43 protein-coding genes, 2 tRNA genes and 3 pseudogenes are annotated in these 43,673 nt (G+C 68.6%); 24 read left to right on the top strand and 24 right to left on the bottom strand.

The window, feature by feature from the left end; translation table 11 throughout:
* Positions 1-192 (top strand): annotated as a pseudogene (locus tag ACFE71_RS06605) (hypothetical protein); the annotation flags it as partial.
* Between the two features lie 7 nt (positions 193-199).
* On the opposite strand, the gene ACFE71_RS06610 reads toward ACFE71_RS06605, so the two are convergent.
* On the bottom strand, positions 200-2,317 hold the full coding sequence (locus tag ACFE71_RS06610; protein ID WP_375428056.1) for a RelA/SpoT family protein: 2,118 nt from the start codon (positions 2,315-2,317) through the stop codon (positions 200-202).
* 49 nt (positions 2,318-2,366) lie between these two features.
* Complete coding sequence (locus tag ACFE71_RS06615; RefSeq protein ID WP_375428017.1) at positions 2,367-2,711, bottom strand: hypothetical protein; 345 nt, start codon at positions 2,709-2,711, stop codon at positions 2,367-2,369.
* Between the two features lie 135 nt (positions 2,712-2,846).
* On the opposite strand from ACFE71_RS06615, the gene ACFE71_RS06620 reads away from it, so the two are divergent.
* On the top strand, positions 2,847-3,320 hold the full coding sequence (locus tag ACFE71_RS06620; protein WP_375428018.1) for a winged helix-turn-helix transcriptional regulator: 474 nt from the start codon (positions 2,847-2,849) through the stop codon (positions 3,318-3,320).
* Positions 3,321-3,456: 136 nt separating this feature from the next.
* Entirely contained in the window at positions 3,457-3,729 is a 273-nt protein-coding gene (locus tag ACFE71_RS06625; RefSeq protein WP_375428019.1) for a hypothetical protein, read from the top strand.
* A gap of 63 nt (positions 3,730-3,792) precedes the next feature.
* Here ACFE71_RS06625 and ACFE71_RS06630 read toward each other — a convergent pair whose 3' ends face one another.
* A complete protein-coding gene (locus ACFE71_RS06630) occupies positions 3,793-4,038 on the bottom strand; it encodes a hypothetical protein (protein ID WP_375428020.1) in 246 nt (81 codons plus the stop codon).
* A gap of 154 nt (positions 4,039-4,192) precedes the next feature.
* Between ACFE71_RS06630 and ACFE71_RS06635 the strand changes: the two are divergent.
* Positions 4,193-5,389 (top strand): annotated as a pseudogene (locus ACFE71_RS06635) (esterase-like activity of phytase family protein); the annotation flags it as partial.
* 183 nt (positions 5,390-5,572) lie between these two features.
* A pseudogene (locus tag ACFE71_RS06640) lies at positions 5,573-5,677 on the top strand (PEPxxWA-CTERM sorting domain-containing protein); the annotation flags it as partial.
* Positions 5,678-5,696: 19 nt separating this feature from the next.
* Here ACFE71_RS06640 and ACFE71_RS06645 read toward each other — a convergent pair.
* The gene (locus ACFE71_RS06645) at positions 5,697-6,914 is read right to left on the bottom strand and encodes an LL-diaminopimelate aminotransferase (RefSeq protein ID WP_375428021.1); all 1,218 of its coding nucleotides are present in this window, start codon (positions 6,912-6,914) and stop codon (positions 5,697-5,699) included.
* A 201-nt stretch (positions 6,915-7,115) separates the two neighbouring features.
* On the opposite strand from ACFE71_RS06645, the gene ACFE71_RS06650 reads away from it, so the two are divergent.
* From ACFE71_RS06650 to ACFE71_RS06670, 5 genes are all read left to right on the top strand, one after another.
* Positions 7,116-8,846, top strand: a complete 1,731-nt coding sequence (locus ACFE71_RS06650) for a PHA/PHB synthase family protein (protein WP_375428022.1) — start codon at positions 7,116-7,118, stop codon at positions 8,844-8,846.
* Between the two features lie 84 nt (positions 8,847-8,930).
* Positions 8,931-9,635, top strand: coding sequence for a phasin family protein (locus ACFE71_RS06655; protein ID WP_375428023.1), 705 nt, complete (start codon positions 8,931-8,933; stop codon positions 9,633-9,635).
* A 138-nt stretch (positions 9,636-9,773) separates the two neighbouring features.
* On the top strand, positions 9,774-10,112 hold the full coding sequence (clpS, locus tag ACFE71_RS06660; protein ID WP_375428057.1) for an ATP-dependent Clp protease adapter ClpS: 339 nt from the start codon (positions 9,774-9,776) through the stop codon (positions 10,110-10,112).
* A 229-nt stretch (positions 10,113-10,341) separates the two neighbouring features.
* Complete coding sequence (murA, locus tag ACFE71_RS06665) at positions 10,342-11,625, top strand: UDP-N-acetylglucosamine 1-carboxyvinyltransferase (protein ID WP_375428024.1); 1,284 nt, start codon at positions 10,342-10,344, stop codon at positions 11,623-11,625.
* Positions 11,626-11,743: 118 nt separating this feature from the next.
* Complete coding sequence (locus ACFE71_RS06670; protein WP_375428025.1) at positions 11,744-12,397, top strand: DUF4893 domain-containing protein; 654 nt, start codon at positions 11,744-11,746, stop codon at positions 12,395-12,397.
* Between the two features lie 25 nt (positions 12,398-12,422).
* Here the strand turns inward: ACFE71_RS06670 and ACFE71_RS06675 are convergent, their stop codons facing one another.
* The 6 genes from ACFE71_RS06675 to lgt form a co-directional block, all read right to left on the bottom strand.
* Entirely contained in the window at positions 12,423-13,634 is a 1,212-nt protein-coding gene (locus ACFE71_RS06675) for an NAD(P)/FAD-dependent oxidoreductase (protein WP_375428026.1), read from the bottom strand.
* 54 nt (positions 13,635-13,688) lie between these two features.
* A complete protein-coding gene (locus tag ACFE71_RS06680) occupies positions 13,689-15,026 on the bottom strand; it encodes a cystathionine gamma-synthase family protein (RefSeq protein ID WP_375428027.1) in 1,338 nt (445 codons plus the stop codon).
* Between the two features lie 190 nt (positions 15,027-15,216).
* The gene (pgeF, locus tag ACFE71_RS06685) at positions 15,217-15,939 is read right to left on the bottom strand and encodes a peptidoglycan editing factor PgeF (protein ID WP_375428058.1); all 723 of its coding nucleotides are present in this window, start codon (positions 15,937-15,939) and stop codon (positions 15,217-15,219) included.
* A gap of 35 nt (positions 15,940-15,974) precedes the next feature.
* A complete protein-coding gene (locus ACFE71_RS06690) occupies positions 15,975-16,553 on the bottom strand; it encodes a GNAT family N-acetyltransferase (protein WP_375428028.1) in 579 nt (192 codons plus the stop codon).
* A 67-nt stretch (positions 16,554-16,620) separates the two neighbouring features.
* Positions 16,621-17,586, bottom strand: a complete 966-nt coding sequence (locus ACFE71_RS06695) for a class I SAM-dependent methyltransferase (protein WP_375428059.1) — start codon at positions 17,584-17,586, stop codon at positions 16,621-16,623.
* A gap of 204 nt (positions 17,587-17,790) precedes the next feature.
* Positions 17,791-18,723: a prolipoprotein diacylglyceryl transferase gene (gene lgt / locus ACFE71_RS06700; RefSeq protein ID WP_375428029.1), complete on the bottom strand. Its 933-nt coding sequence runs from the start codon at positions 18,721-18,723 to the stop codon at positions 17,791-17,793.
* A gap of 49 nt (positions 18,724-18,772) precedes the next feature.
* Here lgt and ACFE71_RS06705 point away from each other — a divergent pair, with 49 nt between their 5' ends.
* Entirely contained in the window at positions 18,773-20,503 is a 1,731-nt protein-coding gene (locus tag ACFE71_RS06705; protein ID WP_375428030.1) for a class I adenylate-forming enzyme family protein, read from the top strand.
* A gap of 101 nt (positions 20,504-20,604) precedes the next feature.
* Here the strand turns inward: ACFE71_RS06705 and ACFE71_RS06710 are convergent, their stop codons facing one another.
* The 4 genes from ACFE71_RS06710 to ACFE71_RS06725 all read right to left on the bottom strand — a co-directional run bounded on the left by ACFE71_RS06710 (position 20,605) and on the right by ACFE71_RS06725 (position 24,831).
* Positions 20,605-21,573: an NADPH:quinone oxidoreductase family protein gene (locus ACFE71_RS06710; RefSeq protein WP_375428031.1), complete on the bottom strand. Its 969-nt coding sequence runs from the start codon at positions 21,571-21,573 to the stop codon at positions 20,605-20,607.
* The gene (locus ACFE71_RS06715; protein ID WP_375428032.1) at positions 21,570-21,749 is read right to left on the bottom strand and encodes a hypothetical protein; all 180 of its coding nucleotides are present in this window, start codon (positions 21,747-21,749) and stop codon (positions 21,570-21,572) included. Before ACFE71_RS06715 ends, ACFE71_RS06710 begins: the two co-directional genes overlap by 4 nt.
* Before the next feature lie 176 nt (positions 21,750-21,925).
* Positions 21,926-23,209 (bottom strand): dicarboxylate/amino acid:cation symporter, encoded by a 1,284-nt coding sequence (locus tag ACFE71_RS06720; protein WP_375428033.1) that lies wholly within the window; start codon positions 23,207-23,209, stop codon positions 21,926-21,928.
* On the bottom strand, positions 23,206-24,831 hold the full coding sequence (locus ACFE71_RS06725; protein ID WP_375428034.1) for an alpha-D-glucose phosphate-specific phosphoglucomutase: 1,626 nt from the start codon (positions 24,829-24,831) through the stop codon (positions 23,206-23,208). The genes ACFE71_RS06720 and ACFE71_RS06725 overlap by 4 nt, the downstream gene beginning before the upstream one ends.
* Positions 24,832-24,908: 77 nt before the next feature.
* Between ACFE71_RS06725 and ACFE71_RS06730 the strand changes: the two genes are divergently transcribed.
* Positions 24,909-25,328, top strand: a complete 420-nt coding sequence (locus ACFE71_RS06730) for a DUF2147 domain-containing protein (protein WP_375428035.1) — start codon at positions 24,909-24,911, stop codon at positions 25,326-25,328.
* A 34-nt stretch (positions 25,329-25,362) separates the two neighbouring features.
* On the opposite strand, the gene ACFE71_RS06735 is transcribed toward ACFE71_RS06730, so the two are convergent.
* Positions 25,363-25,992: a DNA-3-methyladenine glycosylase family protein gene (locus ACFE71_RS06735; protein ID WP_375428036.1), complete on the bottom strand. Its 630-nt coding sequence runs from the start codon at positions 25,990-25,992 to the stop codon at positions 25,363-25,365.
* A gap of 72 nt (positions 25,993-26,064) precedes the next feature.
* Between ACFE71_RS06735 and ACFE71_RS06740 the strand changes: the two genes are divergently transcribed.
* Positions 26,065-26,382: a 2Fe-2S iron-sulfur cluster-binding protein gene (locus tag ACFE71_RS06740; protein ID WP_375428037.1), complete on the top strand. Its 318-nt coding sequence runs from the start codon at positions 26,065-26,067 to the stop codon at positions 26,380-26,382.
* Between the two features lie 3 nt (positions 26,383-26,385).
* Here the strand turns inward: ACFE71_RS06740 and rlmB are convergent, their stop codons facing one another.
* Positions 26,386-27,132: a 23S rRNA (guanosine(2251)-2'-O)-methyltransferase RlmB gene (rlmB, locus tag ACFE71_RS06745; RefSeq protein ID WP_375428038.1), complete on the bottom strand. Its 747-nt coding sequence runs from the start codon at positions 27,130-27,132 to the stop codon at positions 26,386-26,388.
* Positions 27,132-28,739: a M20/M25/M40 family metallo-hydrolase gene (locus ACFE71_RS06750; RefSeq protein ID WP_375428039.1), complete on the bottom strand. Its 1,608-nt coding sequence runs from the start codon at positions 28,737-28,739 to the stop codon at positions 27,132-27,134. Before ACFE71_RS06750 ends, rlmB begins: the two co-directional genes overlap by 1 nt.
* A gap of 126 nt (positions 28,740-28,865) precedes the next feature.
* Between ACFE71_RS06750 and ACFE71_RS06755 the strand changes: the two genes are divergently transcribed.
* From ACFE71_RS06755 to ACFE71_RS06775, 5 genes are all read left to right on the top strand, one after another.
* Positions 28,866-28,952, top strand: a tRNA-Tyr gene (locus tag ACFE71_RS06755).
* 16 nt (positions 28,953-28,968) lie between these two features.
* A complete protein-coding gene (locus ACFE71_RS06760; RefSeq protein WP_375428040.1) occupies positions 28,969-29,352 on the top strand; it encodes an HIRAN domain-containing protein in 384 nt (127 codons plus the stop codon).
* Positions 29,353-29,434: 82 nt separating this feature from the next.
* Positions 29,435-30,019 (top strand): SRPBCC family protein, encoded by a 585-nt coding sequence (locus ACFE71_RS06765; protein WP_375428041.1) that lies wholly within the window; start codon positions 29,435-29,437, stop codon positions 30,017-30,019.
* Complete coding sequence (locus tag ACFE71_RS06770) at positions 30,019-31,206, top strand: zinc-dependent alcohol dehydrogenase (protein WP_375428042.1); 1,188 nt, start codon at positions 30,019-30,021, stop codon at positions 31,204-31,206. The genes ACFE71_RS06765 and ACFE71_RS06770 overlap by 1 nt, the downstream gene beginning before the upstream one ends.
* 103 nt (positions 31,207-31,309) lie before the next feature.
* Positions 31,310-32,098, top strand: a complete 789-nt coding sequence (locus ACFE71_RS06775; protein WP_375428043.1) for an SDR family NAD(P)-dependent oxidoreductase — start codon at positions 31,310-31,312, stop codon at positions 32,096-32,098.
* 243 nt (positions 32,099-32,341) lie between these two features.
* Here the strand turns inward: ACFE71_RS06775 and ACFE71_RS06780 are convergent.
* From ACFE71_RS06780 to ACFE71_RS06800, 5 genes are all read right to left on the bottom strand, one after another.
* Positions 32,342-32,412: transfer RNA gene (locus ACFE71_RS06780), tRNA-Gly, on the bottom strand.
* Between the two features lie 56 nt (positions 32,413-32,468).
* Positions 32,469-33,857 (bottom strand): glutamate--cysteine ligase, encoded by a 1,389-nt coding sequence (locus tag ACFE71_RS06785; RefSeq protein ID WP_375428044.1) that lies wholly within the window; start codon positions 33,855-33,857, stop codon positions 32,469-32,471.
* Positions 33,858-34,556: 699 nt separating this feature from the next.
* Positions 34,557-35,297, bottom strand: a complete 741-nt coding sequence (locus ACFE71_RS06790) for a 16S rRNA (uracil(1498)-N(3))-methyltransferase (RefSeq protein ID WP_375428045.1) — start codon at positions 35,295-35,297, stop codon at positions 34,557-34,559.
* On the bottom strand, positions 35,297-35,476 hold the full coding sequence (locus ACFE71_RS06795) for a hypothetical protein (RefSeq protein ID WP_375428046.1): 180 nt from the start codon (positions 35,474-35,476) through the stop codon (positions 35,297-35,299). Before ACFE71_RS06795 ends, ACFE71_RS06790 begins: the two co-directional genes overlap by 1 nt.
* A gap of 16 nt (positions 35,477-35,492) precedes the next feature.
* On the bottom strand, positions 35,493-35,945 hold the full coding sequence (locus ACFE71_RS06800; RefSeq protein ID WP_375428047.1) for a DUF2147 domain-containing protein: 453 nt from the start codon (positions 35,943-35,945) through the stop codon (positions 35,493-35,495).
* Between the two features lie 143 nt (positions 35,946-36,088).
* Between ACFE71_RS06800 and ubiA the strand changes: the two genes are divergently transcribed.
* The 3 genes from ubiA to ACFE71_RS06815 are packed head-to-tail and all read left to right on the top strand — an operon-like array spanning position 36,089 to position 39,163.
* Positions 36,089-36,994: a 4-hydroxybenzoate octaprenyltransferase gene (gene ubiA / locus ACFE71_RS06805; protein ID WP_375428048.1), complete on the top strand. Its 906-nt coding sequence runs from the start codon at positions 36,089-36,091 to the stop codon at positions 36,992-36,994.
* A gap of 38 nt (positions 36,995-37,032) precedes the next feature.
* Positions 37,033-38,379: a TldD/PmbA family protein gene (locus ACFE71_RS06810; RefSeq protein ID WP_375428049.1), complete on the top strand. Its 1,347-nt coding sequence runs from the start codon at positions 37,033-37,035 to the stop codon at positions 38,377-38,379.
* Positions 38,372-39,163, top strand: a complete 792-nt coding sequence (locus ACFE71_RS06815; RefSeq protein ID WP_375428050.1) for a 3'(2'),5'-bisphosphate nucleotidase CysQ — start codon at positions 38,372-38,374, stop codon at positions 39,161-39,163. The genes ACFE71_RS06810 and ACFE71_RS06815 overlap by 8 nt, the downstream gene beginning before the upstream one ends.
* A 10-nt stretch (positions 39,164-39,173) precedes the next feature.
* Here the strand turns inward: ACFE71_RS06815 and ACFE71_RS06820 are convergent, their stop codons facing one another.
* Positions 39,174-39,893 (bottom strand): hypothetical protein, encoded by a 720-nt coding sequence (locus tag ACFE71_RS06820; RefSeq protein WP_375428051.1) that lies wholly within the window; start codon positions 39,891-39,893, stop codon positions 39,174-39,176.
* The gene (locus tag ACFE71_RS06825; protein WP_375428052.1) at positions 39,890-41,107 is read right to left on the bottom strand and encodes a toxic anion resistance protein; all 1,218 of its coding nucleotides are present in this window, start codon (positions 41,105-41,107) and stop codon (positions 39,890-39,892) included. Before ACFE71_RS06825 ends, ACFE71_RS06820 begins: the two co-directional genes overlap by 4 nt.
* Before the next feature lie 706 nt (positions 41,108-41,813).
* On the opposite strand from ACFE71_RS06825, the gene ACFE71_RS06830 reads away from it, so the two are divergent.
* The 3 genes from ACFE71_RS06830 to ACFE71_RS06840 form a co-directional block, all read left to right on the top strand.
* On the top strand, positions 41,814-42,611 hold the full coding sequence (locus ACFE71_RS06830) for a class I SAM-dependent methyltransferase (protein ID WP_375428053.1): 798 nt from the start codon (positions 41,814-41,816) through the stop codon (positions 42,609-42,611).
* Between the two features lie 109 nt (positions 42,612-42,720).
* Entirely contained in the window at positions 42,721-43,182 is a 462-nt protein-coding gene (locus tag ACFE71_RS06835; protein WP_375428054.1) for a hypothetical protein, read from the top strand.
* A gap of 281 nt (positions 43,183-43,463) precedes the next feature.
* Positions 43,464-43,673: hypothetical protein (locus ACFE71_RS06840; protein ID WP_375428055.1), on the top strand; the 210-nt coding region annotated here is incomplete at its 3' end.

Genomic DNA, 43,673 nt, shown 5'->3' on the forward strand with positions numbered 1-43,673 from the left:
TCAGCTCTCATCCTGATCGCCGCTCGCTTCTCATCCAGATCGTCGCGCTACACCTTGGCGGCCGGTGCCTTGGACTGGGAACACAAAGATCCGTTCGACCGTCTGCTCGTCGCTCAAGCGCTCGTCGATGATCTGACGCTCGTGTCGAACGAGAGGCCGTTCGATCAAGCCGGCGTCCGCCGCCTCTGGTGAGCCCGCGCTAAACCCGCTCCGCCGCGTGCACCGCCTCCGCCGCGCGAAGCGCGGCGAGGAGGCGCATCAGCTGGTGGAGGTCGTGGACCTCCACGTCGATCGTGTTGGTGTGGTACAGCGCGTCGCGCGCGTCGAGGCGCAGGTTGATGATGTTCGCCCCGTGCCGCCCCATGATGGTGGCGAGCATGCCGAGCGCGCCCGGCTCGTTCTTGACCTCCACCTGGATGCGCGCGACGCCCCCGTCGGCCTTGTCGCCCCAGGACACGTCGACCCAGTCGGTCTCGCCCTCGGCGCGCTCGGCCAGTTCGCCCAGCACCGCGCAGTCGATGCGGTGGACCTCGATCCCCGCATCCGGCCGCCGGAGGCCGACGATGCGATCGCCCGGCACCGCGCGGCAGCATTCGCCCAGATCGAACGCGACCCCCGGCGTCAGCCCCTTGATCGAGATCGCTCCCGCCTGGCGACCCGCCACCCCGGCGTCTGCGCCCGCCGATCCCGGCATCAGCGCCTCCATCACCGTCGCGTCGGTCAGCAGTCGACGCGCGACCGCGTGCATCAACGCCGCCTCGTCGGGGAGCTTCAGGCGCTTGAGCGCCTGAGGCAGCGCGTCCGCCCCGATCGGCAAAGGCAGGCGGCGGACGATGTCGTCGTAGATCTTGCGCCCGAGCTTCACGCCCTCGTCGCGCTCGGCATGGCGCAGGTGGCGGCGGATCGCGGCCAGCGCCTTGCCCGTGGTCGCGATGTTCAGCCACGCCGCCTGTGGCACCTGCGCCTTCGACCGCAGTATCTGCACCTGGTCGCCATTCTCGATCACCGTCTTTAGCGACATCACGCGTCCGTTGACCTTCGCGCCGACCGCCTGGTCGCCCAGGTCGGTGTGGACCGCGTAGGCGAAGTCGATCGGCGTCGCGCCCTTGGGCAACTGGATCAACTCGCCGCGTGGGGTGAAGGCGAAGATGCGGTCGGCGTACATCGCCATGCGCGTGTGTTCCAGCAGCTCCTCAGGAGACCCCGCCGTATCGAGGATCTCGACGAGATCGCGGATCCAGCTGTGGTTCGCGTCGGCCCGGACCTTGCCGTCGTTCCCGCCATCGGTCTTGTAGGCCCAATGCGCCGCCAAGCCATATTCGGCCTCGGCGTGCATCTCCGGCGTCCTGATCTGCACCTCGATCCGCGCGTTCTCGGCGTGGATCACCGTCGTGTGAAGCGATCGGTAGCCGTTGCGCTTCGGCGTCGAGACGTAATCCTTGAACCGCCCCGGCACCATCGGCCAGCGCCGGTGAATAAGACCCAGCGCGCGGTAGCAGTCCTCGACGGTTGGCACGATCGCGCGGAACGCCATCACGTCGGACAGTTGCTCGAAGCTGATGTGCCGTTCGGCCATCTTGCGCCAGATGGAGAAAGGATGCTTTTCCCGCCCGGACACCTCCGCCTCGATCCCGGCGCGCCCGAGCACCAGCTTCAGCCCCGACGCGATCTTCGCGATGCGGTCGCCGCCGCCCTCCTTCAGCTGCTCCAGCCGTCGCCCGACGGACTGCGATGCCTCCGGTTCCAGCTGCTCGAAGGCGAGGGTCTGCATCTCCTTCATGAACTCGTACATGCCGATCCGCTCGGCGAGCGGCGCATAGATGTCCATCGTCTCGCGCGCGATCCGCCGCCGCTTCTCCGGTTTGGCGATATGGTGGAGCGTGCGCATGTTGTGCAGCCGGTCGGCCAGCTTCACCAGCAGCACGCGGATGTCGTCCGACATGGCGAGCAGGAACTTGCGCAGGTTCTCCGCCGCGCGCTCGTTCTCGGTCTGCGCCTCGATCTTGGACAGCTTGGTCACGCCGTCGACCAGGCGGGCGACCGACGGGCCGAACAGCCGCGCGATCTCCTCGGGGGTGGCGAGCGTGTCCTCGATCGTGTCGTGGAGGATCGCGGTGGCGATCGTCTCGTCGTCGAGATGCAGGTCGGTCAGGATGCCCGCCACCTCGATCGGATGGCTGAAATACGGATCGCCCGATGCGCGCTTCTGCGACCCATGCGCCTTCATCGAGAAAACGTAGGCGCGGTTCAACAGCGCCTCGTCGGCTTGCGGGTCATAGTCCAGGACCCGGTCCACGAGTTCATATTGTCTCAACACGCGGACCACTTGGGGCCGCGTGTCGATGCATTGCAACGGTTTGTTACGATCAGCGAGCCGCCACCGCCGCGCCCGGCACCGCCTTGGCGCGGGCGTTGCACTTCTCCAGCGCCGCGTCGCCCAGCGACATGCCGCCGGCCGAGAAGCTCCGCAGTTTGCCGATGTTGCGCGCGAGCAGTTGGCATAGCACGATCTCGCGCTCGGGCGCGCGGTTGGCGACATAGGCATCGCCGCGCAGCGTCCACGGCGTCGAGCGGGTGATCAAGCTCGCCTTGCCGGTCCGCCCCTCGGGCACGGCGATGTAGTACGCACCCTGGGCACGGGCATCGGTGGCACCGACGACCAACGTCAACGTGGCGGCGATGGAGGCGGCGAGGATGGACAAGCGGTTCATGATGCGGCTCCTTTGCAATCGAGTTGCGAATCAATACCTACCTGTTCACATTTCGAGTTGCAACCGAAAACCTATATCTTGATGGCGTGACAAGGCAGGCTGGGGTACAACCCGCTGACAAAGAGAGGATGTTCGATGGCCAAGCTGCGCGAGAAGCTGTCGGAATGCAGCCTCCCCGCCGCTCTGGAAGCGGTGGGCGAGCGCTGGTCGTTCTTGATCCTGCGCGCCTCGTTCAACGGTTTCCATCATTTCGAGGAGTTCCTCACCGAACTCGGCATAGCCCGCAACATCCTCGCCGACCGGCTCGGCCGCCTGGTCCGGCACGGCATCCTCGGCCGCGAGCCATGCCCGGACGACCGCCGCAAGGTTGAGTACCGCCTGACGGAGAAGGGGTTCGCGCTCCTTCCCACCATGATCGCGCTCCGGCAGTGGGGCGAGCGGTGGGAGACGAACGAGCCCGCGTTCCCCGTGCTGGTCGACGAACGCGACCGGCTGCCGATCCAGGAGGTCGCGGTGCTGTCCCATGACGGCCGCGCGCTCGGCAAGCACGATCTCATCTGGGCGTTGCCGGACGAGGTCGGTCGGGCGGAACAGCGCGCGGCCGCCTAGCGTACGTCAACTCGACCCGAACGAATGCGACACCGTTGATACGTCGTGCCGTTCGTCATCCATGCCGAAAACACAGATTTTCTTCCTGGTTCAACGAGCTCCGCCTTGGTGAAAGTGTTAACCTATGTAAGATTTTTTGATATACATCCAATTTACGCATCACGACGAGATTGCCCGTCCAGGATGCGATCGCCGGGGTTGCGCCATGCAGTTACACGAACGTCTCGCGATCGCCGCTATCGTCAACGGCCTGCGAAAGTCCGGCGCGATCGACGATCACGCCGTGCACGCGGTGGCCGACGAGCTGCAATGGGCCGCGAAGCTGACTGATGAGCGAGGTCAGCGAAACGCGTCGTTCGAACTTCGTAAACTCGCGGGCGACGTCGCGGCGGGAAGGAACGGCGAGTAGCTCACCGCCCGCTACGCCCCGCATCGACCCGCTCGGGATGCGGCTCGCCCTAGGGGGCCGGGCTTAGCAGAGGACGGGAAAATCCTCTCGTCCGCCCAAGGCGCGCACCGCGTCCGTTCCGAGCGGATCGCCGATGGCATCGCCAATCAGCGCGGCGTCCTCGCGTTCGCGGGCGGGAAGGGCTAGAAATAACGCCACCGTCTCGTCAAGCCTGCCGATGGCAAGCATCGCGCCGTCGCGCAGGCGCATCACCGCAGCGCCGCTGTTCCAGAAGTCCCTATTCATTTTCGCCCTGAAAATCGTATTCAATGATTGGAGCCACTAACACAGCGGTCATGTCCGCGTCTCCTCGACCCGTCTCGCCGCCACCTCGCCTCGCCCCGTCTCCAACCCGTAATACCGGCGTCACCGGATCGTCACGGACGAGTGGTTAAGATGCGTTCATCATCGAAGGGGAAACCACATGCGCCGTCACGTCCTCACGTCGTTGCTGATCGCGGGAGCGGCCGTCCCCGCGGGCGCGGCGCAGGTGGTCTCCACGATCACGGTGCCCAACGGGACCGACCTGTCCGGGTTGTTCGGGGCCGGACAGAACCGGCTGGGCGGCTTCGGGTCGGACCTCGTCTACGACGCGGCGCGGAACCAGTTCTACGGGCTCAGCGATCGTGGCCCGGGCGGCGGCGTCCTTCCCTATGCGCCGCGCATCCAGACCTTCGGCGTCGATTTCGACCTCGTCACCGGGGCCGCCTCCAACTTCTCGCTTCGCGGGACCACGCTGTTCACGCAAGCCGACGGGTCGACCTATAACGGGCTGAACCCGCGCCTGCTCAGCGGGAGCGCCGCCACGCTGGGCGGCTCGCTCGATCCCGAGGGGTTGGCGCGGTTGCCCAATGGCAATTTCCTCGTGGCCGACGAGTATGGTCCGTCCGTGATCGAGTTCACGGCCGACGGCCGGTTCGTCCGCTCGTTCGCCACCCCCGCCAACCTCCAGCCGCGCGAGGCGACCGGGACGCTCAACTATACCGACGGGCGGCCGACGATCACTTCCGGCCGGCAGGACAATCGCGGCTTCGAGGGGCTGACCGTCACCCCCGACGGCAGGACCGCCTACGCCGTCCTCCAGGATCCGCTGGTGAACGAGGGCGTGAACCCCGCCAATGGGACCGCCGACGGCCGGTTCAGCCGCAACGTCCGCATCGTCGCCTACGACGTCGAGACCGGCCTATCGACCGGCCAGTTCATCTACCAGCTCGAGAACCTGTCCGACATCAACGACCGCACCACGCAGGATTTCGGGACCAACGCGCAAGGGCGCAATATCGGCGTGTCCGCGATCCAGGCGCTCGGCGACGGCCGCTTCCTTGTCCTCGAGCGCGACAATCGGGGACTCGGCGTCGACGACCCCGTCGCGGCGATCGAAGTCGCGTCCAAGCGCCTCTACCAGATCGACCTCTCGCGCGCGACCGACGTGTCGGGGATCAGCCTCGCGGGGACGAACGCCTTGCCCGCGGACGTCGTCGCGGCCGCCAAGAACGCGTCGCCCTTCCTCGACATCGCGGCGGCGCTCCGCGCGATGGGGATCACGGTGCCCGAAAAGATCGAGGGCTTCGCTTTCGGCCCACGCCTGGCCGACGGCGGCGTGGCGTTGCTGCTCGCGACCGACAACGATTATTCGGTGACGCAGAACGGCGCGGGCACCCAGTTCGACGTATGTACCTCGGGCGTGGGCGGGACGACGTCGCAGGTGGCGCTCGGCTCCGGTTGCCCGGTCGGCCAGTCGCTCATCCCCACCCAGATCTACAGCGTTCGCCTGAGCGCGGCCGAGTTCTCGTCGCTGTTCGGTGCCGCCGTGCCCGAACCTTCGACCTGGGCCATGATGATCCTCGGTGTCGGCCTGATCGGCTCGACGCTGCGCCGCCAGGTCCGCTTCTCGGTCGCCCGGGCGTGACCCGCCGGGCGGGGTATCCCTACCCCGCTCCCCGCGCGGGCGTGTTCACGCCCATGCTCGTGAGGTAGCGTTTCACGTTCCGCGCCGCCTGGCGTAGGCGCTGCTCGTTCTCGACCATGGCGATGCGCACGAACCCTTCGCCATTCTCGCCGTAACCGACACCCGGCGCGACCGCGACGTGGGCGTGGGTCAGGAGCTGCTTCGAGAATTCGAGCGACCCCAGATGCCGGAGCGCGGGCGGCAAAGGGGCCCAGGCGAACATGGAGGCGGCGGGGGAGGGGATGTCCCACCCCGCGCGCCCGAAACTCTCGACCAGCACGTCGCGCCGCGACCGGTACAGCTCGCGGTTGGTCGCGACGATGTCCTGCGGTCCGTTGATCGCCGCCACCGCCGCCGCCTGGATGGGCGTGAACGCGCCGTAATCGAGGTATGATTTCACCCGCGTCAGCGCCGCGATCAGCCGCCGGTTGCCCACCGCGAAGCCGATCCGCCACCCCGCCATCGAGTAGGTCTTGGACAATGACGTGAACTCGATCGCCACGTCCATCGCGCCCGGCACCTGCAGGATCGAGGGCGTCGGCCGCCCGTCATAATACAGCTCGGAATAGGCCAGGTCGCTCAGCACCCACAGCCCGTGCTCCTTCGCGAACGCCACCACGCGCTCGTAAAAGGCGAGGTCGACCGTCTCTGCCGTCGGATTCGATGGATATCCCATCACCAGCACCGACGGCTTGGGGACCGTGAATGCCATCGCGCGCTCCAGCGATGCGAAATACGCCTCGTCGGGGGTCGTCGGCACGCTGCGGATGGTGGCGCCCGCGATGATGAAGCCAAAGGTGTGAATCGGGTAGGACGGGTTGGGCGCCAGCACCACGTCGCCCGGCGTGATGATCGCCTGCGCCAGCGTGGCGAGCCCTTCCTTCGACCCGAGCGTGACGACCACCTCCTGGTCGGCGTCCAGCTCCACCCCGAACCGCCGGGCATAATATCCCGCCTGCGCCTTCCGCAGCCCCGGAATGCCCTTCGACGCCGAATAGCCGTGCGCGTCCGGCTTCCTCGCCACTTCCGCCAACTTGTCGATCACGTGCGGCGGCGGCGGCAGGTCGGGATTGCCCATGCCCAGGTCGATGATGTCCTCGCCCCCCGCACGCGCCCGCCCGCGCATCGCGTTCACCTCGGCGATGACATACGGCGGCAACCTGCGGATGCGGTAGAACTCGTCGGGAGCGTTGGACATGGGCTCGGGCCTTTCGGGCGTCAGCCTAACCCGCCCCGACGCGGACGTCACCCCGTCCGGGGAATCGGGACCCGGGTCGAATCCGGGCCGACGAAAAATGCTCGGGTGGACCCGATCCCTACAAGGCGGATGAGCGAACAGCCGATCTCGTGTAAAGGTCGTCGAAATCGCCGGTTCCGCGAGACCGGCAGGAGAGAGATCATGGCCTCCCACACTCCCGACGAACGCACCCCCGACCGTCCCGACACCGGATCGGCGGACCTCCATCGATGGACGGAGATGCTGGGCCAGGCGCAGCGCGCGATGCTGGATGCGGGCCTCGCCGCCGCCGCCGCGCCCGGCATACCCGTCGTCCCGGGCCTCAATGACGCCGCGACGCTGGAGCGCGCGGGCGCGTTCTGGCGCGACGGCCTGAAGCTTTGGCAGGGCCTGCTCGACCCTAAGACCGATCCCGCGCCCGAGCCGGTCACGGACAAGCGGTTCAAGGCGCCCGAATGGCGGCGGCCCGGCTTCGAGCAGCTTCGCCGCGGATATCAGCTGATGGCCGACCACCTGCTCGCGCAGGTCGACGCGGTCCAGGGCCTGGACCCCAAGCGCCGCGATCGGTTCCGCTTCGCCGTGCGCGGCTTCATCGACGCGGTGAGCCCGTCCAACTTCGCGCTGACCAACCCCCAGGTGATCGAGCGCACGATCGCGACCGGCGGCGACAATCTGATCAAGGGCATGGCCAACCTGCTGGCCGACCTGAAGGCCGGCCAGCTCACCCACACCGACCCCGCCGCCTTCGAGGTCGGCCGCAACCTCGCCGTCACGCCGGGCGAGGTCGTGCTGCGCACGCCGTTGTTCGAGCTGATCCAATATTCACCCACCACCGACCGGGTGCTTGCGACCCCGCTCGTCATCTTCCCGCCGTGGATCAACCGCTTCTACATCCTCGACCTGACGCCGGAGAAGAGCTTCATCCGCTGGGCGGTGGAACAGGGCCTGACCGTATTCATGGTGTCGTGGAAATCCGCCGACTCCTCGATGAAGGACATCGCCTGGGACGATTACGTCGCCGCGCAGATACAGGCGATCGACACGGTGCGTACGGCGCTCGACGCGCCGTCGGTGCATACGATCGGCTATTGCGTCGCGGGCACCACCCTGGCCGCGACGCTGGCGGTGCTCGCCGCCAAAGGCGAAGCCGACAAGGTGGCAAGCGCGACCTTCTTCACCGCGCAGGTCGACTTTTCGGATGCGGGCGAGCTGTCGCATTTCATCGACGACGACCAGTTGAAGTCGATCGCCTCCTTGTCGCCCGACGGTTACCTTGACGGCCGCTACATGGCGCTGACGTTCAACCTGCTGCGCGGGCGCGACCTGATCTGGAACTACGTGGCCGACAATTATCTGCTTGGGCGGGATTACACCGCCTTCGACCTTCTCCACTGGAACGGCGACACCACCAACCTGCCCGCCGTGTGGCACCTGAGCTACCTGACCGACCTTTACCGCGACAATCTGCTCGTCGAGCCGGGGCGGCTGTCGATCGCGGGTACGCCGCTGGACCTGACGCGCGTCGAAACGCCCGCCTACGTCCAGGCCGGCCGCGAGGATCACATCGCGCCCGCCGCCAGCGTCTGGCGATCGACCCGCCTGTTCCGAGGCCCGGTGCGCTTCGTGCTCGCCGGATCGGGCCACATAGCGGGCGTCGTCAACCCGCCCGCGGCGGGCAAGTACCAATATTGGCGGAACGACGCGGCCGTGGACACGCTCGACGATTTCGTGGCGGGCGCGACCGAGACCAAGGGCAGTTGGTGGCCAGACTGGATCGGCTGGCTGCGCGACCGTGACGCGACCGAGACCCTGGCGGACGGCGCGCGACTGCCGGGGCGGGGAGCGCTCCCGACGCTCGGCCCGGCTCCGGGGGAGTATGTGCGCCAGCGATGACGTCGCGGGAATGCTGCACTGCAACATTCATCCTTGACGTGTGGATCGATACGTCTATGTCGCATCGCAATATGGGAGCGCGACGTGGCTGATATCGACCCGACCGAAGCGAGGATCATCGATTCGATCCCGGCCGCGCTCGCCGCGCGTCCGGCCAAGCGCGGACGTCCGGCGCGCGTCGGGTCCGACCCGACCCCGGAGCCGATCGTCGTCCCGATCGAGGCCGACATCGCCGCCGTCGCCCTTGTCGCCCCCGCCGCTCCCGAACCGGTGCGCATCCCCCATCCGACCGCCGCGGCATCGGCGGAACCCATCCAGAAGGAAGCTACCATGGCCACCACCGCCGAGACGATCACCCGGACGACCGAGACCACGATGAACAAGGGCGCGCGGGTGTTCGCCGACATGAACGACCGAGCCAAGGGCATGATCGAACGCGCGCCCAAGCTGGTCGAGGACATGGCCGATCTGAACAAGGGCAACGTCGAGGCGCTGGTCGAATCCGGCCGCATCGCCGTTCGGGGCATGGAGGCGATGGGCCAGCACACCGCCGAGCTCGCCCGCAGCCGGTTCGAGGGAGCGACCGCCGCCTTCCGCCAGCTGGCCGCCGCCAAGTCACCCACCGAGCTGCTCCGCATCCAGGGCGAGCTCGCCCGCACCGCGCTCGACCAGCTGGTCGCCGACATGTCGCGTTCGACCGAGACGATGATGAAGTTCGCGGGCGAGGTCGCCCAGCCGATCTCCAACCGCTACGCCGTCGTCGCCGACCGGGTGAAGTCGGCCGCCTGACCGACCCCATGCGCCCTTGCGCGCAGGTGGAAGGGCGGCCGTCCCAACGGATGGCCGCCCTTTTTACGTGTCGACCACCCCTTGCCGGATAAGGGGGCGCTGCCTTATCTTCACCCGATGCAGACGCTCCTGGTGAGAATGGCCGAACGCCGCGACGGCGGCGGCGATGAGGACGACGCCGGTGCCGGCACGGGCGTCGCCACCCGCACCCGCTCCAAGACCAAACAGCCCACGCCTTACCGGGTGCTGATGCTGAACGACGACTACACGCCCATGGAGTTCGTCGTGCTCTGCCTCCAGCGTTTCTTCCGCATGGACATGGAGGCCGCGACCCGCGTCATGCTTCATGTCCACCAGAAGGGCGTCGGCGTGTGCGGCGTCTTCTCTTACGAGGTCGCCGAGACCAAGGTGAGCCAGGTCATGGACTTCGCCCGCCAGAACCAGCATCCGTTGCAGTGTACGCTGGAGAAGGCGTAGAGCGCACGCGACCAGCGTAGCTGGCCGCGAGACGCGCAAGCCCGGCCGGCGTCGGGCGTCACAACGCCCGAACCGTCCGACGACGCGGCTTTGCCGCGGCGACATTACCTACCCGCCGGATCTGTCACGCGAGTAAATCGCGTGACTCGTCGGTCGGGCTCGCTCCGTGATCCGCCGGCCGATCTCGCGCGTCTTGTGCGCAAACGAGTTTGCGCACATGCGCGCTGCGATGGATCGCATCATCATCCGCGGCGGCCGCCGTCTCGAAGGCCGTCTGCCCATCTCCGGCGCGAAGAACGCCGCGCTCACGCTCATGCCCTGCGCGCTCCTGACCGACGAGCCGCTGGTGCTTCGCAACCTGCCGCGCCTGGCCGACATCGATGGCTTCGGCCATTTGCTCAACCAGCTCGGCGCGTCGACCAAGATCGAGGGGACCCGCCCCGAGGATTTCGGCCGCGTGATGACGATCCGCGCGGGGCGGCTCACCTCGACCGAGGCGCCCTATGACATCGTCCGCAAGATGCGCGCGTCGATCCTGGTGCTCGGGCCGACCCTCGCGCGCGAAGGCCGGGCGCGCGTCTCGCTGCCGGGCGGCTGCGCGATCGGCAATCGCCCGATCGACCTGCATCTGCGGGCGCTGGAAGCGATCGGCGCCGAGCTGGAAACCGAAGGCGGCTACGTCGCCGCGCGCGCGCCCGGCGGGCGGCTGGCGGGCGGACGTTATCGCTTCCCCATCGTGTCGGTCGGCGCGACGGAGAACGTCGTCATGGCCGCCGCGACCGCCAGGGGTACCAGCGTGATCGAGAACGCCGCGCGCGAGCCCGAGATCGTCGATTTATGCCGCTGCCTCATCGCGATGGGCGCGCGGATCGAAGGCGTCGGCACCGAACGGCTGGAGATCGAAGGCGTCGACCGGCTCCACGGCGCGACCTACGCCGTCATGCCCGACCGGATCGAGGCGGGCTCATACGCCTGCGCCGTCGCCATGACGGGCGGCGACCTGACGCTGGTGGGAGCCGATGCCGACGCTATGCGCGCCACCTTGGGGGCGCTCGCGCAGGCGGGCGTGAGCGTCGACGAGGAGCGCGACGGCGTTCGCATCCGGAGCGACGGACGGCTCCGCCCGCTCGAGCTGTCGACCGCGCCGTATCCCGGCTTCGCCACCGACATGCAGGCGCAGTTCATGGCGATGCTCTGCATGGCGGCCGGCGCGAGCGTGCTCGAGGAGACGATCTTCGAGAACCGTTACATGCACGTCCCCGAACTCGCGCGCATGGGCGCCGACATCCAGGTGCGCGGGCGCACGGCGGTGGTGCGCGGCGTCGACCGGCTCCTCGGCGCGCCGGTGATGGCCACCGACCTGCGCGCGTCGATGAGCCTCATCCTCGCCGGACTGGTAGCCGAGGGCGAGACGCAGGTGTCGCGCGTCTACCATCTCGACCGCGGGTACGAGCGTTTGGAGGAAAAGTTGCAGGCGGTCGGCGCGGATATAGAACGAGTCGGCGATGGCTGAGCGGCCGCGAACGCTGCTCCAACATACTGTTTACCTCTTGTTAATCGCCGATCTTTGATGATTGTTAACGCGGCGGGTCGCTCATCGCCGCACCATCAAAGCCCGGGAGTCCTCCACCATGCGCCGCGCCGCGTTCGCGCTCGTCCTGTCGTCGCCCGTCATCGGCGCGTGCGCGACCCGGCCGCTGGCCGTGGTGGAGGTCGAGCCGATCGTCGAAGCGGTCGAGCTCAAGGAGTGGGAGAAGACCGTCACGCCCACTGACCGCGCCGGGCTGGCGGCGCTGCCGGACAGATGGCGGCGCGCCCGGGCCGCCGTCCCCAGGCGCGGGGCTCGGACGCTCGCGGCCGAAGGTCCACTGGTTGATCCCGCGGTAGCGCTCGACCTGCCGACGCCCCCGCCCGGTCCCTATCACTGCCGCCTCGTCCGGTTCGGCGGTCGCGCCGGGATCGCGACCTTCCCGCCCGACTTCTGCTATGTCGAGACGAGCGGTGGCGGGCTGTCCTTCACCAAGCAGACCGGCGGCAACCTGCCCCAGGGCTGGCTGCACCAGGACGGTCCCACGCGCGAGGTGTTCCTGGGGACGACGGGGCCGGGCCGTTATTCCGACGATCCGGCGCGCGACGTGGCGGGCGTGGTCGAGCGGGTCTCGCCCTTCCGTTGGCGGCTCGCGCTGACGCGGGCGGGACGCGGGGCACTGCTGGACGTGTACGAGCTGGTGCCCGTCACGCCGGAAGTGCCCGGGGCCAAGTCGGCGGTGCCCGCGACCGAGTAGCGGCCCTTTCGATCGATGACGAACCCTAAAGCGCCTGCGCCGCGGCCCAGCCGCTCGCCCATGCCCATTGGAAGTTGTAGCCGCCGAGCCAGCCAGTAACGTCCACCGCCTCGCCGATCGCGTGGAGGCCGGGGACGGTGCGCGCCTCCATCGTCTTGGACGAAAGCGCGTCGGTGGCGATGCCGCCCACGGTCACCTCGGCCTTCGCCAACCCTTCGGAACCGTTCGGCCGCAGCCGCCAATCGGCTAGACGGCGCTCCACGTCGGCGAGGGCGTGGTCCGTGCGCCGGCTGAGTTCGCCGTCCAGTCCGATACGCTCGGCAAGGGCGGCCGCGAGGCGGTCGGGAAGGGGCAGGACCGATTTGAGCGTCGCGCGAGGGCGCGCGCGCTTGGCGGCGAGCAGCCACCCGCTTGTCCGGTCGGGTAGGAAGTCGACCGCGATCTCCTCGCCGTGCCGCCAATAGGAGGAGACCTGAAGGATGGCGGGCCCCGAGAGCCCCTTATGCGTGAACAGCGCGGCTTCGGCGAAGGTGGCGGTGCCGCAGCGGGCGACCACGGGAGCGGCGACCCCCGCCAGATCCCGGAACAGCGCCTCGGCGCCGGAAAGGGTGAGCGGGACGAGCGCGGGGCGGGGCTCCACGACTTTCAGGCCGAAGCGGCGGGCGAGATCGTAGGCGAAGCCGGTCGCGCCGAGCTTGGGGATCGAGGGGCCGCCGGTGGCGATCACCAACCTAGGCGCGGTCGCGACGCGGTCGCCGTGCGCGACAGTGAAGAGGCCGTCGGCGTGGGTCACGTCGCGGATGGGCGAGTGCAAGCGGATCGTGACGTCGCCCGCGTCGCACTCGTCCAGCAGCATCGCCACGATCTGGCGGGCGGAGCCGTCGCAAAAGAGCTGGCCGAGCGTCTTTTCGTGCCAGGCGATGCGGTGACGCTCGACAAGCTCCAGGAAGTCGGCGGCGGTGTAGCGGCCGAGCGCGGACTTGGCGAAATGCGGGTTGTTCGACAGGTAGCGGTCGGGGGCGGTGCCGAGGTTGGTGAAGTTGCAGCGGCCGCCGCCGGAGATCAGGATCTTCTTGCCGGCCGCGTCGGCGTGATCGACGACGAGCACGCGCCGCCCCCGCTGCCCCGCGACGGCGGCGCACATCAGCCCCGCTCCGCCCGCGCCGAGGACGATCGCGTCGTATTTCTCCCCGCCCGATTGCGGGGAGGGTCGGGGAGGGGCTTGATCAGAGCGCATCGTTATCCTGTCAGGCCCTCCCCCAGCCCCTCCCGCAAGCGGGAGGGGAGCAGGTCAGACCGCCGCCAGCGCCTGCTCGCAATCGGCGATCAGGTCGTCGGCGTCCTCCACCCCGATCGAGATGCGAACGAGATTGTCGGTGATGCCGAGCGCCTGCTTGCGCGCGTCGGGGACCGAGAGATGCGTCATGCCGGCGGGGTGCGAGGCCAGCGTCTCCGTGCCGCCGAGCGACACGGCGAGCTTGGCGATCTTGAGCGCGTCGAGGAAGGCGAACGCTTCGCGCTCGCCGCCCTTGAGGTACAGCGAGAAGGTCGAGCCGCCGCCGGTGCAATGGCGGCGGTAGATGTCGGCCTGGCGCTCATCGCCCACGGTGTCCTCCAGGAAGCCGAGATAGCCGACGCGCTCGACCTTGGGATGGGTGCGGAGATACGCGCAGACCTTGGCGGCGTTCTCGCCCGCGCGGGTCATGCGGAGTTCGAGCGTCTCCAACGAGCGGAGCAGCATCCAGGCGGTGTTGGGGTCGGTGATGGTGCCAATCGTGTTGCGCATCGAGCGCACCACGTTGATCCGCTCCTTCGAGCCGAGCAGCCCGCCCGCGACGAGGTCCGAATGGCCGCCCGCATATTTGGTCAGCGAATAGATGACGAGGTCCGCGCCATGCTTGAGCGGCTGGTGCCAGAGCGGCCCCAGGAAGGTGTTGTCGATCGCGATCGGCGGCTTCTCGGCGGCGTCCTCGAAGATCGCGTCGCGGCTGGCCGCGACCGCCTCGACATCGACCAGCGCGTTGGTCGGGTTGGCGGGCGATTCAAGATAGATGAGCGCGACGTTGCCGGTCGCGGCCTCGGTCATGACCGCGTCGATCTCCTCGCGGGTCGCGCCCGCCGGAAAATCGAGCCACTTGACCCCGAACTTGCCGAGCACGCGGCCGATCAGCGTCTCGGTCGCGGCGTAGAGCGGGCCGGAATGGACGATCGTGTCGCCGGGCTTGACCATCGCCAGGAACAAGGTCGCGATCGCGGACATGCCCGAGGAGAAAGCAAGCGCGTCCTCCGCCTCCTCCCATACCGCCAGGCGGTCCTCGAGGATCTCCTGGTTCGGGCCGTTGAAGCGCGAATAGACGAGGCCTTCCGCGCCGCCGGGGCGCTTGCCGGTCACGCCCTCGAAATGCCGCTTGCCCGCCGCGGCGTTGGGGAAGACGAAGGTGGAGGTGAGGAAGATGGGGGGTTTCAGCGAACCCTCCGACAGCATCGGGTCGTAGCCGTGGCCCATCATCAGCGTCGACGCCTTGAGCTTGCGGCCGCCGATCTCGCTGACCTCCGCCTTGGGCTTGACCCGCGTGGGGGCGGGGACGGCGGACATGTCGGCCTCGGTCTCGTTGGGGATGTCGGTCATGAGGGCTCCTTGGCGTGGGCAGGTAGGATGGCGAGCCGACCATGTCCACCGGGCGCGCATGCGGTGGAAAGTCGCGAAAGTCGCATTGTCCGGGGGTCTTCACGAACCGTAAATCATTGCCCTCGCTAAAGAATGTCGAAAAGCGACTCGGAGCGCCACGATACTTCAAGCTTGTAGGACAGCCCCGGAATCACAGGCCGATCACCGCGATCTGGCGACCGTAATCGGGCTCGTTCCGATGGGTCGCGCGGCGGTAGCTGTAAAAGCGGGTCTCGTCGGCATAGGTGTCGAGACCGACCGCCTCGACCTGGGTCACGCCCGCCTGGGTGAGGCGGTGCGCGACATAGCCCTCGAGGTCGAAGTAGTAATGGCCGGGGCGGGCGTCCGCAAAGAAGCGAAAGCTCGTGGGGTTGGCGACGACGAAGCGGTCGCGGAACGCGTCGTCGACCTCGTAGCTCACCCGCGCGATGCACGGGCCGATCGCGGCGGCGATGCGGGAGCGGTCGGCGCCCATCGCCTCCATCGCGTCGATCGTGCGGTCGGTCACGCCCGCGAGCGCGCCTTTCCATCCGGCGTGGGCAGCGCCGACGACGCGCGCCTGGACATCCGCGAACAGGACCGGCGCGCAGTCGGCGGTCAGGACGCCGAGCAGCAGGCCGGGGCGGTCGGTGACCATGGCGTCGGCATGCGGGCGGGCGCGGTCGGCCAGCGGCTCGCGGATCGTGACAACTTCAGCGGAGTGGACTTGGTACAAGGTCTGGAGCGCCGCATTCGGCTGGACGGCGGCGATCACGCGGCGGCGGTTCTCGGCAAGGTCGGGGCCGATCTCGTCCTGTCCGCGTCGTCCCAGGTCGAGGCTCGCGACGACGCCCGTCGAAACACCGCCGCGCCGGCCGAGAAAGCCGTGAGGCATGCCATCGAGCGCGCGGGCGCGGATTACCTCCACGGTCACAGGGCGAGGCGCATCAGATGATCCTCGTCCTTGTGGCTCCCGACCACGAACTCGTAGCGGCCGACGCGCTCGAAGCCGTACCGGGCGTAGAAGGCCTGGGCGCGATGATTGTCGACGAAGACGGACAGGTACAGGTCGGCCGCCTTGCGCGCGCGGGCTGCGGCGAGGACCCAGGCCATGAGGTCGCGCGCGAGCCCGGTGCCGTGAAAGGGCGCCAGCACATAGAATTGCCGCAGCTCGATCGACGAGCCGCGCGGTTCGATCGGCAGCGAAGGCGGGCCGAGCTTGGTGTAGGCGACCAGGTCACCGTCCGCTTCGGCGACCCGGATCGCATAGGCGGGATCGACGAGCTCCGCCGCCCAGCGTTCCTTCGTATGGCCCGCCAGGAAGGCGGCGAGGTCGCGCGGATGGTACAGGTGGCCGAAGGTCTCGGTGAAGGTGCGGCGCGCGAGCGCGGCGAGGGCGGGGGCGTCGGCCGGACCGGCATTACGGAGAGTTGGGGAGCCAATCACATCGGCCCTATCCTTCTCCGTCATGCCGGACTTGTTCCGGCATCGATCATCGCGCGCGGCCATGGACTTGGGAGTGTGGACAACGATGGACCCCGGAACAAGTCCGGGGTGACGGGAGGAGGATGATCCTTCACGCGACCCCCGCCGGTCGGGGCCAGTCGCGGTGGGTGAGCGCGAGGACGCGGAACAGCCGGCCCATATCGCCGACCAGCCGGGCGCGGGCGGCGGCGATCCCGTCGATCCGGTCGGGCGCGGCGCGGGCGAGCGCGGCGGCGCGGGTGTCGATGCCGAGCGCGACGAGGAAGTCGGCCTGCGGCACGGGTTCCCAGGCCGCGACGCCCTCTCCTTGCGCGGCGGCGGCGAGCGTGGCGAAGTCGACATGGGCGGTCAGGTCCCGGTCGCCGGGATGCTCGAATGGGTTGGCGGGGGCATGGCCGCGCACCGCCTGGAGCGTGTCGCCGATCGCGGGGCCGTCATAACCGTAATCGATGACGAGGAGCGTCCCCCCTTGCGCGGCGATGCGGGCGGCGAGGGCGCGGACGATCCCGACGGCGGCGGGGCAGGTCTCGATGATCGAGCCGGGGGCGGCGTCGCGGAGGTGTTCGGGGATGATGGCGGCGGGGACGGGCTTACCCGCGATGGGGAGGAACAATGTATCCTGCGCCGCGACGAAGCGTTCGTGCCAGTCGTCGCCGCGCTTGACGAGCTGGCGGATGGGGAGCGCGTCGAAGAACTCGTTGGCGACGACGAGGAGCGGGCGGTCGGTCGGGAGCGTGTCGACCGAGTCGTGCCAGACGGCATCGAGGATGCGATCGGCCTGCATCGTCCGGAGGATGGGGCTGGTCTCGACGAGGTGGACGGACGGGGTCAGCCCCGCCTTCGACATCGACCGCAGCGCGTCGGCGGCGAGGGTGCCGCGGCCGGGGCCGAGTTCGACCCAGTGAATGTCGGGGCGGTCGGCGCGGTCCCACAGGTCGGCGCACCACAGCCCGATCAGCTCGCCGAACATCTGGCTGATCTCGGGCGCGGTGATGAAGTCGCCCCCCACGCCCAGGGGATCGCGGGTCGCGTAATAATGCGCGTTGGCGGCGGCCATGAACTGCGCGACCGGGATCGGCCCCGCGAGCGTGATCGCGCGGGCGAGGCGTTCGGGGAGACGGGCTTCTGCTCCCCTCCCGCTCGCGGGAGGGGTCGGGGGAGGGCCTGTCTCTTCCACGTCGGGGCCATGCCCTCCCCCAGCCCCTCCCGCAAGCGGGAGGGGAGCCCAAGGCTCAGCTCTCATTTGAAGGGCAGGAGGATGTCACGCCACGCTTTCCGTCCCGGCGATCGACTCGACGCGTTGGCGGCGACCCTTGGCGGTGGCGATCAGGTACGCGCCGCCCGCGATCATCGGGATGCAGAGCCACTGGCCCATATGCAGTCCGGTCGCCTCGGCGAAGGCGCGCAGGTGGTTGTCGGGTTCGCGGAAGAATTCGACGAGGAAGCGCGCTAGGCCGTAGCCGAGCAGGAACAGGCCGACGAGCTTGCCGGGTTCGTAGCGGGCGTTGGTCCGCCAGAAGGCGAACCATAGCAGCAGGCCGAGCGCCAGGCCTTCCAGCCCCGCCTCGTAGAGCTGGCTGGGGTGGCGCGCGGGCTCGATCACGCCGAAGGGGACGGTGCGGTCGAAGACGATGCCCCAGGGCGCGTCCGTCGGGCGGCCCCAGAGCTCGCCGTTGACGAAGTTGGCCAGCCGTCCGAAGAACAGGCCGAACGGCACGCAGCAGGCGACGTAATCGTGGACGCGCAGCCAGTTCAGCTTGTGCTGCCGCGCGAACAGGACGAGCCCCAGCGAGGTGCCGATCACCCCGCCATGGAAGGACATGCCGCCGTCCCACAGACGCAGGACGCGTATGGGGTTAAGGAGCATGTCGGGCGCGTAGAACAGGACGTACCCCAACCGCCCGCCCAGGATGATGCCGAGCGTCGCGTAGAAGACGAGGTCGTCGGCGTGACGCCGGGCCATCGGCGCGCCCGGTTGCTTCAGGAGGCGCAGCAGGTACCACCAGCCGAGCACGATCCCCGCGATATAGGCGAGGCTGTACCAGCGGAGCGAGAAGAAGCCGATCGTGAACACCTCGGGCCGGAGCCCGAGGTCGCCGAAGCGGATGGCGTCGGCGGCTCCCGTCCCGATCGCCGCCGTCGCACTGTCGATAAGCTCGATCAAATCACTTCCCCCGTGGCGAAGGGTCTGCATAAGGGTAGGGGAGGCCAAACCCAAGCCCAAGAGCCGTGTGGAGAGAAGGATGCCGACCGAACTGGACCGCACGATGGACGCGGGCATCGCCGGGCTGACCGGCGAGGGCGGTTCGGCCGCGCTCGGCCGGATCGACCGGCGCGGCGTGTCGCTGCCCTTCATCGCGACCGCGCCGCCGACGCTCGCGCATTATATGCGGCATTATTGCGAGGCGAATGCGGGCGTCACGTTCCTGGTCGCGGGGGAAGAGCGGCTGACCTTCGACGAGGTCTTCGTCCAGGCGGAGGCGGTCGCGCGCGCGCTGATCGCGGAGCACGGCATCGGCAGGGGCGACCGCGTCGGCGTCGCCCTGCGCAACTCGCCGAGCTGGATCGCGTCGTTTATGGGCGTGGTGCTGGCGGGCGGCGTGGCGACGCTCCTGAACGGCTGGTGGCAGAGCCATGAGCTGGCGGCGGCGGTCGGCGACGTCGAATGCGCGCTGATCCTTGCCGATCCGCCGCGCGCGGCTCGGCTCGGCGCGATCGCCGGGCTGCGGCCGCCGGTGGTCACGATCGACGACACCCTGCCGCTGGCGCGGGCGATGGCGGTGCTGGGGCGGGGCGAGCACGCGCGGGAAGGGAGCGCGCGGAATGAGAGCGCGATCCTGCCCGAGCTGACGCCGGACGACCATGCGACGATCCTGTTCACCTCGGGCTCCACGGGCAAGTCCAAGGGTGCGTTGTCGGACCACCGCGCGGTGACGCAGTCGACCTTCAACTACCTGACGCAGGTGATGGTGATGGTGGGCATCGCCGCCGCGCAGGGGACCTCGCCGCAGGGGCAACCCGCGACGCTCCTGAACCTGCCGCTGTTCCACGTCACCTCGTTGGTGCCGATGTTCCTTCAATCCTTCGCGATGGGGCGCAAGCTGGTGCTGATGCGCAAATGGGACGCGGAAGAGGCGATGCGGCTGATAACGGCCGAGAAGGTGACGTATTTCGTCGGCGTGCCGCTCATGAGCCTGGAGATATTGAACCACCCCGAGCGGTCGAGATACGACCTGTCGACCGTCGCCGACTTCGCCGCGGGGGGCGCGCCGCGCCCGGTCGAGCATGTGAAGCGGATCGCCGACGAGATGGGCGGCGGCGCGCCGCTGATCGGTTACGGCCTGACCGAGACCAACGGCGCGGGAACCGCCAACTGGCGGACCAACTACCTCGCCAAGCCCGCCTCGGCCGGGCGCGCGTCCAAACCGCTGATCGACCTGGCGATCAAGGACGACGGCGGGGCGACGCTGACGGCGGGCGAGCGCGGCGAGGTATGCGTGCGGTCGATCACCAACTTCCGCGAATACTGGAACAACCCGGACGCGACCGCCGCCGCCTTCACGGCCGACGGGTATTTCCGCTCGGGCGACCTCGGCTATCTGGACGAGGACGGATACCTGTTCATCGTCGACAGGAAAAAGGACATCATCATCCGGGGCGGCGAGAACATCTCGTGCCAGGAGGTCGAGGCGGCGTTGTACGAGCATGCGGCGGTGGCCGAGGCGGCGGTGTTCGCGCTGCCCGACGAGCGGTTCGGCGAGGTGCCCGGCGCGGTGGTCGAGCTGCGGCCGGACATCGTGCTGGACAACGATGCGTTGGCGGCGTTCCTCGGCACGCGCCTCGCCCAGTTCAAGGTGCCGTCGCGCATCTGGATCGTCGACGAGCCGCTTCCCCGGCTGGGCACCGAGAAGATCGACAAGATCGCGCTCAAGGCAATCTACCGGGCCAAGGTCGAGGGGGAGCGCGCGGTCTAGGCCGCGCGTGCTGGCGCCGCCCCGCCCAGGATCAGCACGCACCCGGCCGAGCCCGTGCCGATGACGATGTGGTCCGTATCCAGGCGTGGGCTGGAACTCCGTCAGGGCATGAGGACGAGCTTACCGACATGCCCCGCGCCCGCCATGGCTTCGAAAGCGTCGCGCCAGTCGGCCAGCGCGTAGGTCGCGTGGACGCGCGGGCGGATGCGGCCGGCGGCGGCGAGCGACCACACCGCGTCGAGGTTCTCCGCGCCGCGTGTCGGAAAGCGGCGGCCGTACTCGCCCGCGCGGACGCCGACGACGGCGAAGCCCTTGATGAGCGGGATATTGGTGGGGACGGTCGCGATGCGGCCCGAAGTGAAGCCCACGACCAGCAGGCACCCGCCGAACGCGATGCAGCGGGTCGACTCGTCGAAAACATCGCCGCCGACGGGATCGAACACCAGGTCCGCGCCGCCGCCGGTCAGCTCCTTGACCGCCTCGCGGAAGCCGGGGGCGGGGAGGATCGCGTCGGGGCGGTACTCCCGCTCGACCAGCGTGAGCTTGTCGGGCGAGCGCGAGGTGGCGATGACCCTGGCCCCGAGGGCGCGGGCGAGGTCGAGCGCGGCGAGTCCGACGCCGCCCGTCGCGCCGTGGACGAGCACCCATTCGCCGGCCCGCATGCGCCCGAGCCGGACGAGCGCGACATGCGCGGTCACGTACGCCGCGCCGAGCGAAGCGGCCGTGGCGTCGTCCATGCCGGGCGGAATCGGCCGCGCGGCGTTCGCGTCGACCGCGACGAGGTCGGCGAACGCACCCAATTGCGTGCCTGCGGCGACGCGGTCGCCGGGCGCGAAACCGCTCTCCGGCCCGCAGGCGACCACCTCGCCCGCCATCTCCATTCCCAGCATGAAGGGAAGAGGCGGCTTGAGCTGATAGGCTCCGCGCGTCATCAGCAGGTCGGGATGGTTGAGCGACGCCGCGCGGACGCGGACGAGCAGTTGGCCGGGTCGGCGCTTCGGCTCGGGCACGTCCTGGAGCGCCACCCCCGACAAGTCGTCGGACAATTTTGAGACGGTAAGCGCCCTCATCGCGAGCATAGCAGGCGGAGCAGCCCGCTCGCGAGCTGGCGGAGCCTCAGCGCCTTCGGCCCGCCGCGCTTGAGCGGCGGCCGGCCCGCATCGAGCCAATCGCGCGGGGTCAGGTCGGGCTGCCGCCCGGGTCGTGGCCAAGTTACGGCCGGGTCGCTCGACAAGCCTGTCGCCATGACGAAACCTATGCGGGACATCGGGGCGGGTAAAGATACCGGAGAGGATCGATGCGCGGCTCGCGGGAAGTCGTCACCCCGGACCGGTTCCGGAGTCCATGGCTGAACGAACTCGGTCGGCTGCGGGCCGCGCGCGACGATGGACCCCGAAACAAGTCCGGGGTGACGATGGAAGGTTAGCCCAAAGCCTCCGCCAGGCGCGCGCGGTCGAGCTTGCCTTCCCAACGGGCGACGACGATCGCGGCGACGGCGTTGCCGATGAAGTTCACCAGGCTGCGGCATTCGCTCATGAACCGGTCGACGCCCAGGATCAGCGCCATGCCCGCGACCGGCACGCCCGGCACGATCGACAGCGTCGCGGCCAGCGTGATGAACCCCGCGCCAGTGACGCCGGCCGCCCCTTTAGAGCTGATCATCGCGACGCCGAGCAGCGCGAACTGCTCGCCCCAGCCGAGTTCGACGTCGCAGGCCTGGGCGATGAACAGGGCGGCGAGCGTCATGTAGATGTTGGTGCCATCGAGGTTGAACGAATAGCCGGTCGGGACGACGAGCCCGACGATCGCCCGGTCGCATCCCGCCTCCTCCAGCCGGGTCATCAGCGCGGGGAGCGCGGACTCGGAGGAGGAGGTGCCGAGCACCAGCAGCAGCTCGGACTTGAGGTAGGCGAGGAGGCGCAGGATCGAGAAGCCGTGCAGGCGCGCGACGCCGCCGAGCACGACGAGCACGAACAGGAGCGAGGTGGCGTAGAAGATCGCGACGAGCCCGCCGAGCCGGACCAGCGACCCCGCGCCGTACTGGCCGACGGTGAAGGTGATCGCGCGGAACGCGCCGATGGGGGCGAGGCGCATCAGGATCGCGACGATGCGGAATACGACGGTGGTCAGCCGCTCGATCGTGAGGACGAGCGGGCGGGCGGGCTCGCCGACCAGGAGAAGGGCGACGCCGAACAGGATGCCGACGAACAAAGTCTGGAGGATCGAGCCGGAGGTGAGCGCGGAGACGAGGGTGTCGGGGATGACGCCGAGCAGGAAGCCGGTCAGCCCCGATCCTTCCGCCTTCGTCGCGTAGCCCGCGACCGCTCCGGCGTCGAGCGTAGCGGGATCGACGTCCATCCCCGCGCCGGGCCGGACAATGTTGGCGACCGCGAGTCCGACCAGGAGCGCCAGCGTCGAGACGACGAGGAAATAGCCGAGTGCCCGGCCGGCGATGCGGCCGACCGCGCCGAGCTCGCGCATGCCCGCGATCCCGCCCGCCAGCGTCAGGAAGATGACGGGGGCGATCACCATCTTCACGAGCTTGATGAAGCCGTCGCCGAGCGGCTTGAGCGACTGGCCCGTCCCGGGCGCGAAGTGGCCGAGCAGCGCGCCGAGCGCGATTGCGACGAGCACCTGTAGATAGAGGCGCCGCCAGAGCGGGGTAGGCCGGTCGTCCTCCGCCGGGCGGGCGGAGGCCGGGGTCACGTCACGACGTCCGGCGCGCCCCGGCCGGTATGGCGGGCGATGCCGGCGATGTCCTCGGCCGCAGCGATCAGCGCGCCCAGCATCTCGGGCGTGTCGCGGTCGAGGCGGCCGCCGACGGGCTCGTAAAGTTCCAGATAGACGCGCAGGGTCGCGCCGCTGGTGCCGGTGCCCGACAGGCGGAACACGACGCGGCTGCCGCCGACGAACAGCACGCGCACGCCCTGGTTGCGGCTGACCGATCCGTCGGTCGGGTCGTGATAGGCGAAATCATCCGCGGTCTCGACCTGGAGGTCGCCGAGGCACTGATTAGGGAGCGCGTGGAGCTTGCCCCGGAGCTCGGCCATGAGCGCGTCGGCGCGTTCGGTCTCGACGGCCTCATAATCGTGGCGCGCATAGTAGTTGCGGCCGTGACGCGCCCAATGGTCGCGGGCGATCTCGTCCACGCTCCGGCCGCTGACCGCCAGGATGTTGAGCCAAAGCAGGACCGCCCACAGCCCGTCCTTCTCGCGGACGTGGTCGGAGCCGGTGCCCGCGCTCTCCTCGCCGCAGATCGTCGCCATCCCGGCGTCGAGAAGGTTGCCGAAGAACTTCCAGCCGGTCGGCGTCTCGAAGGCGGGAATGCCGAGCGCGGCGGCGACGCGGTCGGCGGCGGCGCTGGTGGGCATGGAGCGGGCGATCCCGTTCAAGCCCCCCGCATAGCCGGGCGCGAGATGCGCGCCTGCGGCGAGCATGGCCAAGCTGTCGGATGGGGTCACGAAGCGCCCGCGCCCGATGATCAGGTTGCGGTCGCCGTCGCCGTCCGAAGCCGCGCCGATGTCGGGGGCGCCCGGACCCATCATCAGCCGGTACAGATCCGCGGCGTGGACGAGGTTGGGGTCGGGATGATGCCCGCCGAAGTCGGGAAGCGGCGTGCCGTTTCGGACGGTGCCGGCGGGAAAGCCGAGGCGGCGTTCGAGGATTTCGGTCGCGTAGGGGCCGGTGACGGCGCTCATCGCATCGAAGGCCATCGTCAACCCGCCCCGAACCGCGCGGGCGATCGCGGGGAAGTCGAACAGCCGTTCCATGAGCGCGGCGTAGTCGGCGACGGGATCGACGATCTCGACGATCATGCCGCCGACGGTGACCTCGCCCAGACGATCGAGGTCGAGGTCGGGCGCGTCGATCATGCGGTATTCGTCGATCGCGAGCGTGCGAGCGTGGATCGCGTCCGTCACGCCCTCCGGCGCGGGGCCGCCGTTCGCGATGTTGTACTTGATCCCGAAATCCTCGTCCGGGCCGCCGGGGTTGTGACTGGCCGAGAGGATCAGGCCGCCCGACGCCTCGCGCAGGCGGATCAGGTGGCTGGCGGCGGGGGTGGACAGGATGCCGCCCCGGCCGACCACGGCGCGGGCGTAGCCGTTCGCGGCGGCCATGCGGATCGCGACTTGGATCACCTCGCGGTTGAGGTACCGGCCGTCGCCGCCGATCACGAGCGTCGTCCCCGCGCGATCTGCCACCGCGTCGAACACCGATTGGATGAAGTTCTCGGCATAGCCCGGTTGCCGGAACACGCGGACCTTCTTGCGGAGGCCCGAGGTGCCGGGCTTCTGGTCGGGGAAGGGCTTGGTCGGGACGGTGATCATGGCGTCCGTACTTGGCGGAACGCGGCGGGTGCGGCAAGGCGCGGGCGATCGCTTTCGCCGAGAGGATGACCCACCCCATGCGCATGCCCCTGCTTGTCGCCGCCATCGCGCTTGCCGCGCCCGCCTTCGCCGCCGCGCCGATCGGGGGACGGTGGATCACGGTGGAGCGCGACTCGATCGTGACGGTCGCCCCATGCGGCGGCGCGCTTGGGGGGAAACTGTGCGGGCGGATCACGACGTTCCTCAAGCGCCCGCCGACGGCCAACCCGGTGGACACCAAGAACCCCGACCCGGCGCTGCGCGGGCGGCCGATCCTGGGCATGGCGGTGCTGAGCGGTTTCGCCGATGCGGGCAAGGACTGGCGCGGGCGCATCTACGATCCCCGGTCGGGGCGGAGCTACAAGTCGATCGTGTCGCGCAACGTCGACGGCACGCTCAAGGTGCAGGGATGCGTCGCTTTCCTGTGCCGCACGCAGGTGTGGACGCCGACGCGATGACGGCGGCGATCGATCGACGATCGCTTCGTTAGTCCTACACCGGCGCGGCGTCAGCGCCCGCGCCGTAATGATGCCAGGTGAAGATCGCCGCCGCGCCGCGATATGGCCGCCATGGCTCCGCGAGCGCGCGGGTCGCCTTTTCGCTCGGGCGGGTGTCGTGGCCGAGGATGCGGCCGACCTCGATCTGGACGGCCAGGTCGCCTGCGGGCCAGATGTCGGGGCGACCCTCCGCGAAGAGCAGGTACACCTCCGCCGACCAGCGGCCGATGCCCTTCACGCGGGTGAGCGCCGCGATGGCCTCTTCGTCCTCCTCCGGCAGGCGCTTCAGGTCGAGACGGCCGGAGGTGACCTCGTCGGCGAGGCTGCGGGCGTAGCCGGTCTTCTGGCGGGAGAAGCCCGCGGCGCGCATCGCCTCGTCGCTGGCGGCGGCGACCGCGTGGGGGTCGCTCGGGTCGCCGACGGCGGCGGCGAGCTTGCGCCAGACCGAGTCCGCCGCCGCCACGCTGACCTGCTGGCCGACGATCGTGCGCAGCAGGGTCGCGTAGCCGCGCTCGCGGATGCGCGGGGCGGGGTGGCCGACGCGGTCCAGCGCGCGCGCGAAAGTAGGTTCCACCAGCGAAAGGGCCTCGAGATCGGCGCGCAGGCGCTCGGCGGTCAAGCCCACGACTTGTCCCTGGCCGCTTGATCCGGCCGCGCGGGGGCGGCATGGCTCGAGCTCGGATTTCGGGAGTGAGACATGCCCAAGCTTATCGTCGAGTTGCGCGGCGGGGAAGAACGCGAATTGAACGGCGAGGCCGGGCTGTCGGTAATGGAAGTGATCCGCGAGGGCGGGATCGACGAGATACTGGCGTTGTGCGGCGGCAACTGCTCGTGCGCGACGTGCCACGTGCATGTCGACCCGACGTTCTTCGGGATGCTGAAAGCGATGAGCGAGGACGAGAACGACTTGCTGGAGTCGACGAGCGAGCGGACGGAATATTCGCGGCTGTCGTGCCAGGTGCAGTTCGGGCCGGCGCTGGACGGGCTGAAGATCAAGATCGCCGAGGAGGACTGAGGGTCAGGGCCGCGTCGCGACCGCGTAGAGGGCGATCGCGGCCGCGTTGCTCACGTTCAGGCTCTCGACCTTGTCGCCGATAGGCAGCTTCGCGAGTTCGTCGCAATGGGCCTCGGTGTTCTGGCGCATGCCTTCGCCCTCCGCGCCGAGCACCAGGGCGATGCGCTGCTCGCCCATCGTGTCGGCCAGCGTGCGCGGGGCTTCGCCGGTGAGGCCGACGCGCCAGAAATGGGCGTCGCGGATCTCGTCAAGCGCGCGGGCAAGGTTGACGACGCGGACCCAGGGGACGGTCTCCAGCGCGCCGGACGCCGCCCGGGCGACGGTGCCCGATTCCGGGGGGGCGTGGCGGTCCTGGGTAATGATGCCGAGCGCGTCGAACGCGGCGGCGGAGCGGAGGATCGCGCCGACATTGTGCGGGTCGGTGACTTGGTCGAGGATCACCAAGGGCCGCCGGTCGCCCTGTCCCTGCATGAGCAGGTCGCCGAGCCATATATCCTCGAGCGGGTCGACCTCCGCCACCAGACCCTGGTGCGGCGCGTCGGCGGGGACGAGGCGGCCGAGGTCGGCGACATCGGCGAACACGACGGGGAGCGAGGCGGGCATGTCGAACGGGGCCAGCGCCTCGCGCGTGCCCCAGACTTTCCGCACCGTGCGCTCCGGGTTGCCGAGCGCGGCGGCGACGGCGTGGCGGCCCCAGAAGCGCGGACGGTTGCCGACGCCGGTCGAAGGGCGGTGTCCCCGCTTGGCCATTATTCGTCCTCGTCTTGCGGGTAGGCGAGCGGATCGGTCGGCGCGGGCCGCGTCGGAAGCGGCGGGCGGGGGAGCGGCCGGTCGGCGTTGGCGGCGCTAAGCAGCACGGAGGCGAGGACGATCGAGGCCTGGCGCAGATCATCGGCCTTCAGGTGATCGAACGTGTCGACGGAGGTGTGGTGGACGCGGCTGTCGTAATCGAGCGGGTCCTGGATGAACTGGAAGCCGGGGATGCCGACTGACTGCATGAAAACGTGGTCGGTCCCCGTGGTCGGGCTGACGACGACCGACGAGGCGCCCATGGAGGCGAAGGGGGCGAGCCAGCCTTGGAGCGTCGACACGACCGCCGGGTTGCGCTCGGCATAGAGCCCGCGGATCTTGCCCGAGCCGTTGTCGATATTGAAATATGCGGCGAGGTCGCGGTGGCCGGGGAGCGGGGTGATCGGCCACTGGTCGGCGAAGCTGTAATAGAGATTGTCGCCGTTCAGCTGCGGGTCGCCTGGGGACCCGCGCGTCGCGAGGTGCCGGCGGATGTAGGCGATCGAGCCGAGCAGCCCCTCCTCCTCCGCATTCCAGAGCGCGAAGCGGATCGCGCGCTTGGGGCGGACGCCCGACGCGCGCAGGATGCGCGCCGCCTCCATCACCACCGCCGAACCAGCCGCGTTGTCGGCCGCGCCGTCGCCCGCGACCCAGCTGTCGAGGTGCGCGCCGGCCATGACATAGCCCGCCTTCGCGTCGGTGCCGGGAATGTCGGCGAGGATGTTGTAGGCCTGCGTGTCGTCGTTGTGGAAGCGGACGGCGGACTCGATCTCGAGGGTGGGGGCGGGGCCGACTTTGGCTAGGCGCGCGAGGCGGCGGTAGTCCTCGGCCGCGATCTCGACGCCGGGAATCGCGGCGGAGCGGTTCGTCTCGAACGCCCAACCCTCGCCATGGACGAGCTTGCCGTCGAGGCGCGACATGGTGGCGTAGGCGACCGCGCCCTCCGCCTTCAGGAACGCGTCGAGCTTTTCGGGGAAGTCGGCGCGGCGGAGGTTGCGGGGAAGCGCGGTGGGATCGAAGCGGGGTTGCTCGAACTTGTCGAGCTTGGCGATCTCCTCGCCCGACAGCCGCTGGACGACGGGGTCGGTCGGGTCGCGCAGGTCGGTGGGGCGGGTGACCATGACGACCTTGCCGCGAAGCTGGCCACGCCATTTCGCGAAGTCGCGCTCGCGGCGCATCGGCGCGACGATCACGGGCGCGGTGACGCGCGTAGGCGGCGTCCAGGCGATCGGGATGGCGGTGAGCTGGACCGGGCGCGGCGCGGTCATGCGGACCGACGAGCGGTCGATCGACCAGCCGCGACCGAAGGGGAAGCCTTCACGGTGGACGTTGGTCAGGCCCCACTCGCGGAACTTCCCTTCCGTCCACGCCTCCGCCGCGCGCATCTGGGGCGAGTTGGGGAGGCGCGGGCCGATCACGTCGGTCAGGTGCTGCGCGGTGGTCATGACCTGGCTGTGGTTGGTGCCTTGGTCGATGATGCGGTTGGTGTTCGCGTCCTGCCCAAAAGCCGGGGTCACGGCGGCCGGGGTCGCGAGGAGGACGGCGAAGGCGAGCAGCAGGTAGCGCAAGCGTTTGGTTCCTTCGAAGAGCTTGCTCGCTGCTATGCGGGCCGACGCCGTCGCGCAACCGCCGCGCTCGTTGACACCACGGAGACGCTTCGGCATGGAGCCGCCTCGCTTTCGAGCGGCCGGACTGGACAGGTGGCCGAGTGGTTAAAGGCAGCAGACTGTAAATCTGCCGGAGTTTCTCCTACGTAGGTTCGAACCCTACCCTGTCCACCACCTTCCCGGCGACGCGATGACCGAGCTCTCACTCGCCGTGGTCGGCATCGACTTTGCCAACCCCGACAAGTCCCGATCCAACCGCCGTTTCGAGATCGCGCTGTGCCGTCCCGGCGATCCGGTCGAGCTGCGCCCCGAGCCGAAGAACCCCGCCGATCCGCGCGCGGTCGCGGTGCATAGCGAGCGGGGCATTCGCATCGGCTACATCACCGCCGAACGCTGCGGCCTGATCGGCAAGTGGTTACGCGAAGGGGCAGAGTGCCGGGCGGTGTTCCAGGAGGCGGGGCGCTACCAAGCGGTGATCCGCGCGCGCTTCGGCGGCGGGGAGCCGACCTTGCCGGAGCGCGAGGCGGCGGCGGAGCAGGACGAGTACGCTCAACCCGATTGGGACGACGGATAACCGCTTATTTCTTTCCCGATCAACGGGAACGCCTGACTCGGTCCGGCGGTTAGCCCTCCCGAATGCTTAACGGGAGCCCATCATGAGCGAGCTATCCCCCCATCCGGCCGATAGCGGCCCGGCCGCCACCTCCAAGGGCGACGCCGTAGGCGAGACTGCGGCGAGCGTGCCCGAGGCGAAAGGTAAGAGCGCGACCGTGCAGGCGGTGACGATCAACAGGCCGGTCAGCGAGATCTATGGGTATTTCCGCAACTTCGCGAACCTGCCGACCTTCATGGAGAACGTCGTCTCGATCGACGTCAAGGATGACAAGCTGTCGCATTGGGTGGTGAAGGCCCCGGCGGGCCAGACGGTCGAGTGGGACGCGCGGGTCACCGACGAGCAGGTCGACAAGTCGATCGCCTGGACGAGCGAGCCGGGCGCGAGCGTCGCGAACTCCGGCCGGATCGAGTTCCGGGACGCGGGGCGGCGAGGCACGGTGGTGTCGCTCACCATCCTCTACACGCCGCCCGGCGGCATCATCGGCAAGCTGATCGCCAAGATGTTTCAGCGCGAGCCCGCCATCCAGGCGCGCCGTGACCTCGCCCGTTTCAAGCAGCTGATGGAGACGGGCGAGATCGCCACCTCCGCGATGAACCGTGCACAGTATGAAGAGGAGATGGCCTGATGCGCGCGCTCACCTGGCACGGCAAGCACGACGTCCGCATGGAGACGGTCGACGATCCCGAGATCGTCAACCCGCGCGACTGCATCATCAAGGTGACATCGACGGCGATCTGCGGGTCCGACCTTCATCTGTACGACCATTACATCCCGACGATGCAGGCGGGAGACATACTGGGCCATGAGTTCATGGGCGAGGTGGTCGAGGTCGGGCCGAAATCGACGCTGAAAAAGGGCCAGCGCGTGGTGGTGCCGTTCGTGATCGCCTGCGGTTCCTGCTACCATTGCTCGAAGACGCAATATTCGGGCTGTCCCAACGGGTTGCCGGCGGACAATCAGGACATCGGCCGCGAGGGTTACGGTCATGAGACGGCGGCGTTGTTCGGTTACAGTCACCTGACAGGCGGCTATGCCGGCGGTCAGGCGGAATATGTCCGCGTGCCGTTCAGCGACATCGGCCCGATCGTGATCCCGGACGGGGTGGCGGACGACAAGGTGCTGTTCCTGTCGGACATCCTGCCGACCGGCTGGATGGCGGCGGACAACGCGCAGATCGAGCCGGGCGATACGGTCGCCGTCTGGGGTTGCGGCCCGGTCGGGCTGTTTGCGGTCCAGTCGGCGTTCCTGATGGGCGCCGAGCGCGTGATCGCGATCGACCACTTCCCCGCCCGGCTGGAGCTGGCGAAGAGGTTCGGGGCGGAGACGATCAACTTCGAGGAGACGGCGACCTACGATGCGCTGATGGAGATGACGGGTGGGATCGGGCCGGACGCGTGCATCGACTGCGTGGGGCTGGAGGCGCACGGCGCGTTCTTCGACAACATCGTCGATCAGATCAAGGCGTCGACGTTCCTGGGCACCGACCGCATCCACGCCATCCGCCAGGCGATCATCGCGTGTCGCAAGGGCGGGCGCGTGTCGATGCCCGCGGTTTATGGTGGCCTGGTCGACAAGTTCCCGCTCGGCGCGTTGATGGAGAAGGGGCTGACGCTGAAGACGGGGCAGACGCACGTCCAGCATTACATGCCCGCGCTCCTCAACGCGATCATGGAAGGCAAGATCGACACCGAGTTCATGATCTCCCACCGCATGGATCTCGAGCACGCGCCCGCCGGCTACAAGGCGTTCCACGACAAGCAGAACGAATACACCAAGATCGTGCTCAAGCCGGGCACGGGGCTCCCCGCCTAGTTCCGCTCCCCTCCCGCCTCTGAGAGGGGCCGGGGCCCGCCTCTTGGACGTTCCCTCCCCCAACCCCTCCCGCAAGGCGGGAGGGGAGCAAAGGAAGAAGATAATGGCCGACAAGTTCGCGATCATCACCGGGGCCTCGACGGGCATCGGTTTCGAGCTGGCGACGCTCGCCGCCAAGGACGGGTACGACATCCTCGTCGTCGCCGACGAGCCGCTGATCGACGCCGCCGCTGCGGACTTCAAGCAATTCGGGACGCAGGTGAGTTCGGTCATGGCCGACCTGTCGACGATCCAGGGGGTGGACCAGCTGCTCGACGCCGCGAACGGGCGGCGGGTGGACCTGCTGTGCGCCAATGCGGGCCACGGGCTAGGGCACGCGTTCCTTGACCAGCAGGTCAAGGACTGGCGGCATGTCATCGACACCAACATCACGGGCACGATCTATCTGATCCAGCGCGTGCTGAAGGACATGGTCGCGCGCGACGAGGGCAAGCTGCTCGTGACGGGGTCGATCGCGGGTTACATGCCCGGCAGCTTCCAGGCGGTATATAACGGCACCAAGGCGTTCGTGGACAGCTTCGTCGCGGCGATCCAGAACGAGGTGAAGGAGTCGAAGGGCGTCACGATCACCAACCTGATGCCGGGGCCGGTCGATACCGAGTTCTTCGCGCGTGGGGATATGCTCGATACGTCGGTGGGAGCCGATCCCAACAAGCGAGATCCGGCGTTGGTGGCGAAGGATGGCTGGGACGCGTTGATGGCGGGGAAGGCGTCGGTGTTCTCGGGGCTGAAGACGAAGGTCCAAGGGGTGTTGGCGAACGTCATACCGAACGCGGTATTGGCGGAGCAGCATCGCGGGATGGCGGAGCCGGGGTCCGCGAAGGACGGCTGACGCCACCCCGACGTCGGACTTGTCCGAGCGCGGCCGGCGTCGCGAAGCTACGTCCGACGACGCGGCTTTGCCGCGGCGCTGTGCCGGGCGATTATTACTCGCCAAAGCACTCACATGGATCGCCGGTGGAGAAGGGTCTTGCGGCGGAGCCGCGCCGTCGGCCGAGACGCGGGGCACGGCCCCTTGCTCGCCGTCCGCGCTTGCGCGAGTCTTGCGCCATGAGCGCAAGCCGCGCTGCGCGGGAGCGGGTGAAGGGAATCGAACCCTCGTCATAAGCTTGGAAGGCTTCTGCTCTACCATTGAGCTACACCCGCGCGCCTTGCCGGATAGCCAAGCGGGTCGGTTGGCGCAAGCTGCGGCGGACCGGGGCCTAGAAGCTCTCCTCCGCATATGCCCGGCCCACATCGCCGGCCCATGCGCCGTGATAGCGGTCGAGCATGCGTTCGGCATGCGTCTTGCCCGAGCGGACGACCTCGCGGAGCGGGTCCAGGAACCCCGTCTCGTCCTCGCCCGCGGCGTTGGGGCGCCCGCGCGCCTTCAGGCCGGCATGCGCAATGTCGAGTACCTCGGCGGCGATGTCGCGGAGCTTGCCGCCGCCCGGTAACGGCGCGTCGAGCGCGAGCCTGGGTACCGCGTCGCGGAGCGTCTGGCGGTCGCCCAGCGACCATCCCTTGACCAAGTCCCACGCCGCGTCGAGCGCGCCCTGGTCGTAGAGCAAGCCGACCCAGAGCGCGGGCAGCGCGCAGATGCGGTTCCAGGGGCCGCCGTCCGCGCCGCGCATCTCCAGGAACGATTTCAGCCGCACCTCGGGAAAGGCGGTGGAGAGGTGGTCGGTCCAGTCCTCGATCGTCGGGAGCTCGCCGGGCAGGATGGACAGCTCGCCGCGCAGGAAGGCGCGGAAGCTCAGCCCCGCCGCGTCCAGGTAACGCCCGTCGCGACAGACGAAATACATCGGCACGTCGAGCGCGTAGTCGCAGTAGCGCTCGTACCCGAACCCGTCCTCGAACACGAAGGGCAGCATCCCCGTGCGGTGCGGGTCGGTGTCCGACCAGATGTGGCTGCGGTAGCTGAGCATTCCGTTCGGCTTCCCCTCGGTGAAGGGCGAATTGGCAAACAGGGCGGTGGCGAGCGGCTGGAGCGCGAGGCCGACGCGGAACTTCTTGGCCATGTCGGCCTCGGACGCATAATCGAGATTGACCTGGATGGTGCAGGTGCGGAGCATCATGTCGAGGCCCATCGTGCCCACGCGCGGCATATGGTCGAGCATGATCTTGTACCGGCCCTTGGGCATGCGCGGCAGGTCGCCCCGCGCCTTGTCGGGCCACATGCCCAGCCCGAGGAAGCCGAGCCCGAGCTTCTCGCCCGCCGCCTTCACCTGTTGCAGGTGACGGCCCGTCTCGGCGCAGGTCTGGTGCAGCGTCTCGAGCGGCGCGCCCGATAGCTCGAACTGGCCGGCGGGCTCCAGGCTGACCGATCCGTCCGCGCCCGACAGCGCGATCACGCGTGGGACCCCGTCGGGTCCCACCTCCTCGACGGGGGACCAGCCGAACTCGGTCAGCGCCATCAGTAGATCGCGAATGCCGCCGGGCTCATCATAGGTCGGCGCGCGGTGGTCGGCGGTGCGATAGACGAACTTCTCGTGCTCCGTCCCGATCCGCCAGCGTTCGGCCGGCTTCTCGCCGCGCGCGAAGGTCTCGATGAGCTGGGCCCGCGACTCGATGGTAGGCGAGCGCGCGTCGGTGTCGGTCTTGGTCGTCATGAACCGCGCCTTACGCGCGGGCGCGGGAGGCGGCTAGGGGTGGGCGGGTCCGCTGGGCGTTCGTCGGCGATTGAGGCCGAAGGTAACGAAAGTAACGCTAGTAACGGCGTTTCGCGCCGGATCGGGAGCTGCGAAGGTCGGTCGCGATCATAAGACCGAGCGATTGGCTCTGCATGCCCCGAAGGCGGCGTAGGTATGGTGGTCAATGCACGGATAAGAAAAAGCGACAACCCGGCGTGATCCGGGTCGCGATTTAGCTGCACCAGTTACAGTCCTGTAGGACAGCACTTTATGCGATTACCACTTCCGATCCTTAGTGGACGTTCGCAGATTATTTGGCTGTTAACTTACGCACGGTGTCAACGCGGTCGGCACCCTCCATGTTCGCCCGTTCCTGCGCGGTGAATAGCCCACGTGGGATAGTCGAGCGACATGCCACCACGACGCGCTTCGCCACTGTCTGAGCCGTTTGCCTAGAGAGCGGGTTGGTAGCACGCGCTCGCGCTTGGTCAGTTTGGGTTGTGAGGCAGCTAGCTCGCTCCTCAATCCACCTAGCTGGCGTCGTCGCCGGAGAGGCAGCCGAAAACGCTAAAGATGTAGCATGGGCAAGAAGGCGCATATGACGGCAACCTCGTGACAATCAGGCGCTGAACTTACGCGCGGCCATGTCCACTAACTACCACTATCTGACATCATCGCTTACCAATCCCCCGCGACGCTCATCCACACCGCGATCGCCGCCGCCGCCGCCGTGTCGGCGCGGAGGATGCGGGGGCCGAGGCCGATGGCGACCGCTTGGGGAAGCGCGCGGATCGCTTCGCGTTCGGCGTCGTCGAAGCCGCCTTCGGGGCCGATCAGAATCGCGGCGGGGCCGGGGCGCGCGCGCATCGCGGCGGCGGCGGGTTCGCCCCCGGCCTCGTCGGCGAAGAACAGCGTGCGCTCGGGCGGCCATTCGCGGAGGAGGGCTGTGAGCTTGACCGGTCCGGCGAGTTCGGGGAGCGCGGTGCGGCCGCATTGCTCGGCGGCCTCGATCATGTGCGCGCGGAGGCGGTCGGTGTTGGGGTTCCCCACCACCGCGCGCCGGGTGAGGACGGGGACGAGCCGCGCGACGCCGAGCTCGCACGCCTTTTCCGCCATCCAGTCGACGCGGCCCTTCTTGAGCGGGGCGGCGCAGAGCCACAGGTCGGGCACGGGCTCGCGCGGGCGGAGCAGCGTCCTAAGCTGGAGTTGGAGGTCGCGCTTGCCCGTCGCCTCGACTACCGCGAGCCACTCGCCGGTGCGGTCGTCGAATAGCTTCACCGCGTCGCCGATCTTCAGCCGCATCACCGACAGCAGATAATGCGCGGGTGGGCCGTCGATGTGGCGCGGGCCTTCGTGGAGTTCCTCGTCGACGAACAGGCGGGGGGTGGAGCGGGGCGGCCAGGCCGGGACGGCGGCCATCAGCCCCGGGCTCGCCGCGCCGCCGCCCGCATCCGCCACAGCTTGCGCCCGAGCATCCATGCGCAGGCCAGCCCCAGCATGCTAACGATCGCGACCGCCGCGATGCCGCCCGCGACGCGCAGGATCGCCCAGAACAGCGCCTCGATGAAGCGCCCTATCGCGACGGACAGCCCGACCATCGTCAGCGCGCGGCCGTCAGCGGACCCGAGTCCATTCCTGCGTCTTGCAGCCGAACCCCGCGAACAGGCAGCCCTCCGCCACCAGCGTGTTCCGGTCGACCTGCTCCAGCGACCCCTCGACCGCGCGGCCGAGATCGGGGACGTAGACCTCGCCGTACCACAACCCGCCCTCGCCGCGTTCCAGTCCACGGAACAGGTCGGTGCCGACGAGGCGCGGGGTACCGCCCTCGGCCGCCGCTTGCTGCGCCACGGGCGCGGCCTGGACGACGCGCCCGCATAGGCCCTGGCCGCAGCGCTGGACGCGGATGCGAACGGTGTCGCGGCCGTTGCGCCACACGCCCTCGGGACCGGAGGCGCGCTGCGCGGCGGGGGCAGTAGTCGCGACAAGCGAGGCGAGCAGGAGGGCGGGGAGGAAGCGCTTCACGCGGGGAACATAGGGCGGGTGGCGGGTGGGGGGAAGCGGTCGCACTTACTCATCCCGTCATGCCGGACTTGATCCGGCATCCCGCTATTATCCTGCGTAAGCGCCCAAGAAGAAGCGGGACCCCGGGTCGAGCCCGGGGTGACGGGGAGTGAGGTGACGGTGTGTGTAGGCGGGGGTAAGCGGGCGACATGACCGGCCCGATCACCCCCGACAGCCAGCATCGCGGCCTCGTCTCGCGCCTGCCGCGTCGGTTGCGCGGTTTCGCGCTGCTCGCGCGGTTCGATCGGCCGATCGGGTGGTGGCTGCTCTTCTGGCCGGGGGCCTGGGCGGTGGCGCTGGCGGGCGGGGCGGTGGCGCGGTGGGAGCTGCTCGCGTGGCTGCTCGTCGGGAGCATCGCGATGCGCGGGGCGGGGTGCGTGTATAACGATATCGTCGACCGCGATCTCGACGCCCGCGTCGCGCGGACCGCCGCGCGGCCGATCCCGAGCGGGCTGGTGTCGGTGCGTGCCGCATTGGCGTGGCTCGTGGCGCTGTCGCTGGTCGGGCTGGTGGTGTTGCTCCAGCTTCGCTCGCTCGCCGCGCTCGTCGCGATGGCGAGCCTCGCGCTCGTCGCGCTCTATCCGTTCATGAAGCGGATCACCTGGTGGCCGCAGGCGTGGCTGGGGCTCGTCTTCTCGTGGGGCGCGCTGGTCGGGTGGGTGGAGGTCGCGGGCGGCTTCGGCCTTGCGGCGGCGGCGCTCTATGCGGGGTCGGTCGCGTGGGTGATCGGGTACGACACAATCTATGCGTTGCAGGATGTGGACGACGACGCGTTGATCGGGGTGCGGTCCTCCGCGCGGGCGCTCGGCGGGCGGGTGCGGGGTGGGGTGGCCGGGTTCTACGCGGTCGCGGTCGGCGGGTGGGCCGTGGCGTTCTGGCAGGTGCGACCCGACCCGCTCGCGCTCGTGGCGCTGCTGCCCGTTGCCATGCATCTTGGATGGCAGGTCGCCACGCTCCGACCCGCCGACGGCCGGAACGCGCTGGAGCGATTTCGGAGCAACCGCACCGCCGGGCTGCTGCTGTTCCTCGCCTGCCTCGTGGTCGGCACGGCCTGACGGTTGCGCGCCCCGGAGCGGGGGCTTAACGCGCGCGCATGCTGACCCCGACCCAAGCGCGCGACCGCGCCCACGCCATCGTCGAGCGCGCCACGGCCGCGGGCGCGGACGCCGCCGACGCGGTGTTCGCCGCCGACGCTTCGCTCGACGTCTCCGTCCGGCTGGGCAAGCTCGAGGATGTCGGCCGCTCCGAGTCGGGCGAGCTGGGCTTGCGCGTCTTCGTCGGCGCGCGGTCGGCGAGCGTGTCGAGTTCCGACTTGTCCGACGATGCGGTCGCGACGTTGGTCGAGCGCGCGGTGGCGATGGCGCGGGAAGCCCCCGAGGACGTCCATGCCGGGCTCGCTCCCGCCGAGCGGCTCCTGCGCGGAAGCCCGCCGATGCTGGATCTGGAGGATACGGCCGATCCCGACCCGCAAGCCTTGCGCGATCTCGCGCTCGCCGCCGAGGACGCCGCGCGCGCGGTGCCGGGCGTCACCAACAGCGAGGGCGGGTCCGCCAGCGCGTCCCGGTCCGTCTGGGCGCTCGCCACCTCGCATGGGTTCGCGGGCGCGTACGCCACGACCGGATACGGCGTGTCGGCCAGCGTGCTGGCGGGGGAGGGCAGCGGGATGCAGCGCGACTACGCCCATCACGGCGCGCGCCACCTGAGCCGGCTCGATGCGCCCGAGGAGATCGGCCGCCTGGCGGGCGAGCGCGCGGTGGCGCGACTGAACCCGGGCAGGCTGCCGTCTGGCGAGGTGCCGATCGTGTTCGACCCGCGCGTCGGGGCGTCGCTCGTCGGGCACCTGGTCGGCGCGATCGGGGGGCAGGCGATCACGCGGCGGACGAGCTTCCTGCTCGACGCGCTCGGCACGGCGGTGTTCGCGCCCGGCGTCACGATCCGCGACGACCCGCACCGGCCGCACGGCCTGCGCTCGCGCCCGTTCGACGGGGAGGGGCTGCCCGTCTCGCCGACGTCGATCGTCGAGGACGGGGTGCTCCAGACCTGGCTGCTCGATTCGGCATCGGCGCGCCAGCTGGGGCTGGAGCCGACCGGGCACGCGTCGCGCGGCGTCGGCGGGGGGCCGGGCGTGTCGACCAGCAACCTGTTCATGGCGGCGGGCCGCGTGCCGCGCGCGACGCTGATCGCCGACATCGCCGACGGCGTGCTCGTGACCGAACTGATCGGGATGGGCGTGAACGGCGTGACGGGCGATTACAGCCGCGGCGCGTCGGGATACCGTATCGTGAACGGGCAGGTGGCGGGGCCGGTCGCCGAGTTCACGATCGCGGGCAATCTGGTGGACATGTTCCGCGCGCTCACTCCGGCGAACGACCTGGAGTTCCGCCACGGTGTCAATGCCCCGACGATCCGGGTCGACGGCATGACCGTCGCGGGTGGCTAAGCGCGCGGACGAGCTCCTGCCCGCCGTCGCCGCGATCGTCGCCGATGCGGGGCGGATGGCGATGGCCCGGTGGCGGACTGACTTCGACCGGTGGGAAAAGGCGCCCGGCGATCCTGTGAGCGAGGTCGACCTGGCGGTGGACGCGCAGCTTCGGGAGGCGCTCGCCGGCCTCATGCCCGACGCGGGGTGGCTGTCGGAGGAAACGGTCGACGACGCCGACCGGCTCCGGCGCGAGCATGTGTGGATCGTCGATCCGATCGACGGCACGCGCGACTATATCCGGGGACGTGCCGGTTGGGCTGTGTCGGTCGCCTTGGTCGAGCGCGGGCGGGTGGTGCTCGGCGTTCTTGATGCTCCCGCCCGAGGTGAGGCGTGGACAGCGGTGCTCGGCAGGGGAGCGCGGCGGAATGGCGAGGCGCTTCACGCCAGCGATCGGGCGGCGCTTCTCGGCGCGCGCGTACCGGCCGACACGCTGCCCAAGGCCGACCGCGACCTTGTGGCAGCACCCAAGCCGAACTCGATCGCGCTGCGCGTCGCGACGGTCGCGTCCGGCGAGGCCGATTTCGTCGCCACGCAGCGTTGGGGGCACGAATGGGACATCGCGGCGGCCGCGCTGATCGCGAGCGAGGCGGGGGCGATCGTCACCAATGCGCTCGGCGAGCCGCTCGGCTTCAACAAGCGCGATCCGCGGGCGTTCGGGTTGATGATCGGCGCGCCGGGCCTTCATGCGGCGGCGCTGGAACGGTTCGGTCCCAGGGCGCGTGCGATCCTCGCCGCGGCCTGATCGCCCAAGCCTATCCGGTCTCGTCGCCCTTGTACTTGATCTCCAGGAATCGCCCGCGCGTCGCCAGGCTGTCGAGATCGCCCTGCGCGAGCCGTTCGGTCATCGCGGCGATCTCGCCGTCGATGAGGCGCAGGCCGTCGACCAGCTGCGCGTCGGGGGTGCGGCCGTTGCGCGCCTGTCCCCGGAGCGGCTGGGGCACCTTCTGGTACTCGCCGACGAAGGCGGGGAGCTGTTCGCCGATCAGGCGGCGGAGTTCGTAGGCCGCCTCGCCCTCGTTCTCGACGCGCGCGAGCTGGGGCGAGAGCGTCTCCAACCGCACGCCGATCTGGTCCACCAGCGTCCGCGCGGGTGGGGGCAGGGCGGGGCGCTGCGCCTCCAACCAGCGTTCGGTCTGGGCGGGGAGCGCCTTGATGTCGACCTCGCGCAGCTTTCGCTCGGTCGGCGCGCGCGGGGCGGGCGCCATGGCGATGGCGAGCGTCACCGCGACCATCAGCAGCAGCACCGCCAAGCCGCCGAACAGCCCGAGCGGCATCGCGAACCCGACCACCATGGCCGCGATCAGGATCAGCGCGTTGGCGACCGCGATCGCCACCAGCCGTCGCCCGACCGAGCGCGCCTTGCGCCGCACGCGCTTGGTATGGCCGCGATAGTCGCCGGAGACGCGCGCCATCACCTCGCGCGCGCGCTCGATCTGCGCATCGACGTCCGATGGGCCGCGCGGAGTCGTCACACCGACTCGAGCTTGAATTGGCTCGCTCCGGGCCCGCTCAGCGCGCCGGCGTTCTGCGCGGCGCCCTCGGCGCGGGCGATGTAGCCGCGCGACCGCTCGACCTCGCCCGACAACGCGTCGACGGTGGTCTTCATCGAATCGAGCGCCTTGAGCTTGAAGGTGTCCACCGCGTCCATCGTGTCGTAGATGTTCTGGAACGCGCGCTTGAGCGTCTCCAGCGGGATCGTCGCCGACGCGGCCTGCTCATGAATGCGCGCGGTGTTGTCCTTGAGCAGCTTGCCCGTCGAGTCGATCAGCCCGGCGGTCGTCGTGTTGAGCGCGGTGATCGATTCGAGCACCAGCTTCTGGTTGGTCAACGCCTGCGCGACGGTGACCGCGGTGCGGAGCGCCGAGACGGTGGTGGTCGAGGCGCGGTCGACGCCCTTCACCAGCTCGACATTGTTCTTCTTGACCAGGTCGAGCGCCAGATAGCCCTGTACGGTGACGGCCATCTGCGTCAGCAGGTCCTGCGTGCGCTGGCGCGTGTAGAAGAGGGCGGTCTCGCGGATCGCCTTGGCCTTGGCCGGGTCGGTGTGGTCGAGCTCGCCGGCCTTGTCCTCCAGCTTGCCGTCCATGGCCTTGGACAGGTGGATCATCTGCTCCAGCCGGCCCATCGCCGCCCACAGATTGGCGCGCTCGGTGTCGATCGCGGCGTTGTCCATCAGCAGCTCGTCCTTGCCGCTGGCGAGCGACTTCAGGATCGCGGCGATGTGCGTCTGCGACGATTTGTAGCTGTCGAAATAGTCGCGCATCTTGTTGCCGAACGGGATCATCCCGAACAGCTTCTTGGGCGAAGTGAGCGAGCCGCGCTTGCCCGGATCGAGATCCTCGACGACGCGGCGGAGTTGGGCCAGGTCGTTGCCCACCCCCGTCTCCTTGTCCATCGCGCGGATCGGGCGGTCTAGGAAGCGGTTCGACTGACCCGCCGCCTCGCGGATCTCCTTCGCTCCCATCGCGGTGATCGCATCGACGCGCCGGCCGAACTCGGGCGAGTTCACGTCCTGCGCCACGAGGTCGGCGACGAACCCGTCGACCCGCTCGTCGAGCTTGGACTTCACCCCCGCCTCGACGGGCACCAGCCCCGCCGCCTTTTCGGCCGCGACCACGGGCACGGGATCGGGCGGGGTGAGCACCAGGTCCGGTGCGGCGGTCATCGTCTCGGTCGCGGTGGCCATGCTCGAACTCCGGTGCGTTGAGCGACGACCCTGGCGGGGAAGCGCGCTGGCTTCAAGTGTATTGTCGCCATAATACGCGATGGGAGTGGTCGTGGGCGGGATACGACGGATGGACCGCTCCAGTGCGCAATGGCGGGGGAGGTGCCGACCGGCCGGTTCGGCTGTCATTTGACGGTGTCACAACCCTTCGAGACTGTTGAAAAACTCGGCTCTTACAAGCTCAGTGTTATAATCGTGCTTCTCACGCCCGATCGACGCACAAGCATTTCGTTCCAATAAGCTTATTCATTCAGAGCTTACAAGAGAGCGCAGTTATCCATCGCAGCCCGAGTTTTTCAACAGCCTCCTTCGGTTTTAACACCGGGTGGGAGAGGACGGCTATCGTCCGCTCTCGGTTCTCCCTCGATCAGCATGACACCCGAAATTGGCCACTCGAACCGCTCGCTGCTTTCTCATTTCTCCGTCTCCGATAGGCAGTTTCGGGAAAACTCAATCGGGAACAAGTTTCGGGAAAACGGCCTTCCGTTGGCGTCGACGCGACCGACCCCGCCTCGGGCGTTCCGATTGACGTTCCTTTGCGGGGAAAAAGTAGTGACCTTGAACCATCGCTAATGACGAGCGTGGCGAAGCCTAGCTATCTCTGGCTGCTCGGTTGTTCCGCCTGTAGTTGGTGATGTAAGGTAGAGGTTGCAGAGGAGGGTCTGTCATGTCGTCCATCACTTCCGGCAATGTAGAACAGTATAGTAACAGCCAGAAGCTTGCCGCCCGCGCTCGCCTCCATAGCGAATATACCATTGCCGAGATGGACTGGTTTCCGTGGGTGGCAAAGCAACTCCCTCTCAACGCTGAGGCTAGCATCCTCGATATCGGATGCGGCCCAGGCTGGTTTTGGGCGGCCGCCGCGAGTGAGCTGCCCAAAAATCTAGAACTCACCCTTTCGGATTTGTCGCCGGGCATGGTTCAGGAAGCTGTTAAGCGATGCCAGCCACTGCCGTTCGCATCGGTCACCGGCAGGCAGGTCGACGCGACTGACCTACCTTTCAAGGACGGGTCCTTTGACACCGTCATAGCCATGCACATGCTTTATCATCTGCCAGACCCGTCAAAGGGACTCGCGGAGATGTACCGCGTTTTGAAACCTGGCGGCTTCCTTGCCGTGACGACGAACGGAGCGGGCAACAGTCGCGAACTGTATGCGCTGACGACCGTGTTCGGCAGCGAACCGTTGGACCCGGCCGGCGCTGCCTTCGGATACGACGCCGCCGAGCGGTCCATGCAGGCCCAGTTCGGCAATGTGAGCATGTCGCAGCATCCGGCCCGCCTGCGAGTGACAGAGCCGGATGACGTATTTTTAGCCCTCACGTCTTATCCGCCTGGTGACAGGGCAGACGAGGCGCAGCTTGCCGTATTTCGGGATGCCATCGCCAAAGCTTTCCAGGCCGGGAATGGTGTTCTTGAAGTCGGCAAGGAAAGCGGGCTGTTCATCAGCCGAAAGGCGGCATGAAGTGAAGCGTTAAGCCATCGCCTTCCCGTTTCTCGATCCCGATGGGAACGCCCCGGTCGTCTCGCGGGCCGTTCGTTTTCTGGAAGAGGTCTGGTGCTATAATATACCGATGACAGTTAGTCCGGCCCTCTCGACGTCGTTGAACGCGATCGGCAACATTATGGTTCAGACGCATGATCCTTGGTGGATCATTGCGAGCGCGGCCGTTGCCCTTCACGGGGCCAATCCCGGCCATGTGGCCGATATTGACGTGCTGTTGAGCGTTGCCGATGCACGACGCATCCTGCCAACGATCGGCATTGAGCCTCGGCAAGGATCAGCGCACGCGGCATTCCGGTCGAGCATCTTCGGCACTTGGACCGGGACAGCGTTGCCGGTCGAGTTCATGGCAGACTTTCACCGCCGATCAGGAGAGGCATGGTTGCCGGTGCAACCGGCGGCGCGACAATCCGTCGAGGTCGAAGGCGTGGTTGTCTTCGTTCCCGACAGGGCGGAGCTACAAGCCATGCTTGCCGCTTTTGGCCGACCAAAGGACATGGAGCGTGCCCAAAGCCTAGCTGCCGTGGCGTAGAGGCTTTCCAGATCAACTATCCTTTGCGGGAATCGCCGGTGTCAAAACCGGTCGAGACCGTTGAAAAACTCGGCTCTTACAAGCTCAGTGTTATAATCGTGCTTCTCACGCCCGATCGACGCACAAGCATTTCATTCCAATAAGCTTATTCATTCAGAGCTTACAAGAGAGCGCAGTTATCTATCGCAGCCCGAGTTTTTCAACAGCCTCGGTCGGTTTTGACACCGGTCCGCCGCCTCGGCTTTTCCGCTAATTGCGAAGTATCGAAATCGTAAGTCGAAATGCTGGCCTGCGAGGTCGAAGGTCAGGGATCGATAACTACCCACGACGCCACTGGGCCGACGTCGCGAGTCCGCTCGACCGGCGCTTGGTCAGCGCCCTTCCCGCATCGCGGCATTTCCGCTATGCGCGCCGCCGACCCCATTCAGGACATCGACATGAACCTCCGCAACGTGGCGATCATCGCCCACGTCGACCATGGCAAGACCACG

The sequence above is a fragment of the uncultured Sphingomonas sp. genome (assembly GCF_964237155.1).
Taxonomy (GTDB): domain Bacteria; phylum Pseudomonadota; class Alphaproteobacteria; order Sphingomonadales; family Sphingomonadaceae; genus Sphingomonas.

Excerpts from the sequence above, each read along its gene's own strand:
- lgt (WP_375428029.1), bottom strand. The coding sequence starts at position 18,723 with ATGCAGACCCTTCGCCACGGGGGAAGTGATTTGATCGAGCTTATCGAC.
- ACFE71_RS06835 (WP_375428054.1), top strand. The coding sequence starts at position 42,721 with ATGACAGTTAGTCCGGCCCTCTCGACGTCGTTGAACGCGATCGGCAAC.
- ACFE71_RS06760 (WP_375428040.1), top strand. The coding sequence starts at position 28,969 with ATGACCGAGCTCTCACTCGCCGTGGTCGGCATCGACTTTGCCAACCCC.
- ACFE71_RS06620 (WP_375428018.1), top strand. The coding sequence starts at position 2,847 with ATGGCCAAGCTGCGCGAGAAGCTGTCGGAATGCAGCCTCCCCGCCGCT.
- ACFE71_RS06675 (WP_375428026.1), bottom strand. The coding sequence starts at position 13,634 with ATGCGCTCTGATCAAGCCCCTCCCCGACCCTCCCCGCAATCGGGCGGG.
- ACFE71_RS06695 (WP_375428059.1), bottom strand. The coding sequence starts at position 17,586 with ATGGCCGCCGCCAACGCGCATTATTACGCGACCCGCGATCCCCTGGGC.
- ACFE71_RS06615 (WP_375428017.1), bottom strand. The coding sequence starts at position 2,711 with ATGAACCGCTTGTCCATCCTCGCCGCCTCCATCGCCGCCACGTTGACG.
- ACFE71_RS06740 (WP_375428037.1), top strand. The coding sequence starts at position 26,065 with ATGCCCAAGCTTATCGTCGAGTTGCGCGGCGGGGAAGAACGCGAATTG.
- ACFE71_RS06730 (WP_375428035.1), top strand. The coding sequence starts at position 24,909 with ATGCGCATGCCCCTGCTTGTCGCCGCCATCGCGCTTGCCGCGCCCGCC.
- ubiA (WP_375428048.1), top strand. The coding sequence starts at position 36,089 with ATGACCGGCCCGATCACCCCCGACAGCCAGCATCGCGGCCTCGTCTCG.
- ACFE71_RS06795 (WP_375428046.1), bottom strand. The coding sequence starts at position 35,476 with ATGGTCGGGCTGTCCGTCGCGATAGGGCGCTTCATCGAGGCGCTGTTC.
- rlmB (WP_375428038.1), bottom strand. The coding sequence starts at position 27,132 with ATGGCCAAGCGGGGACACCGCCCTTCGACCGGCGTCGGCAACCGTCCG.
- ACFE71_RS06785 (WP_375428044.1), bottom strand. The coding sequence starts at position 33,857 with ATGACGACCAAGACCGACACCGACGCGCGCTCGCCTACCATCGAGTCG.
- ACFE71_RS06680 (WP_375428027.1), bottom strand. The coding sequence starts at position 15,026 with ATGACCGACATCCCCAACGAGACCGAGGCCGACATGTCCGCCGTCCCC.
- ACFE71_RS06770 (WP_375428042.1), top strand. The coding sequence starts at position 30,019 with ATGCGCGCGCTCACCTGGCACGGCAAGCACGACGTCCGCATGGAGACG.
- ACFE71_RS06705 (WP_375428030.1), top strand. The coding sequence starts at position 18,773 with ATGCCGACCGAACTGGACCGCACGATGGACGCGGGCATCGCCGGGCTG.
- ACFE71_RS06715 (WP_375428032.1), bottom strand. The coding sequence starts at position 21,749 with ATGGCGACAGGCTTGTCGAGCGACCCGGCCGTAACTTGGCCACGACCC.
- ACFE71_RS06790 (WP_375428045.1), bottom strand. The coding sequence starts at position 35,297 with ATGGCCGCCGTCCCGGCCTGGCCGCCCCGCTCCACCCCCCGCCTGTTC.
- ACFE71_RS06690 (WP_375428028.1), bottom strand. The coding sequence starts at position 16,553 with ATGGCCGCGCGCGATGATCGATGCCGGAACAAGTCCGGCATGACGGAG.
- ACFE71_RS06670 (WP_375428025.1), top strand. The coding sequence starts at position 11,744 with ATGCGCCGCGCCGCGTTCGCGCTCGTCCTGTCGTCGCCCGTCATCGGC.
- ACFE71_RS06725 (WP_375428034.1), bottom strand. The coding sequence starts at position 24,831 with ATGATCACCGTCCCGACCAAGCCCTTCCCCGACCAGAAGCCCGGCACC.
- ACFE71_RS06765 (WP_375428041.1), top strand. The coding sequence starts at position 29,435 with ATGAGCGAGCTATCCCCCCATCCGGCCGATAGCGGCCCGGCCGCCACC.
- ACFE71_RS06775 (WP_375428043.1), top strand. The coding sequence starts at position 31,310 with ATGGCCGACAAGTTCGCGATCATCACCGGGGCCTCGACGGGCATCGGT.
- clpS (WP_375428057.1), top strand. The coding sequence starts at position 9,774 with ATGGCCGAACGCCGCGACGGCGGCGGCGATGAGGACGACGCCGGTGCC.
- ACFE71_RS06830 (WP_375428053.1), top strand. The coding sequence starts at position 41,814 with ATGTCGTCCATCACTTCCGGCAATGTAGAACAGTATAGTAACAGCCAG.
- ACFE71_RS06825 (WP_375428052.1), bottom strand. The coding sequence starts at position 41,107 with ATGGCCACCGCGACCGAGACGATGACCGCCGCACCGGACCTGGTGCTC.
- ACFE71_RS06810 (WP_375428049.1), top strand. The coding sequence starts at position 37,033 with ATGCTGACCCCGACCCAAGCGCGCGACCGCGCCCACGCCATCGTCGAG.
- ACFE71_RS06710 (WP_375428031.1), bottom strand. The coding sequence starts at position 21,573 with ATGAGGGCGCTTACCGTCTCAAAATTGTCCGACGACTTGTCGGGGGTG.
- ACFE71_RS06650 (WP_375428022.1), top strand. The coding sequence starts at position 7,116 with ATGGCCTCCCACACTCCCGACGAACGCACCCCCGACCGTCCCGACACC.
- pgeF (WP_375428058.1), bottom strand. The coding sequence starts at position 15,939 with ATGCCTCACGGCTTTCTCGGCCGGCGCGGCGGTGTTTCGACGGGCGTC.
- ACFE71_RS06645 (WP_375428021.1), bottom strand. The coding sequence starts at position 6,914 with ATGTCCAACGCTCCCGACGAGTTCTACCGCATCCGCAGGTTGCCGCCG.
- murA (WP_375428024.1), top strand. The coding sequence starts at position 10,342 with ATGGATCGCATCATCATCCGCGGCGGCCGCCGTCTCGAAGGCCGTCTG.